This is a genomic window from Dokdonia sinensis (genome assembly GCF_003688895.1).
Lineage (GTDB): Bacteria > Bacteroidota > Bacteroidia > Flavobacteriales > Flavobacteriaceae > Dokdonia > Dokdonia sinensis.
This window is the reverse complement of the sequence record NZ_REFV01000014.1, coordinates 57,672-100,387: the sequence shown is the minus strand read 5'-3', so window position 1 is coordinate 100,387 and position 42,716 is coordinate 57,672. Positions and strand designations below refer to the sequence as shown.

Annotated in this window: 37 protein-coding genes (1 of these 37 only partly in view); 13 read left to right on the top strand and 24 right to left on the bottom strand. The window is 40.2% G+C overall.

Features of this window, described 5'->3' with window-relative positions:
- Nucleotides 1–221: 221 nt before the first annotated feature.
- On the top strand, nt 222–944 hold the full coding sequence (locus EAX61_RS13425; RefSeq protein WP_236642047.1) for a porin family protein: 723 nt from the start codon (nt 222–224) through the stop codon (nt 942–944).
- On the opposite strand, the gene EAX61_RS13420 is transcribed toward EAX61_RS13425, so the two are convergent.
- From EAX61_RS13420 to EAX61_RS13400, 5 genes are all read right to left on the bottom strand, one after another.
- Complete coding sequence (locus EAX61_RS13420; RefSeq protein WP_121918211.1) at nt 939–1,544, bottom strand: hypothetical protein; 606 nt, start codon at nt 1,542–1,544, stop codon at nt 939–941. The two genes, EAX61_RS13425 and EAX61_RS13420, sit on opposite strands and share 6 nt — an antisense overlap.
- Complete coding sequence (gene rpoN, locus EAX61_RS13415; RefSeq protein WP_121918223.1) at nt 1,544–2,998, bottom strand: RNA polymerase factor sigma-54; 1,455 nt, start codon at nt 2,996–2,998, stop codon at nt 1,544–1,546. The genes EAX61_RS13420 and rpoN overlap by 1 nt, the downstream gene beginning before the upstream one ends.
- 162 nt (nt 2,999–3,160) lie before the next feature.
- The gene (locus tag EAX61_RS13410) at nt 3,161–3,868 is read right to left on the bottom strand and encodes a T9SS type A sorting domain-containing protein (protein ID WP_121918210.1); all 708 of its coding nucleotides are present in this window, start codon (nt 3,866–3,868) and stop codon (nt 3,161–3,163) included.
- 4 nt (nt 3,869–3,872) lie between these two features.
- A complete protein-coding gene (locus EAX61_RS13405; RefSeq protein WP_121918209.1) occupies nt 3,873–4,433 on the bottom strand; it encodes a hypothetical protein in 561 nt (186 codons plus the stop codon).
- Nucleotides 4,423–6,303, bottom strand: a complete 1,881-nt coding sequence (locus tag EAX61_RS13400; RefSeq protein ID WP_121918208.1) for a hypothetical protein — start codon at nt 6,301–6,303, stop codon at nt 4,423–4,425. Before EAX61_RS13400 ends, EAX61_RS13405 begins: the two co-directional genes overlap by 11 nt.
- Before the next feature lie 301 nt (nt 6,304–6,604).
- On the opposite strand from EAX61_RS13400, the gene EAX61_RS13395 reads away from it, so the two are divergent.
- Nucleotides 6,605–7,579 carry a polyprenyl synthetase family protein gene (locus tag EAX61_RS13395; RefSeq protein ID WP_121918207.1) on the top strand — a complete coding sequence of 325 codons (975 nt, stop codon included), beginning with the start codon at nt 6,605–6,607 and terminating at the stop codon, nt 7,577–7,579.
- Here the strand turns inward: EAX61_RS13395 and EAX61_RS13390 are convergent, their stop codons facing one another.
- Together EAX61_RS13390 and EAX61_RS13385 are read right to left on the bottom strand one after the other, a co-directional pair.
- Entirely contained in the window at nt 7,580–8,281 is a 702-nt protein-coding gene (locus EAX61_RS13390; protein WP_121918206.1) for a hypothetical protein, read from the bottom strand. It abuts the gene before it with no gap.
- A 253-nt stretch (nt 8,282–8,534) separates the two neighbouring features.
- A complete protein-coding gene (locus EAX61_RS13385) occupies nt 8,535–9,065 on the bottom strand; it encodes a hypothetical protein (RefSeq protein WP_121918205.1) in 531 nt (176 codons plus the stop codon).
- 111 nt (nt 9,066–9,176) lie between these two features.
- Between EAX61_RS13385 and EAX61_RS13380 the strand changes: the two genes are divergently transcribed.
- The 3 genes from EAX61_RS13380 to EAX61_RS13370 all read left to right on the top strand — a co-directional run bounded on the left by EAX61_RS13380 (nt 9,177) and on the right by EAX61_RS13370 (nt 14,084).
- Nucleotides 9,177–11,924 carry a 2-oxoglutarate dehydrogenase E1 component gene (locus tag EAX61_RS13380; protein ID WP_121918204.1) on the top strand — a complete coding sequence of 916 codons (2,748 nt, stop codon included), beginning with the start codon at nt 9,177–9,179 and terminating at the stop codon, nt 11,922–11,924.
- 83 nt (nt 11,925–12,007) lie between these two features.
- Nucleotides 12,008–13,273, top strand: a complete 1,266-nt coding sequence (gene odhB / locus EAX61_RS13375) for a 2-oxoglutarate dehydrogenase complex dihydrolipoyllysine-residue succinyltransferase (protein WP_121918203.1) — start codon at nt 12,008–12,010, stop codon at nt 13,271–13,273.
- Between the two features lie 244 nt (nt 13,274–13,517).
- Nucleotides 13,518–14,084 (top strand): hypothetical protein, encoded by a 567-nt coding sequence (locus EAX61_RS13370; RefSeq protein WP_121918222.1) that lies wholly within the window; start codon nt 13,518–13,520, stop codon nt 14,082–14,084.
- Between the two features lie 3 nt (nt 14,085–14,087).
- On the opposite strand, the gene EAX61_RS13365 is transcribed toward EAX61_RS13370, so the two are convergent.
- The 8 genes from EAX61_RS13365 to EAX61_RS13330 all read right to left on the bottom strand — a co-directional run bounded on the left by EAX61_RS13365 (nt 14,088) and on the right by EAX61_RS13330 (nt 27,046).
- Nucleotides 14,088–15,608 (bottom strand): GH3 family acyl-acid amido synthetase, encoded by a 1,521-nt coding sequence (locus EAX61_RS13365; protein ID WP_121918202.1) that lies wholly within the window; start codon nt 15,606–15,608, stop codon nt 14,088–14,090.
- A gap of 165 nt (nt 15,609–15,773) precedes the next feature.
- A complete protein-coding gene (locus EAX61_RS13360) occupies nt 15,774–18,113 on the bottom strand; it encodes a T9SS type A sorting domain-containing protein (RefSeq protein WP_121918201.1) in 2,340 nt (779 codons plus the stop codon).
- A gap of 143 nt (nt 18,114–18,256) precedes the next feature.
- On the bottom strand, nt 18,257–18,694 hold the full coding sequence (locus EAX61_RS13355) for a retropepsin-like aspartic protease (RefSeq protein ID WP_121918221.1): 438 nt from the start codon (nt 18,692–18,694) through the stop codon (nt 18,257–18,259).
- Nucleotides 18,645–21,380, bottom strand: a complete 2,736-nt coding sequence (locus EAX61_RS13350; protein WP_121918200.1) for a CHAT domain-containing protein — start codon at nt 21,378–21,380, stop codon at nt 18,645–18,647. Before EAX61_RS13350 ends, EAX61_RS13355 begins: the two co-directional genes overlap by 50 nt.
- Before the next feature lie 3 nt (nt 21,381–21,383).
- Nucleotides 21,384–23,414, bottom strand: coding sequence for a DUF7849 domain-containing protein (locus EAX61_RS13345; RefSeq protein WP_201739461.1), 2,031 nt, complete (start codon nt 23,412–23,414; stop codon nt 21,384–21,386).
- A 7-nt stretch (nt 23,415–23,421) separates the two neighbouring features.
- Nucleotides 23,422–24,426, bottom strand: coding sequence for a hypothetical protein (locus EAX61_RS13340; protein ID WP_121918199.1), 1,005 nt, complete (start codon nt 24,424–24,426; stop codon nt 23,422–23,424).
- 204 nt (nt 24,427–24,630) lie between these two features.
- Nucleotides 24,631–25,689 (bottom strand): hypothetical protein, encoded by a 1,059-nt coding sequence (locus EAX61_RS13335; RefSeq protein ID WP_121918198.1) that lies wholly within the window; start codon nt 25,687–25,689, stop codon nt 24,631–24,633.
- 199 nt (nt 25,690–25,888) lie between these two features.
- Nucleotides 25,889–27,046: a M12 family metallopeptidase gene (locus EAX61_RS13330; protein ID WP_161555237.1), complete on the bottom strand. Its 1,158-nt coding sequence runs from the start codon at nt 27,044–27,046 to the stop codon at nt 25,889–25,891.
- Nucleotides 27,047–27,229: 183 nt separating this feature from the next.
- Between EAX61_RS13330 and EAX61_RS13325 the strand changes: the two genes are divergently transcribed.
- The 4 genes from EAX61_RS13325 to rpmA all read left to right on the top strand — a co-directional run bounded on the left by EAX61_RS13325 (nt 27,230) and on the right by rpmA (nt 29,743).
- On the top strand, nt 27,230–27,814 hold the full coding sequence (locus EAX61_RS13325) for an RNA polymerase sigma factor (protein ID WP_121918219.1): 585 nt from the start codon (nt 27,230–27,232) through the stop codon (nt 27,812–27,814).
- 2 nt (nt 27,815–27,816) lie between these two features.
- A complete protein-coding gene (locus tag EAX61_RS13320) occupies nt 27,817–28,569 on the top strand; it encodes a tetratricopeptide repeat protein (RefSeq protein WP_121918197.1) in 753 nt (250 codons plus the stop codon).
- Between the two features lie 171 nt (nt 28,570–28,740).
- Nucleotides 28,741–29,421 carry a 50S ribosomal protein L21 gene (gene rplU / locus EAX61_RS13315; RefSeq protein ID WP_121918196.1) on the top strand — a complete coding sequence of 227 codons (681 nt, stop codon included), beginning with the start codon at nt 28,741–28,743 and terminating at the stop codon, nt 29,419–29,421.
- A gap of 61 nt (nt 29,422–29,482) precedes the next feature.
- Complete coding sequence (gene rpmA, locus EAX61_RS13310; RefSeq protein WP_121918195.1) at nt 29,483–29,743, top strand: 50S ribosomal protein L27; 261 nt, start codon at nt 29,483–29,485, stop codon at nt 29,741–29,743.
- A gap of 67 nt (nt 29,744–29,810) precedes the next feature.
- Here the strand turns inward: rpmA and EAX61_RS13305 are convergent, their stop codons facing one another.
- Genes EAX61_RS13305 through EAX61_RS13290 form a run of 4 tightly spaced genes read right to left on the bottom strand, consistent with a single transcriptional unit; the run spans nt 29,811 to nt 32,633 of the window.
- Entirely contained in the window at nt 29,811–30,746 is a 936-nt protein-coding gene (locus tag EAX61_RS13305) for a GYDIA family GHMP kinase (protein WP_121918194.1), read from the bottom strand.
- Nucleotides 30,743–31,051 carry a type II toxin-antitoxin system RelE/ParE family toxin gene (locus EAX61_RS13300; protein ID WP_121918193.1) on the bottom strand — a complete coding sequence of 103 codons (309 nt, stop codon included), beginning with the start codon at nt 31,049–31,051 and terminating at the stop codon, nt 30,743–30,745. Before EAX61_RS13300 ends, EAX61_RS13305 begins: the two co-directional genes overlap by 4 nt.
- Nucleotides 31,051–31,296 carry a hypothetical protein gene (locus EAX61_RS13295; RefSeq protein ID WP_121918192.1) on the bottom strand — a complete coding sequence of 82 codons (246 nt, stop codon included), beginning with the start codon at nt 31,294–31,296 and terminating at the stop codon, nt 31,051–31,053. Before EAX61_RS13295 ends, EAX61_RS13300 begins: the two co-directional genes overlap by 1 nt.
- A gap of 23 nt (nt 31,297–31,319) precedes the next feature.
- The gene (locus tag EAX61_RS13290; protein WP_121918191.1) at nt 31,320–32,633 is read right to left on the bottom strand and encodes a hydroxymethylglutaryl-CoA reductase, degradative; all 1,314 of its coding nucleotides are present in this window, start codon (nt 32,631–32,633) and stop codon (nt 31,320–31,322) included.
- Nucleotides 32,634–32,791: 158 nt separating this feature from the next.
- Between EAX61_RS13290 and EAX61_RS13285 the strand changes: the two genes are divergently transcribed.
- The 3 genes from EAX61_RS13285 (at nt 32,792) to EAX61_RS13275 (ending at nt 37,265) form a co-directional block, all read left to right on the top strand.
- Nucleotides 32,792–34,981 carry a S9 family peptidase gene (locus EAX61_RS13285; protein ID WP_121918190.1) on the top strand — a complete coding sequence of 730 codons (2,190 nt, stop codon included), beginning with the start codon at nt 32,792–32,794 and terminating at the stop codon, nt 34,979–34,981.
- Between the two features lie 44 nt (nt 34,982–35,025).
- The gene (locus EAX61_RS13280) at nt 35,026–36,618 is read left to right on the top strand and encodes a peptide MFS transporter (RefSeq protein WP_121918189.1); all 1,593 of its coding nucleotides are present in this window, start codon (nt 35,026–35,028) and stop codon (nt 36,616–36,618) included.
- A 107-nt stretch (nt 36,619–36,725) separates the two neighbouring features.
- A complete protein-coding gene (locus tag EAX61_RS13275) occupies nt 36,726–37,265 on the top strand; it encodes a thioredoxin family protein (protein WP_121918188.1) in 540 nt (179 codons plus the stop codon).
- 3 nt (nt 37,266–37,268) lie between these two features.
- Here the strand turns inward: EAX61_RS13275 and EAX61_RS13270 are convergent, their stop codons facing one another.
- From EAX61_RS13270 to surE, 5 genes are all read right to left on the bottom strand, one after another.
- A complete protein-coding gene (locus tag EAX61_RS13270; RefSeq protein ID WP_121918187.1) occupies nt 37,269–39,299 on the bottom strand; it encodes a ComEC/Rec2 family competence protein in 2,031 nt (676 codons plus the stop codon).
- A 77-nt stretch (nt 39,300–39,376) separates the two neighbouring features.
- Nucleotides 39,377–39,847: a C40 family peptidase gene (locus EAX61_RS13265; RefSeq protein ID WP_121918186.1), complete on the bottom strand. Its 471-nt coding sequence runs from the start codon at nt 39,845–39,847 to the stop codon at nt 39,377–39,379.
- Nucleotides 39,848–39,998: 151 nt separating this feature from the next.
- Nucleotides 39,999–41,111: a lipid-A-disaccharide synthase gene (gene lpxB / locus EAX61_RS13260; protein WP_121918185.1), complete on the bottom strand. Its 1,113-nt coding sequence runs from the start codon at nt 41,109–41,111 to the stop codon at nt 39,999–40,001.
- Entirely contained in the window at nt 41,111–41,389 is a 279-nt protein-coding gene (locus EAX61_RS13255) for a hypothetical protein (protein WP_121918184.1), read from the bottom strand. Before EAX61_RS13255 ends, lpxB begins: the two co-directional genes overlap by 1 nt.
- Before the next feature lie 154 nt (nt 41,390–41,543).
- Entirely contained in the window at nt 41,544–42,320 is a 777-nt protein-coding gene (gene surE, locus EAX61_RS13250) for a 5'/3'-nucleotidase SurE (RefSeq protein WP_121918218.1), read from the bottom strand.
- A gap of 145 nt (nt 42,321–42,465) precedes the next feature.
- Between surE and EAX61_RS13245 the strand changes: the two genes are divergently transcribed.
- On the top strand, nt 42,466–42,716 hold the 5' portion of the coding sequence (locus EAX61_RS13245) for a carboxy terminal-processing peptidase (protein ID WP_121918217.1). The gene runs 1,918 nt beyond the window's last position; only the first 251 of its 2,169 coding nucleotides appear in the window; the start codon lies at nt 42,466–42,468; the stop codon falls past the right edge of the window.

The window sequence follows — 42,716 nt, the reverse complement described above, 5'->3', positions numbered from 1 at the left end:
ATGCAATCCAAATTTATAACAATCAGAGACCGCACTTATCCAATCACCTGCTAACACCACAGCAAATGCATCAACAAAACAAACTAAGTAGAAAACAGTACAAATCAAAAAAGCTTAACGATGCTAGCATCGTTAAGCTTTAAATATTAATTTTAATCCTTTAATAATCTGTATCGGTTATTTAGGACTAGACACTTATCCATCAATCATTATCTTTGACTATGATGAATTACGTTCGATTTTTAATCGGTTTATTGGTCTTTGTTCTGCAAGGGTGGACAGTACAAGCTCAAGGTGATATTTCAGAAGAGCAAATTCTTGTTGTAGATTCTCTGTATAGGGAAGATCAAGTGTATATAGGTTTAGGATTAGATCTGCTTACAAACAAGCCTGAAGGTATCTCTCAAAATGGATTTAGTGGTCACTTTAGCGTAGGATTTATCAGAGATATGCCTTTCAATAAAAGGCGCAATAAGAGCATTGGTGTTGGTTTGGGTTTGGGGGTAGATGTTTATAATCAGAACTTATTTATCGGAGAGGAATCAGATGATACTACCTCAATATATGCTATTGTTCCAGACAATATTGGACAGGTTAAGAATAGGTTCTCGTATTATTCAGTTCAAATGCCTATCCAGTATCGATGGCGTACGTCTAGCGCTACTGATTATACATTCTGGCGTATTTACACGGGCATACAGTTAGAGTATATATATCATTTTAAATCAACGTTTGAACAAAGCGGTAATACCGTAAATCAAACGAAAATTCCGGAACTCAATAAGATTCAATATGGTCTTACTTTTGCTTTTGGATATAGTGCATTCAATCTTAAGGTCTACTACGGACTCAATTCACTTTTTAATGAAGATGCAATCCTGACTAACGGAAATAAAGTCGATTTGCAAGTACTTAGATTAGGCCTACAGTTTTATTTTTTATAACCAATATGGGAAAGCTAAGAACTGTGGCACCGCTCCTACTATCGTTCCAACAACAAGTTCAACGGGAGTATGCGCTTTTGCTTCTAACCTAGAAGTAGCAGTAGCTCCACAAGCAAGAACAAGGAGGGAAATGAGCCATAGCATATTTGAATTAAAGTGAATGCTTAGTCCAAGTACAAAAAAAAGTACACCACAAATTCCTATCATATGAAGACTCGCCTTAAACTGAAAAAGCACTAAAACAAGTGCAGCGAGGGTTGATCCTAATACTCCTACAAAAAAGAAATGGAGCTCAGGTAGTTCATATCCCTTAAAAACAATATAGATGATAAGTAAAGTAAAAAGCCCTTGAAATAGTAGAGGGAATTTGCGTTCCTTCACATCTTTTAAATGAATCTCAGTTACCAAATTTAAATTTTTGAACATATAGAAGCTCAAAATCGGAATGATAACCGTCATAATGGTGGTCGCAAAAAATTTTGCATACCAGAATTCTGGATTCATAAATCTGGGCGTCGTAACGTAATATATGATCACCGCAATAAGCGGCATCCATAGCGGGTGGAAAATATATGAGAATGATTTGATAAGCCAGCGCATTAAATCTCTTTTCTGAGTCTCGCGACGGGAAGATCTAGTTGTTCTCTGTACTTTGCAACTGTTCTTCGAGCAATGGGATACCCTTTTTCTTTAAGAATACCAGCGAGCTTATCATCAGTAAGGGGCTTGCGTTTATTCTCTTCTTTAATAACAGTTTCTAGAATTTTTTTAATCTCACGAGTAGATACTTCTTCACCCTTGTCATTAGTCATACTCTCGCTAAAAAAGACTTTAATCAACTTTGTTCCGTAAGGCGTGTCTACATATTTACTGTTTGCTACACGGGATACTGTAGAGACATCCATATGAATTTCTTCTGCTATGTCTTTCAGTATCATAGGGCGTAAATTACGCTCATCACCCGTAAGGAAATATTCTTTTTGGTAGTGCATAATAGAGCTCATCGTAACAAATAGTGTCTGTTGTCGCTGGCGTATGGCATCTATAAACCATTTAGCAGCATCTAACTTTTGTTTGATAAACATCACAGCGTCTTTTTGCGCTTTAGTTTTCTCTTTGGAGGCTTTATAGCCCTTAAGCATATTATTGTATTCTCGAGAAACGTGCAGTTCTGGTGCGTTGCGGCCATTAAGCGTGAGCTCTAGCTCACCATCTACAATGCGAATGGTAAAATCTGGTACAACGTGTTCCACTATTTTTGTATTGCCAGCGTAGGAACCGCCTGGCTTTGGATTGAGATGTTCTATTTCTTCTATGGCGGCTTTGAGCTCCTCCTCAGAAACATCAAATTTGGACATCAGTTTTTTGTAGTGCTTTTTGCTAAACTGGTCAAATGCTTTTTCGAGAATATCCATTGCGAGCGAGACCTCCTTTGTTCCCGCCTTACGATCAAGTTGAAGAATGAGACATTCCTCCAGACTACGCGCAGCTACGCCAGCTGGATCTAAGTCCTGAACCTTGAAAAGTATTTTTTCTACCTCCTCTTCGGTGGTGTAAACATTTTGTGTAAAAGCAAGATCATCTACGAGATCTACTAGAGCGCGTCGTAGGTAGCCACTCTCATCCAGGCTTCCTATGATAAACTCTGCAATTTCCCGTTGCTCGTCAGAGAGCCTGACCGTATTGAGCTGTTCCTTAAGGTGGGTATTAAATGTTTTTCCAGAGGCATATGGGATCTGGCGCTCCTCATCATCTGCACTATAATTATTTGCACTTAGTCTGTAATCTGGCGTCTCGTCATCGCTTAGGTAGTCATCTACATTGATCTCGGCCTCTATGGTTTCTCCACCATCATCGTAGTCGTCGCTGTTGTCAAACTCGTCAAATTCATCATTAGCCTCGTCCTTGCCGCTATCTAGCGCAGGATTTTCCTCCATCTCCTGCTTTACCTTTTGTTCAAAGGCTTGCGTGGGCAACTGGATAAGCTTCATAAGCTGTATCTGCTGCGGAGAAAGCTTTTGCGAAAGCTTAAAATTAAGTTGTTGTTTTAACATAAACCAAAAATAAGAAAAAGCCCTACACAAATAGAACAAAGTTTTGTTAAGCGGAAAAGGGGAATGGTCTTTTCTACGCTTTCGCGAAAGCGTACACCTATAAAATCAAAAATCCCAACGCCTTGAAAACATCGGGATTAGTGCGAATCTATAAGCAATGAATTATTGTTTTATAAAGCGAATATTCTTGCCATTGTTTAATTTGAGAACATAAATACCCGCCGAAAGTCTCTCTACGTTAACCACATCTCTAGAGTAACTTAGATTTCCTTGTCCGACTTTCTGACCCAGTACCGAGAATATTTCATAAGTCGAAGCATCTAGCGTAGACTGGTCAATGGTTATAAAGTTTTCCGTGGGATTAGGATAAACGACTACGGCGTGTAGCGTTTCTTCTGAAATGCTCAGATTTTGGTCAGAGCTTCTTACGTACGATAAGCCGCCTCCGGAAGTTCCACCTTGTCCATTACCAGATGACCAGGAAGTAAATGTAATGTCTACATAGATATCGTCTGTGATAAGGTGAACGACCATTTCTTGTCCGACGGCCTGCGGTGGCATATCTACAGCGTCATCCCACGGTAAAAATGTGAGCGTTTCTATTTCAGAGGTGTTTCCAAACGCCCACTCTGTATCAATGGGACTTAAAAAGTCTGTAGTGTCATATTCCTCTTCTTGAGCGATATTAAAAATTCCAAAACGGTCTGCCCTAGTGATCCAGACATTATCTGTCATTCTATCTTGATTCTGGGCCAGTGTCCAGTCTGCGAAGTTTTCCTTTTCAAAAGTCACATCAGGTCCTGTCCAAATTATTTGGCCGTGAGAGGCTAATACGGATAGTCCAAAAATAATCAATAAGGTTTTTTTCATAATATTAGGGTGTTACTTCAAATGTAAAGTTCGTGATTTCTTCTGTTGAAAAACCATTAAGCGACGTTTCTACCTCAAAGTCACAAGCGTTATTAGTTGGGAATCTTAATCTATAACTAGGGCTTACAAGAATTTCATATGTTCCAGTTCGTTCTAATGTTACTCGATAAATTAGCTCATAATCATTATTGTCTTCATTGTAAATTACATAAGCCCGTCCATTGTTTTCAAGACGGCCACTTTCTAATGTAATGGTATTTTCAGCAGTCAATTCAGTATGATCAAATCCTTCAATCCAAGACTCTATTGTACCTGTTTCATCAAATAAATCTACAGGGGTCGAGAAAAAATTATTGGCACTTGGCAGGGTAAGGGTAACTTCAATTATATCTCCTTGATTATATTCAGTATTTAGAGGAGTAATTTCTAGTAAACCTTCTACAGTTATAGGTCTACTATCATTCTGGTCATCGCTACACCCGTCATCGTCACTAAAGAGACTGCAAGAAGTAGTAGTTATAAGTATTATAAAAAAGTATTTAAAAAAAATATTCTTAGTACCCATAGCTTTCGAATAATAAGTTGATACGATTAGTTGAGGTTGGGGGGTTATTATTTATAGCTTCTTGTCTGAGATCAGAGCCAGATCGAACGTCAGATTCTAAGAGTTCTATCATTGGAGATAAGTCATTGTCAGGCGCAGCCCACACTCTATCTCTTAAATTTCCTAAATTCGCCCCTGTTACACCATTCCTTAAAATTAATCCATCATTAATAAGTTCATTTGCAACGCTTTGATCCTGATAGTGCCATAATAATCCATTTAAAAAGAAAGTGTCATTATCGTCTCTTGCAAGCGACATAGGTCGCGTGTACATTCTGAAATCATTCATATAAGCTTGCGGATTGATGAAAGCATTACCGTTCCATCCTTCATTAAACGGATCCCTACTTTCCATTGCTTTCCATTCAATGTAGGTCGCCCAACCTTCAGCTAAGGCAATAAATTCTCCTGCACTATCTGTTGGTGTCGTGCCCTCATGATATGGGTCACCGTGTGCAATTTGATTATTGATCTCCGACGAGAAAATTTGTGCGTATGCAAATGAACCAATTTTTCTAGCGTGGGTGTAATGTGCCGATTCGTGAAAAATCAATTGTTCAATTCGCCCTGTATTAACCTGACCGTTTACTTCTTTTCCTTGAAGATTTCCAAGTATCTGGTCGGGACGGAACCACGGAGGTACCATTCCTATATAAGCACTGGTAATGGTTCCCCATACTGCAAACTGCGAGTAACCAGTAAGAACTGAGTAATACGGTAATTGTGGGTACCTGTGAAGCATAGGCGTGGAAGAAGCATCACCATTTTTCCAAGCCCAGACTACAGAGCTTTGGTGTGGAAAACCTATGTTTGTTTCGTTAACAAAATCATTATAGGTCATTATACCATTATGTACGGTTCCCTTGTACCATAAATGTTCGTGATGTGGTTCGATGAGCTTAGTGCGATTGTTACTGCTCCTGCGTAGTGTCATTAAGTGATCAGAGACTTGAATCCCTAACATCTCATTTAAGGTACGTCTTACCGAAACCTCAGTTCCTCTCCATTTTGCTCGTACACGTACTTTGCCGCGATACCTTTTTGTGGCTGTAAAATTACCATCTTCATCTGTGTACGTATAACGCCACCATACACCACGTCCAGTAGAAATTTTTGCTCTTCTTAATGCCTCTTCATTCCCTGTTCTTGTATTTCTTATTGTGACACGACCCCTTGGAGTGAACTTAGGGGCTCTCATTGTCTCCCTACTTGTATTGTTAAGAAAGTAAGGTAAATCTCTTTCTAGTATTTCTGAACCATAATCCTCAATTATATCTTCTTGCCATCCCGCTTGAACTAGGGCAATTGTTTCAATTTCAATCTCTTCTAATGGGGGTTGATATAAATACTCTAAAATTGTGTAGGGTAAATTATCTGGAAAATTGAAATCTTCTGGTACAGTAGTGTAGATATCGTGATAAAGATCCTGCTCATCTTGAGGTTCTACAAAATAGTCTCCTTCATTTATTATAAGATAGTCTAAGGGATAATCTTGTAGTACGACATCTTTATTGTTAAGATCATTGTCTAAACTGTCAAGTATGATTAAATGATCTTCGGTTGTTGGAGAAAATTTAATGTAGAGATGAGTTGCAGGAATAATTTTCTGTTGGAATCTTGAATTTGGCACAACATTATTATAAAAATTAACCGCTGCCTGCATTCTTGTTACTGAATAGGGATTCAACAGTTGCTTACCCAATTGTATTGGAGTTTGTTCCAAAAAGTTTTCATCTGCTATTCCTGCAATTGTGGACTTTCCAGTATTAGACTGTTTAATGATATTTTCTACCTCATCATCAGAACAGCTTTGGAAAAAGAAGAGACTCATTATAGATAGACTTACGCTAATTAAGCGAAAGAGCGTTAGCCTTTTTAAATTTTTTGTTTTTTGTTTTTTGTTTTTTGTTTTTTGTTGTCATAATTACAGATTAAAGATAAACAATTAGATTTGTCGGTGTTGTCAAATGTAACGTATTGTTCGATAGCTCAATGTTATTAAATAGCCATGTAAGTGTAAATAGAATGATTTTGTAGAAATATAAAATTTTGTTTATAGTCTTTCACTTTCGCGAAAGCGGAACCCCAAACATTAAAACCAGAAGCCCTATTTTTACATAAAAATTGCACGTATGCTTTCTGTACCAGAATATTCGGCTCGATTTATAGATTATCTTTCCCAGAGATCGTTAAACAATGAACCAAAAAATCTCTATGAACCCATTAATTATATTTTGGACCTTGGCGGAAAGCGCTTGCGTCCAGTATTGACATTACTGGCGGCAGAACTATTTGATACGCCGCTAGAAAAAGCTCTTGATGCCGCTCTGGCCATTGAGATTTTTCATAACTTCTCGCTGGTTCACGATGATATTATGGATGACGCACCGCTAAGACGCGGTGAAGAAACTGTGCACGAGAAGTGGGACATAAATACCGCCATACTTTCTGGAGATGCGATGCTCATACTTGCTTATCAGTTGTTTGAAAACTATGAAGGAGATACCTTTAGAGAGCTTGCTCAATTGTTTTCAAAAACTGCTATCGAGGTGTGTGAAGGACAACAATATGATGTAGATTTTGAGACACGTGATGACGTTACTATTGCCGAGTACCTCAAGATGATAGAATATAAGACGGCAGTGCTTGTAGGTGCCGCTCTTAAAATGGGAGGTATCGTGGCTAATGCTTCTAAGGAATGTCAGGCAGCGCTCTATGATTTCGGGCGGGATCTTGGATTAGCATTTCAGCTGCAGGATGACTATCTAGACGCTTTTGGTGACCCAGAGACTTTTGGAAAACAAGTGGGTGGGGACATTATAGAGAACAAAAAGACCTTTTTGTATCTCATTGCTTTACAAAATGCAAACGATGATGATGCACGTCAACTAGAGCATCTGTTTTCTATTTCTCCCACGCATACCGAGGATAAGATTGCAACAGTAAAGCAACAGTTTATTGAGAGTGGAGCAGCTGCTGCAACGCAAGAAAAAATTGCTTTTTACACAGAAAAAGCCTTTGTGGCACTAGATACCCTGAAGATTTCTGAAGACAAGAAAAAGCTTTTAAAGGACTTTGGTAAAAGTCTTATGGAGCGCACGGTATAATCACTTAACGTATACTTGTGCAATCATAGAAGCTTTTCCCCAATTGTAATTTGCACCGCCAGCACTATACATATTAAATATGTAATTAAATGTTTTGTTAGAGGGTGCAGATTGCTCAACGTAGCCATATAGTGAGTAGGTAATTGTCCGGTCGTAATTTCTAGGAGAAAACGTTTCTGTATAAGTGTTTGAGATAGTCGTCATCTTTGCAATAACATTGCTTGAGGGTAAATTAGGTAAAGTCACTTTTCTGGAACCTGATGGTCTTTCGTTTCCATTCTTTTTAAAAGTTACTCCTAAATAGGTGCTTGGAGGGTCGTTGTACAGATCTGCTCCAGCAGGAACTGAGTAATTTACAATGACTTTGGCTCTTTTATTTGCAGGTATAGTGACCGTCGTGCCTAGATTAAGGTTTGTGTGAAAATTTTGATATCCTCTAGCATTAACGCGCTTGGGTGAGGAAGCTGTTTTGTCTATAATATCTGATAGAAAAAATATATTTCCACGCTGTAAGTTACCTTGATTATCAGAGGCCAGAAGGCTTATATTTTTACTTGTGCTTACCGGAAGGTCGCGCACGCGCATTTCACCATTTACATCTAAATCTTTTGTAGGGTCTGTTGTATTAATGCCTATTTGTGCGTAACTAGGAATGGAGATACTAGTGAAAATAATGAGCGCTAGGGGGTATAACGATTTCATAATTAAGGGTATAATGATTTGGGAAGAGCAAGATATGTAAAAGAAGAATTATTTTTATCGATAAAATGTAAGAATAATCCGATAAAGTGTGTTAAAATTTTATTTATCACTTGAATTAAACGATCGGATATGATGTAAAAGCCTGTAAATACAGGTGTTGGATTGTCAAATACTAACAATTGTTAGTATTAACACTAGCAAACTAAGTACAACATGAGAAAATACGTGTAGAAGTGATATATGGATTACGAGTTTAAAAATAAACTCTAACAAATGGTTGCCAAGCATCAGCATAAATGCTCTGACCGTCTTTAAAAAGGACATTGTAGCGTGCTCCAATAGTAACATTTCCAGTACGGAAACCAGCACCTAGAAAAAGAGAAGTGTTCCAGAAATTATCGTCTACATCGCCTTGAGCGGTTTCGATGGTTTGATTTACGCGAAGTTGCTCAAGCTCTGAAGAAAGTTGAATAAATTGAATAGGATTTACTAATACTATTGCACTACCACCATATAGTGTAGATCTGAAATTTTGGCTTTTTTGATAGGTAAAGTTGAGCCCCGGCCCAAATGCTACGTACTGGTTGGGTTGGTAAAGTGCGCTTGGAGCGACGGTGATTAAGGTATTATTATTCCCAAAAGATAGTCCGAGACCTCCACCAAAACGGACACTGTCCCAAAACTTATCCTGCGGCTGTGGTGCTTCTACTTGCGCTTTAGCCGAAAGACAACTTAAAAACATAAATAATATTAAAATACCAATATTTACAAACCTCCTTCTCATAGCACTACAGTCTTAATTCTATGTTATAAATATAGGGATTATATGTCCTAAAATGTTAATTATTGTATTTTTGCTCATCTAATGTCCCGACGACGTAGACACAATTAAAAAATGGATAGATTTTCATTTCTGAATGCCGCACACACAGCATACTTTGCTGAGTTATACGACCAATACTTAATTAATCCCGATAGTGTAGAGCCTAGCTGGCGTGCCTTTTTTCAAGGTTTTGATTTTGGAATGGCAGAGAGCCACGAAGAGATTGAAGTTGCTGGAGCACCAGTAACTGTTACTGATGATATGCTTAAGGAGTTTAGCGTAGTCCGTCTTATAGACGGTTATCGCACTCGCGGTCACCTATTTACAAAGACAAATCCAGTACGAGAGCGACGCAAATACTCACCATCGCTACATTTTGAAAATTTTGGACTGGAGGAGGGAGACCTGGACCTTGAGTTTGAAGCCGGTGCCATAATTGGGCTAGGAAAATCTAGCTTACGCGAAATAATAAAACACCTCGAAGCCATCTATTGCGATGCCATAGGTATCGAGTATATGTACGTTCGTAATCCAGAGGAAATTAAATGGATTCAGAACTGGCTTAATGTAAATGACAATCATCCATCCTTTAACGCCGAAGAGAAAAAGCATATTCTTAAAAAGCTCAACGAGGCAATTTCATTTGAGAGTTTCCTGCACTCAAAATACGTAGGGCAAAAACGCTTCTCTGTCGAAGGAGTAGACTCAATCATCCCAGGTTTAGATCACCTAATTGAAAAAGCCGCCGAAAAAGGAGTAAAGCAATTTGTAATGGGAATGGCCCACCGTGGTCGTCTCAATGTGCTGGCAAATATATTTGGTAAATCACCAGAAAAGATTTTTTCTGAGTTTGACGGTAAGGAGTATGCAGAAAATGAACTTTTTGATGGAGATGTAAAATATCATATGGGATGGACCAGCGTGCGTAAGAGCGACGGTGGTAAGGACATCCGTATGGATCTAGCACCTAATCCATCTCACCTAGAAACAGTAAATGCTGTAGTAGAAGGTATCTCTCGAGCTAAGTTGGACAATCAACTAGACGGAGATGAGAAAGCGATTTTACCTATTCTAGTACACGGAGATGCCGCCATTGCAGGTCAGGGCGTAGTTTATGAAGTAATCCAGATGGCACAGCTTGAAGGATACAGAGTAGGGGGAACCATTCACGTGGTTGCAAATAATCAAGTAGGATTTACAACAAACTATCTGGACGCACGATCATCTACCTATTGTACAGATATAGCAAAGGTTACCTTATCACCAGTACTGCACGTAAACGCAGATGACGTAGAGGCTGTTTGCCACGCATTTACATTTGCATTAGAATTCAGAATGCAGTTCGGTAGAGATGTTTTTATTGATATTCTAGGATATAGAAAATATGGACATAATGAGGGTGATGAGCCCCGTTTCACACAGCCTAAATTATATAAGGCCATTGCAAAGCATGATAGTCCAAGAGACATTTACGGAACTAAGCTGTACAATGAAGGGGTGATTAAAGAAGGACATATCAAGCAACTAGAGCTCGACTACAAGAACGAACTTGAAGAAGATCTCGAAGAGTCCCGCAAAAAAGAAAAAACAATTGTCACAGAGATTCTGGCAGACGATTGGGAAGGATATAAAATAGGAACGCAGGAAGAAATCCTCACAAAGATGGATACGACCTATGACCTAAAAAAAATGGATAAACTGGCTGAGGGGATCACAAAACTTCCTGCAGATGAGAAATTCATTAGAAAAATACAGCGTATTGTAGACGACCGTAACAAACGCTATTTTGAGACTAATAACCTCGATTGGGCAATGGGCGAGTTACTCGCTTACGCGACCTTAATGGAGGAAGGTTTTAACGTGCGTATGACGGGACAAGATGTAGAACGAGGTACGTTCTCCCACCGTCACGCAACGATTAAAACAGAAAACGATGCAGAGGAAATTAACCTCCACAATCGTTTAGGCGTAGATGGAAAAATGTATATCTACAACTCATTACTTTCTGAGTATGGAGTAGTTGGGTTTGATTACGGGTATGCAATGGCAACGCCTAAGACGCTTACCATCTGGGAAGCTCAGTTTGGAGATTTTTCTAACGGAGCCCAGATAATGGTAGATCAATACATCTCTGCCGCAGAGTCTAAGTGGAAAACTCAAAACGGGCTGGTAATGTTATTGCCTCACGGTTACGAGGGACAAGGTTCTGAACACTCTAGCGCTCGTATGGAGCGCTATTTACAGATGTGTTCTAGAGAGAATATGATTATGGCAGATGTTACCACACCCGCAAACTTTTTTCACCTGCTACGTCGCCAGATGAAGTGGAATTTCAGAAAACCTCTCGTTGTTTTTACACCTAAGAGTTTACTCCGTCATCCTAAAGTAATTTCTACTAAAGAGGAACTTGCAAATGGAAGCTTCCAAGAAGTTATAGACGATCCAGCGGTAGATAAGAAAAAAGTGAAATCACTCGTATTCTGTACAGGTAAATTTTACTACGACCTTATTGAAACGAGGGAAGAAAAAGAAAGAGATGATATCGCATTTGTGCGTATCGAGCAGTTATTCCCATTACCGGTAGACCAATTAGAGCAAATTATTAAGACCTATCCTAACGCAACAGACCACGTTTGGGCACAAGAAGAACCTAAAAATATGGGAGCTTGGGCACATTTACTGTTACATTGGGACACCAGACCTTTACGTATGGCATCACGCCGTATGTACAGTTCGCCGGCGGCAGGAAGTAGTACACGTTCTAAAGCAAGGCATAAAAGAGTGATAGAAGAGGTGTTTAATACGCCAGATAAGAAATAGATTGAAATTGAGTTCGCTTTCGCGAAATTTATACTGAGCGGAGTCGAAGTATCGGAATAAAAACAAATCATAATAACAATAACATTATGTTAGAAATGAAAGTCCCTTCACCGGGAGAATCCATCACAGAAGTAGAAATCGCACAATGGCTCGTAGAGGACGGCGATTATGTAGAAAAGGATCAGGCCATTGCCGAAGTTGATAGTGATAAAGCAACCCTAGAGCTTCCAGCCGAAGCTTCGGGAATTATTACTCTAAAAGCCGAGGAAGGTGATGCTGTTGCCGTAGGAGCCGTAGTATGTCTTATCGATACCGATGCAGAAAAACCTGGAGGAGGAGACAAGTCTACAGAGACTTACGAGAACCCAGGCGATGAGAAGGGTGGCGGGAATGCTGGTCCAGAGCTAGACAAGCAACGTAACGAGATTCCAAATACAGAGAAGAAAGCAGAGCCATTGGAGAATAAAACCTATGCATCTGGCGCTACAAGCCCAGCCGCTAGGAAGGTCCTTGCTGAAAAGGATATCGATCCAAAAACGGTAAAAGGTACAGGTCGTGACGGTCGTATTACTAAGGATGATGCTGTAAATGCAAAACCGTCTATGGGAACTCCAGGAGGAGGAACTCGCGGCGAGTCGCGCACAAAGCTATCAATGTTGCGTCGTAAGGTAGCAGAGCGTCTTGTAGAGGCAAAGAATACTACAGCAATGCTTACCACATTTAATGAGGTAAATATGCAAGCTATATTTGACCTTCGTGCAGAGTATAAAGAAGACTTTAAAGCAAAGCACGGAGTAAGTCTTGGATTTATGTCATTCTTTACCCTAGCAGTAGTACGCGCCTTGGAAATGTACCCAGCTGTAAATAGTATGATAGATGGTAAGGAAATGCTAACTTTTGACTATAAAGATATTTCAATTGCTGTTTCTGGACCTAAAGGTTTAATGGTTCCAGTAATGCGCAATGCAGAAAACCTCTCTTTCCGAGGTGTGGAGAGTGAAGTAAAACGTCTTGCCATAAAAGCGCGCGACGGAAAAATCACGGTAGACGAGATGACTGGCGGAACATTTACAATCTCTAACGGAGGTGTGTTCGGATCTATGTTGTCTACCCCGATCATTAATCCGCCGCAATCAGGTATTCTTGGGATGCACAATATTGTAGAACGCGCTGTCGTAATAGACGGTGGTATTGTTGTCGCTCCTATTATGTATGTAGCATTGTCTTACGACCACCGAATTATCGATGGTAAAGAATCTGTAGGTTTCCTTGTAGCTGTAAAAGAAGCGCTAGAAGATCCTATTAACATTCTTATGGATGGTGATGCAAAGAAAGCGTTAGAAATGTAACTATTACGCTTTCGGGATTTATTCTAAGCTTGTCTCACGAAAAGCGTAAAAACAATTAAGCTCTCATCAATAACTGATGAGAGTTTTTTTATGCCAATTTTTAAAGCTGCATCTTTGAATGATGAGCAGGTATGTAAGATCGTATGTGGAATATAGAAATGTGTGGGGCATTTGTATTGCTTTCTCTTTAATCTTTATAACACCTTTAACAGCAATTGCGCAAGGGAAGATTTATATTTCACCTATGACAGCATACGGAGTACTAAATCTTGAAAACAAAACAATACCTAAAGAAATTGAAGCAGAGGCTATCAAAGCTCTAGAGTACTATCCTGAACTATGGGATACGGATATTACCTTTCAATTTAAGGATAATATTAAAAAATCTACAATGCAAGCGCAGCCGCGTTTTAATAGTATCTTCAGAGGAAAAGGGAAACGTTCTTACATCATTCTTATTAGCAGGAAAATACAAATAGATGAAGAAGAATTTACTATTAAAGATATTCCGAGTGATGTGATTATAGGATGGTTGGGGCACGAGTTAGGTCATGTAATGGACTATCGTAACCGTAGCAGTTTTGGGATGATTATATTCGGGCTCAAATATTTATACTCCACACCACATATTCAAGAAGTGGAGCGCACAGCAGACACGTATGCCGTACGTCACGGGATGGGAGAGTACATTCTTAAGACAAAGAATTTTATCTTAGAACACGCCAGTATTTCCGAAAAATATAAGCAACGTATGCGTAGTTTTTATATGTCTCCAGAAGAGGTGATGCACTTGATTAATGAGGATTCTTAGTGATTACCTCTCAGAAACAAATTTTTCCCATTCGACAAATTTTTCTTCGCCCATTACTTTTTCCATTTTTACCTGACCACCTTTTTTCTTATTGGCTCCGCTCCATTCAGCAAAGATAGACGGCTTAATAGTGGTAACTTTTACACCTTTGAGCGACTTTCCGCGGGCAACTTTATAATTTTTGTTTGCTTCTTTAAGGTTGTTGTCTAAAGCTTCGGCGAGTTTAGATTCGTCTACATCACTTTCGGTGCCTAAGTACCAGCAATGGTAAAATTCGCCGTCTATTTTTTTCGCGCTAAGCGTAAACTCAGGAATTTTTATGTTGAATTCTTCTTCAAGTTCCCTTAAGGCTGTTTCCATTTTGTTAACAGATAGCTGTGATCCCACAACATTGAGGAAGAACTTTGTGCGTCCCGTAATCTTGATTTCGGCGCGCTCCACGTCTGTAAAAGCAATTGTATCGCCTATGAGATATCTCCAAGCGCCAGAAACGGTGCTTATGATAAGTACATAATCTACACCTTTCTCTACTTGAGAGAGATTCAAGGCAGGTGCGTCTTGAGCTAGCGAACCATCATCTAGAATGTATTCTGGCTTGAAAGGAACAAACTCAAAGTAGATACCCGTGTTTGTAGAGAGTTTCATAGCCTCCGTGTCTGGACGTGTTTGGAAAGCTAGAAAACCTTCGGAAGCGAGATAGGTATCAATAACTGTAATAGGTTTTTCCATTAAGGCGTTAAAACTCTTTTCATAAGGTTGAAAGGCAACACCACCACTCGTAAAGACCTGAAGATTGGGCCAGACTTCGTGTATATTTTTTACTTTGTGATACTCAATGACTTCTTTAAGCATTAATTCCATCCACGAGGGAATTCCACTTAAGGCGCCTATGTCCCATTGCTTTGCATTTTTTGCGATTGTGGCGACGCGGGTATCCCAATCGTCAATTTTGGCAATGTCTTCTCCAGGCTTATAGTATCCTTTAAACCAGAAAGGAATATTACTCGCTGTAATACCACTTATTTCACCTTCTAAAAACTCGTCGCGTTCTTGTAAATCTGTCGAGCTTCCCAGCGCCATTACTTCCTTTTCAAAAAAATCTGTAGGAAGCTCAAAATTAGAAAGGGCCTGTACTTGCGCTACTCCTGCATCCTGAATTGCGGTAAGCATTGCTTCGGTTACGGGTATACGTTTGCTTTTTTTTCCAGTTGTCCCACTACTTAATGCAAAATAATTAGGTTTTCCCGGCCACGTGATATCTTCTAGTCCGTCATAAACCTGACTCCACCAGTCGGTTGCCATTTTATGATAGTCAAAATAGGGGACGGCTTTTGCAAAAGCACTTTGTATATCATCTGCCTCAAGAATTTTTGAGAACCCGTAAAATTTGCCAAAAGCGGTGTCTTTTGCTTTTGTAAGAAGTTCTTGGAGAACTTCTTTCTGTTCTTCCGCAGGGTGTGAATCAGAAGATAATGTGTCTTTTAAATGTATTGCACCTTTTATTATAGAACCTAGAATTGCCATAGTCGGATTGTTGAGGGTACAATTTCCGAGAATTCTGTGAGTATTGGCGTGTCTTTAGAACAAGTTTAACCTTGTTGGGGTGTTGGTAAGTACGCTTTCGCGAAAGCGTAAAAAAAACCGAGCTCCATTGAAGCCCGGTTTCTTAAAGTAGTATTTAAACTGTGATTACTGCTTCACAATACGTTTTACAGTAGAAGTGTTTCCTGCTATAATCTGCACGAAATAAACTCCAGTAGCATAACTGCTAAAATCGATTTGAGTTTCACGACTAACTTCTGTATTTGAAGAGCTCAATACGCGACCATTTACATCTACAACTTCGATTTTGTTTATGATTGCAGCACTTGAGTTTTCAAGAGTTACAACATTTGAAGTTGGGTTAGGGTACAGGCTTATGGCATTAGAAAAAACTTGATCAGAAACGCTCAATGTACTGTCTACAAGGATGTCAAAAGTACAGTTTGTAGTATTGCCAGCTTCGTCTGTAGCGGTAACAGTAACAGTCGTTGTAGAACCTTCGGTGACAACGGTTCCTGCTGCTGGTTCTTGCGTAGTGACGATGTTTCCTGCTGCTGTACAGTTATCTGTAGCCGCTGTATAATCTTCTATCTCATAGTTTCCATTATCATCTCCTGAGACGATAAGATCACCAGGGCAATCTAACTCAGGGAAAGCACTATCAATAACAGTAACTACAAATGAACATACTGCTGTAGATCCATTTACGTCTGCAGTAAACTCGACTAACGTTTCACCTACTGGAAAGGTAGATCCACTCGCTGGTCCTGCAGTTTGTGTTATTGTTGGAGTCCCACACACACTTGTTCCCGTAGGAGTTGTGTAATCTACAACGACACCACAATTTGTAGTATTTCCTGTCGCAACAAAAATATCTACAGGACACCCCGTGAAGTCTACATTAGGAATTACGTTAACTGTAGACACACAAGAGGCGCTCTGTCCGTCATCACCAGTAACGGTAACCGTTACCATCTGGTCACCCGTTGTTGAACAGTCAAAGGTATCTGGTGTTGCTGTGATAGTAAGCGGTGTAAAGCTTACAAAATCGTTAGTAAGGGAAAAATCAACAGCTACACGCCCTTCTACAGCAACGGCTTGTGTTCCGTCTGCGTTTTCAATTCCTTGAGTATGTAAACCACTACCGGTATTTAATGTTGTAGTATGTAACTCTATCTTATTTGAACCTTCATATAAAATAGCTTGCGCTGTAACAGGATTTGGTGTCCCAAAATGGTTTACCTCAAAGAACTCTACTACTAACATACGGTTAGGAGCTGTGCCTAATGTTTCATAACGTATAGTTCCTCCACTTGGAGGGTTTAAATCTTCCCAAGCAAGTGCAATAATATCGTCCCGTCCATCTGCAGAGGGGATTACGCGGCCAGAGCAGCATCCTTGACCAGTTGCAGGATCAAAAGTTATAAAGCCATTTGAAGAGATATAGAAATCGGTATAATCATTTCCAAAGAAGCTAAAGCTGAATCCTACAGGAAGTGCTCCAGAAAGTTGATCGTCTCCTAACGCAACATTGTTTCCAGTCCCAGAAATATCCATAGGAGCAAAAGTTCCATCTTGATCTAGTTCATAACCATTGATTAATGCAATAGGAGAAACGTCTTCTGGAGTGATAGTAGCCATCCCCATATCGTCTAGCTCTAAATCGATGTCCATACATTCTGCCGTAGGAGCTGTAGACTCATTTACCGTAACGCTAAAAGAACAAGTTACAACCGTACCGTCGTTTGCATCTGTAGCCTCAAAAGTATTTGTCGTTGTCCCTAGTGGGAAATTAGATCCAGAAGGAAGTCCTGCAGTCTGAGTAAATCCAGCCATTGTACAGTCTCCAGATAGTGTTGGGTCTGCGTATGTTACTATTGCCGTTGTAGCCATAGGATCTGCAGTTGCTGTGATATTTCCTGGACAAGTGATGTCGCAAGCAATGATAGGAGCGACAAAGGTCTGCCCTGCATTAATACTTCCAGGAGATTCGGCAGCTGGAGCATTCCAAGTAAAATCAGTATAAACTGAACCAGTTCCAGTAAGCTGTAAAGATTGTCCTATAGGCGTGTTGCTCGGTTCGGACACTCCTATATCTGTTGACATCATTCCCATAGCAGGACCATTTGTTGCCATAAAGTCACCTTCGTAACTTATAAATTGGACAACTGTAGCACCGTTAAGAAGGGCAATCCCGTCAGGTCCCCCATTCTGGATACCTGATATTGCAAAAGATTGAGCACCAAACCCAGCGCCCTCATCATCTAAGCTTCCAGAGAGATCAACAGTATTATATTCTGTTCCATTGCTTCCATTGTATAGTACAATATCATAAGTGGATAAATCTGTTCCAGCTGGACCCGCGATTTCAACAAACTCACCAGCGTCAACGCCCGCGTTGTCGTAATGTATTTCATTAATAAATACAGACTGGGCAGAGAGCACAGCAGTACATAATAAAGAAAGTAAAAGAGTAATTTTTTTCATACAATATGTTTTAATTAAAATGAATAGCAAAAATATAATACTTCTAGCTTTTCATTATTAGCAAAAGGTTAAGAAACCGAAGAAGTTATTAAGGAAAACCTCCTTTATTTTGATTACGTTATTTTTTTGAATTGTGTTAGAATTTACTTCAAGTAAAGACAATTATACTTGTAATCAATAATCCCACGACCACCATTCAGCACATCTGCACCTAGAATTCCGTGTACGGGTTGTGCATTGTGGTTTTCCAGAGCAGTATTTACATTACTCAGGTCAAAAAGCACAATATCCAATTCTTTCATCGTCCATTTTCCAATGGTAAGCGAATTGCCTTGAGATAATTCTGTACGCATATCTGTCGCTCCAGCGCCAGCGGCCAGCACTTCGCTGGCTTCACTTATAAGTTCAAAGTGTGTGCCGTGAGAGAAATCTATACACGAACTAGAGGCACCTGTGTCTAGGATAAAAGAACCTTCGATTCCGTTTATTTTGGCCTTCATTTCAAGATGATTTGTGACCGTAGGAAATAACCTAACTCTCGTGTACCCTTTTTCTATTAAAAACTCGCGAAGTGACGCCATTCTTGAAAATTATAAGGCTCAAAAATACTACAATTACAACACCTAGTGCCCATTTCCATAGCGTAGATTCCTGCACAATTTCCGTTGTGCCGTAGTACACAAATGGCGCCCAATAATAAGGAGATTTCTGAGCATTTGTGATTTCAGAATCATTTAGATATGATAGCTGTGCATTGTGCAGGCTCAAGTTTCGGCTGGTAATTTTTGAGAGGTTTTGGTAATAATCTCCCATGAGTCGCGCGGTCGATCTGTCATTTACTTGCCAAAGCGTAAACAACACATTTCTCGCTCCCGCAAACTGAAATCCTCTAGCCAGACTCTGCGCGCCTTCTCCAGCAATCAATTTTCCCACACCTGTCTCACAGGCACTTAATACAACTAGATCTGGAAGAAATGATTCTCCGTAAAATCGCGTCACAGGAACTTCGGCGTCATAAAATCGTATCATCGCGGGCTTAGAAAATGTCCCACCTGTTGCGTGGGTTGAGAAATGTAGAACGTTGTGGTTGTACGCTTTCGCGAAACTTGCCTTGGGCGCAGTCGAAAGGACGGACTCCGCAACAGCCTCCTCCCGCATCAAAAGTTCAGTCATAAAATAAGATTCGAGTACCTGTGCCTCTTCCATAGAATAGCTCAACTCCAAATCGGTTCCTTCAAAAACAGGAAATACACCCAGCGCCGAAGATGAATCGGACATTTTTTTATCCATTTCAAGATATAGTCTTGCCGAAAGTTCATAACTCAAAGTACATTCCTTTACGAGAAATGGCATCTTCTCATACGATATTGTCGCGGTTTCTTCCATTAATAAAGCGACAAAGGGCACAAAATTCAAAATCCCGTCTGGACAGATAATCAATTGCCCTTTTTTAGGAATCTGAAGCTGTTTGTATAGCTCAAAAGCTGTCTGGGCATACAGTTGTGGATTGCTATTTATCTGTCCCGCATCCGTAAAAAAGCGATTAAAATTTTGGGTAGTTGTGATGAGGTTTTCTTGCTCGGATGCTGATAAAGTAATGGGTTTAAAAATAACCTCGGAGCCATTAACGGCAAACTGATAACTATTCTCTTTACCGATAAAATAGTGTACAAATGTTTGATTTTTTTGAGCCGTTTTTTCTTTCAAGTCAGATAGGGAAATTCCCTTATCCTGCAGGAGTGGAAACTCAGAAGCAAGCTGTTTTTTTAAATGTTGAACTTGTCGGGAGGCATTGCCATACTCTCCTAATGTTTCTTGATAAACATTACTTTCAACAGCATCAACTTTGCGGAGTTTCTGAAGTTTTTCTTGGGCTTGAGCAACTTGCTGTTCCTGAAATGTAATTTTATCAACCAATGGATTTTCCGACAATTGGCTCAATTGTTTTTTTTCAAGATATGCCGAACTCACAAGAGTATTTTTGGATCGCTCGATCGCATTGAGCACGCTTTGCAAAAGACTATCACTTCGTTTTTGCTGGTATAGCATAAATGCATTCTCGAGATAGCGCTCCGTGCGACGCTTCATTGAGGATTGCATTACAAGCTGTGAACCTTGCATCATCATATCAAGTTGCATAATCCTCTGTACTTCAAAAGCAAGGTCTGAAATTTCAAGTGCCTTTAAATGGTCATTCTCAAGCGTAGCAATCTCTGAGTGCAGGTCGAGCGCATCCAGCAAGGTATTTTCTGAGTAAAGCTGATTGATAGTCGGTTGCTCTTGATTGCTCTCAAAATTTGGAATAAGAAGCTGGTAGGTTTTTATCACTTCTAGTTTTGCTTTCTGAAAATACCGCGGTTGTTCTAAAGCTATGGTTTGTGAGATGTAGGTTTGAGCGATGGCGAGATGCGTTTTGGCAAGATCGCGCGATATCGTGTTTTGATTTTTATTAAGCAGTTCGAGGGTTGCATAAAATGCTTCGAGCGCATTATCGTAAGCTCCTTGATTTGCATAAATCTGACCTAGCAATTTATAAGCATTAGGCTCAGAAGGTTTTAGGGCAATCGATTTTTTTACGGCAATGATGGCTTCATCATCCTGTTTGTTGCCAAATAAATTTGAAGCCAAATTCATCCATAAATCGGCATTTTTGGGTTGTATAAGCAAGCCCTCTTCTAATAATTGAATGGCCTGACGATGTTTTCCCTGACTATAAAAAACGACTGACAGATTTAAAATCCCGCCCGCAATGGCATCTTTATCCTTAGATTTTTGAGCGCGTAATAAGTATTGTTCTATGGTATTTTGTGCTTCCTCGAGGGCATTGGTTTGGGTATAGAGATTTCCGAGCGGTTTTAGACAGGAATCTAAAATGTCAAAATCCTGAAGATTATAGCGGTCACAAATTCCCCAAGCCTTTGTGTAATTTGTAATTGCATCTTGTAATTGACCATTCTTACGCTGAAAGTAGGCAAGATTTGAGTGTGCAATGACTTTGGCAAGGCGTGCCTCATTATGCTCTACTTCAATATTTGTTAGGTAATCTTCAAACGTAGAGATGTGCTCTGTATCCGGGTTTTCTAGAAAGGTGTCTAGTGTTTTATAAATTTCTTCGGCAGAAGTAGGTTTTTGCTGGGATTGTGTAAATAAGGTATATGGTTTAAATTCTAGTTCCGCTCCCGAAATCAATTCGGGACAAGCTTTCGCGAAAGCGGAAGAAACACCCACAACTCCACCTAAAATTAAAACAAATAACCATCGCCTCATCGCTTAAAATTTCCAAATACCATACAACTGAATTTGTGATGTAGGTTCATTAAAATTCCAGACGTAGCGCACGCCAGCACTAGGTCCAATACGAACGCCACCCACATTTGCTCCGATAAACAATCCACTCTGGAAATTTCCAAAACCTTTATCACATTCGGTCGTTTGGACGGTGTCTTGTGACGGGTCGGCAATTTCTCCCTCTCCTGGGATGATTTGGGAAAACGTTCCTGTAGTCGTGGTGTCACAAGAACTGCTCAAATCTACTTTGAGTTGAACACCAGCACCCACCGCGAGAATGTTGTTGAGGTTGTAGCGATAGGAGATAGGGACGAGGTAGGTAGATATAGCCTGTTCCTCTGCTTGTTCAGAGAAGCGGGTGAGACTTTCTATACCAATATCGTTTACGTCGCTGGTCTCAAAATTGCGTAGCGTTTCAAAGGACGAGGCGCTCAGAAATAATTCTGCCTGAAAATAGCCACGATAAGATTTGAAAGGGGAGAGCGTCACCCCCGCAAAATACTCTGATGCATTATCCCGACTCGGTGTAAAAATCGTTCCTGCCTTTACACCAATTGAAATACCCGGCAAAAACCGCGTCGTACTATAATTTGTATAGATGGGTGGATTCTTGTCAAAGTAAATTGCCGTGCGATTGCGAGTTTTTGTCTTGTGAAAATCCTTCCCAAACTTCATCGAATATTTTACAAAGCCCTTGGTCGAGTCTTTGTCCGTAACATTTTTCTGGGCTGTTCCAGGCAAATAAATCTTCTTAAAGGTAAAGATGATTTTATCTTTTTTCAGGATGGTATCTAAGCAGGAATAATCTACCTCGCGTTCTTTGGGACATATTGGGCATTTGGGATACATGTCTGTAACCTCGAGGGTTCTTCGGTCAAACATTTCTGGTGTATCGACTTCAAGTTTTATCGTATTTGCTGGGCCTTCGCCATCGTTCTGGAAGCGAACTTTAAATTTAAGTCGCTTAAACCTTACTAGACGATAGTTCATTATAGTGCCGTTAGACGACATTTTGTTGGGGTCGTGGGAGGTCACAATTTCGAGCTCGGTATCTTTTACACTATGATTCTCATAATTATCATCAGGAACAAAAATACTTCTTAAAGTCACGATAGCACTCGTGTCCTTGAGCATCTCCGGTGTAGTTTCTAACGTCCTGAAGATATTGCGTTCTTCCCCAGGTTTCAATTCGTCAAAGGTGATGACCTGACTATTGCGATACTCACCTCGAGATTGCTCTAACGTGAGCGGGAGGTCTGTCCGTTTTGTGCTGTCTTGCACAAATAAGGTGCGCTCTTTTAGATAACTTTCGTAAGTACTTGCGAGATACCCATCCGAATGATCTACATCCATCGTTGATGCGATAATCGTCTCATCCACAATTTTTTCATCGTGATGCAGTCGAGTATCGATTAGCTTAAAATTATCGTCTTTAAAGGCTCTGTCATTGTAAAAGAGATACAGTTTTCCGCTTGTGGTGTAGTCTTTGGTATTTCTGTAACTGGTGATGAGAACTATTTCTTGTTCTGGGATAGGTTCTCTGTTGTGTCGAACCATTAAATCTGTGTCGCGGGCTAATGAAGATTCCGCCCCTGAGATTTCGTTTAATTCCGCTTTCGCGAAAGCGCTCTCCGCATCAGTACTCGCTTCTTTATCTGTTACTTGAGCAATGGTTACCTTTTTAGGCCTGCTTGCGGGTGGTTTCCCATTATCGTAGTTATTTGTACTCCACAGTCGAACCTCATAATCGCCGGCTTTTTTGTAGCTGTGTTTTGGTTTTTCTTTAAAGCTGTAGTTGCCATCTCCAGTTTCCCAGTAATAAGAGTAATAAGCTTTAGGTGCTCCCGCTACCTGGTTGAGCGGTGGCATTTGTGCATTGTATTGCGCCCTATTTCCTTGGATATCAATACTTATAGGGGCACTACGCGTGATGGTGTCTAATACGACCGTCTGACTAAACGCCATTGTAGAAATCAATAAAGCAATAAAAAGTAGGTAGCTAGTTTTTTTCATAACGCGATTATTGAAGTGAGTTGATTTGCGTTATAAATTGCGCTTCTGGACTGTCTGTTGTTTGTGTTGTAAGACCTATCGTGCCGTCTTCCACTTGTCTCGCTTGAGTGGAAAAGCGATAATCTCCTTCCTGAACGGTGGTCAGAATAAATGTCCCGTCCGACCCCATTGGGATCTGACCGAATTGCTCCGAGAATACATCTAGCGCATCGTTGTATCGAGCAAACTTGCTCACGCCTACACTTTCATTTTTGTAAAGGAAAAAAGTGTCGCTGTTTGAACCGTCATATTGGGCTGTAGCTTTGTTGTATATAATGGTACGGTCACTTCCGTCTGGATTAAACCGCGCTTTACTTATCCATCCTAAAATGGTCACAAAGGTGCGATATCCAGTAACGGTTTCTCCTGCAGAACCTTCGATGGTATCTGGAAAGACTTCGGCGTTTGGGTTAAATTCCCAGAGCACCTCACAGTCCACTTCCTGACAGCTCAATGAGTTAAATTGGTTTAATATAAGCCCCTCATTGCTGGAAGGACTGAACACCGATATGGGACTAGCCAAAGTAATCGTAATATCTGGATCTGCCACGGTGAGGTTGAGGTAGTAAATTCCCTCACTTAGCAAGGGTTCTGGGATGTTTGTTGTGCTCAGACCATCGGTTGAAAGCTGGCAGGCTATGATCTCGCCAGGTTGGTACATCTCGATAAGTTCTAGGGTTACGTCTTGATCTATGGGGTTTCCGTTTTGGTCGAGAATACTTTGTACGGGAATTGTTATTTGAGTGCCTTGACTTCCATTGAAAACACCTCCTTCAAACCCAGGAAACGTAAAGGTCTGAATTCTCGAAAGTCGGCAATCCAAAAGATTTTCTTGGTATTCTATACCGCTCAGTAAGTTAACGCTATTGGGTAGGGTAATAACACCTTCCTCGCAGTCGTGGTCTTCGGAGCAGGAACATAGGATAAAGATGAATCCTAGTAAAGTGACGAATAGGCTTTGATGGGATTTCATAATGATGGGTTGTTTGTAGGTTTCACGATTGTAAAGAAATGGTGGGTTTCTTTTTTTTGCTTTCGCGAAAGCGTAATTAAATGTACTTAAAATTATACAGATGTATTATAGTGAGGGATTTGTAGCATTGTAAGTTAAATGGGGAGAACCCCGAAGCATCTAATGCCCCGGAGTTCCTACCCAACTAACCAAACAAATCAAATGTTAAGGCAAAGCATCTATGAGGGCTGTAAGTCCAGCCTCAGAGGTGGTTTGTGTGGTTCCTATAATTTCCGTGTGACCATCTACAATTGTCGCACCTTGAATAGCATATACGTAGTCGCCATCTTGTACTGATACAAATATGAAGTGTACTTGTTGCCCGATAGGCATCTGTCCGTAGTGCTCTGTAAATTGCTCAAGTGTTGTGTCGTACGTATCAAAAAGCGCTAGTGCATCTGGCTCTCCATCATAAGAAACATATACGGCACTATTTGTTTCATTAAATCCTTCAGGAACATCTACATATACCATTGTTTTAGGTCCAGCATAACTCCACCATCTGTCTAGGTTAGTCCATCCAAATCCTGTAAGTGGAGCGATATAAGCCGATGTCCAAGTCCCGTCTGCATTTTGAATTTCTCCACCGCGCACATCTGCTTCTTCATCTTCTTCCCAAACCACATCGCAATCCAGTTCATCACAGTCATTGTCTGGTCTAAAGACCGTCATTTCAGGGTTAAATCCAGCCGAGTTGCCTACCGGAGCCGTAAGGTCAAAAGCTTGCGCTGGGCGTAGTTGATTTCCGTTCTGAGTGGCATTAATAAAGAATTCTCCTCCAGATATAATAGTTACTACATCACCATTAGGTTGTTTTCCATTTGTAGGAAGTTTTTTCTTAAGCATATCTGCACGGCCGTATATTTCTATAAGTTCGATGTCTACATTCCCGGTTACAGCGGTGCCATCTAGGTTCTCAAAGGCGCTGGGCTGGAAAGAAAGTTGTGTTCCTTGTGCCCCGACTATAATTCCTCCTGTCGTTCCATCTACAGTAAATTGTTGTAGGTCATTTTCTCTGGAATCTATGATGCTGTTTTGTAGTTCTAATCCTCCGAAGACAATCTCACTATCATCTGGTGTGATGACTTCGATGTCCACATCATCATTAGTCTCACAACTCGTTAAGGATAGAAGCGCAAGTGCTCCAGTAATAAAAAGTTTTTTAATAATGTTTGCATTCGTACTGTTGTTCTGTAATGCAAATGTTGTCGTTGTTGTTTTCATAATAAAAGTGTTTAAATGATTTGTTTTTTGTTGTTACACCCTTATATCAACAGCTTTATTTTTTTGTTACCCTTTATTTTGAAAAAAAACTAATTTTCTTGTGAATGTAGGATTTACGGTACTTAACAAGCATAAAAAAACCACCCGCCGAGGGCGGATGGTTTAAGTTGGGATTTTATTTTGGATGATTCTCTATGTACTATCCGCATTGTCCTAGCTGTGCCCAGCCAGAGTTTGTGAGTTCAAAAAGATATCCTTGGTAAGTAACTTGGTCTCCTACTTGGTAACTGTTGGAACCGTTATAAGGAGCAACGCCGTCACATATATCCTCACTTTCATCTGGACAGTTTCCTAAGAAAATCCATCCGCCAGATACACGCTTGTAGAGACCGCCTTGATAAACCACCTGGTCTCCTATACTATATGAGGTAGTGCTGGACCATTCTGGAACTCCGGCACACGGATTATCTCCACCATCGCCACCGCCGTCTCCGGGGTACATCTGGTCAATTCCAGAAATGTCACCATCAGAAAGTGATGTTCTGTTTACGTTATAAGTACTTCCATTGGTTCTAGTTATAGTAGGTTGCCCGTTACTAGAGAAAGCATACGAACCGTAGAGCATTATAGAACCAAAATCTAGTTGTGCTGTATATTCATCTCCATCTTGTCCTTGCTGGACGTATGTCTGGAAGTTGTATTCTAATCCTTGTTGTATATTTTGGAAATTTATTGTGATGTATTGATCTCTGTCTACACGACTTTGCTCGTGCCATAAGCCTACAGCGTGACCTATTTCGTGTATCGTACTTCCCGTAGAGCATCCACTAGCAAGTGTAATATTTTGACGTCCACCTATACGTCCTACATAAGAGGAGCATCCAGAACCTGGAGTAAAATAGATATAATCAGATTGATTAGTGCGCTGTACGAACTGTATAGAAGTATTTGCTTCCCAGTTTGCAATTGCTTGCGTCACACGGGACTGATTAGGAAGATTGGGGTTGATGGCGTAATATACCGTATTATTAGGCCAGCGACCACCGGTACGACCTACACTACGTGTGAGCGTATTTGAGGGTTCTTGAACGAGTTGATTTGGGTTAAAAATGATATCTCCTTCAAAAACATATACCCCATCTACAGGAGCTACTTCGAGTTCACTTAAACCGTAAAAGAGAGTTTCTGAGTCGGCAGATTTTCCAGGGAAGGCTTCTTCGGCGCCTTCTTGTTGTTCTAATGATAGAACATCTGTATCTGTAGTCGTTTGCTCTAGTTCTTGAATTTCATCTTGTTGACAAGAAGCAAATATGACTAGGAATAAAAATAGGTTTGAAATTATTTTAATCGTTTTCATCTATTGAGTGTGTTAGGATTAGTTTTCAAAATCAGCGTGGCCGTAGCTGTTTTAAAAGGTGCGCTTGAGTAGCGCAGATTTCTTATGTGCTTCTGCAGAGGCACATTGTAATGTACGCCTAGAAAAGATTTTTGGATTACAAGAGTTTGTTTTTATTTATATTCGGTGTCTAATCAGTCTTTTATGAGCGAGAAAAATGAGCATAAAGATCAACGTTATATTGAGGCACTCCTCAATAATGATAACCTGCTCATCTCCGAAATATACAATCGGTTTGCGCCCAAGGTTGTTGGGTACATTAAAAAGAATAGCGGTGACGAAGCACAGGCGCGAGATATCATTCAAGCGGGGATGATGACCATTTATGATCAGGCCAAAACGAAGGGGCTCACGCTTACTTGTCCTTTTGACGCTTATTTTTTCCTTATCTGTAAGCGCAAGTGGCTCAATACGCTCAAAAAAAATAAACCAGAAGGGGTAACAATTAATGACGAAATCACATCTATAGATGCACAGCTGGCAGAGCAAGTGGAGGAGACAGAGCGTTACAACTCACGTACGCAACTTTTTAACACGATGCTTGCCAGTATGGGAGAGAAATGTCGCGAGCTTATTAAGCTTTCATTTACCATTAAATCAATGGAAGAAGTGGCTCAAAAACTAGGCGTCTCTTATGCTTATGCGCGGAAGAAAAAATCCCTCTGTGTGGGAAAATTAACCACAATGATACAGGCATCGCCACAGTATCAAGATCTAAAGAATGCATAGTGATGGACGAGAAGACGATACTATTATTTGACAATTATTTACAAGGTGTCTTGAGCCTTCAGGAGCAACGTGATCTGGAAGCGCGCATTGCAAAAGAGCCGGAGCTAGCAGATGCTTTTACCATTTTTAAAGAAGTAAACGGGCATTTAAGTCATACTTTCTCTCAGGAAAGGAGCGATTTTAAAAATACCATCGAGCGCTCGGCAAATGCTTATTTTGAAGATGCTAACTCACCTCGGGGGACTATATCTGGAAATAGCCCGTCTAAGGTCATTGCTTTAAAACCGTGGCGCTATCTCGTTGCGGCGAGTGTCGTCCTATTTTTTGGCGTGATGCTCTGGATGAATTTTCAGTCGGCTAGTTATGCGGATTATGCCTTTGACGGGACGATTAGTTTGACAGAACGTAGTGGTGGGGAGCTCGCTTTCGCGAAAGCGGAAAAAGCATTCAACTCACAATCCTACGAGGAGGCGATTTTGTTTTTTGACACTATACTATCAAATGATCCAGAAAATGCTGAGGTAGCCTATTATAAAGGAATAGCACTAGTAGAACTAGGAAAGCACGCGGAGGCTGAAAGTCTTTTTGAACAACTAGCACAAGGAGGTTCTGTCTATAAATACAAAGCATTGTGGTATAATGGCCTATCACATCTCAAAAGAAAGGATATAGAAGGGGCTAAGACGATACTCAATAAAATCCCGTCTGATGCCGAAGATTACGAAAAAGCTCAGGAATTGCTGGATAAATTATAGCGAATTATTTTACAGAGAGACTGTTTTTAAGTATCTGAATTTTTTTGCGAAAGCGTAAATAAAAAGAATTTGGAGGGTTTGTAAATTAATAGATTAGTAGTATATTTGCACCCGCTTAAACCGAAAGGTAAGCGCAATTATTAGTGTAAAAACAATATTTAATCACAAGCTATGTACGCAATTGTAGAGATAGCAGGGCAGCAATTTAAAGTTGCAAAAGACCAAAAAGTCTTTGTTAATCGCCTGTCTACTGAAGAAGGAAAGAAAGTTGATTTTGACAACGTTCTTCTTATCGGTGACGGAGATGACATCACTTTAGGCGCCCCGGCTATAGACGGAGCTCAAGTAGGAGCAAAAGTCTTAAGACACCTTAAAGGTGACAAAGTAATCGTTTTTAAGAAAAAGAGACGTAAGGGATACCGTGTTAAGAACGGACACCGTCAGTCACTTTCTGAAATCGTAATCGAAAGCATTACTTCTTCTGGAGCAAAGAAAGCTGCACCAAAGAAAGAAACTAAAAAAGCTGAACCAAAAGCTGCCGCTCCTAAGAAAGAGGCTGCACCAAAGGCAGAGGCTAAAAAGGCACCAGCCAAAAAAGCTACTTCAAAAGGCGATGACCTTAAGAAAGTAGAAGGTATCGGGCCTAAAATTGCAGAAACGCTTAACGCGGCTGGAATCACGACTTTTGCAGAGCTTGCAAAAACTGATGCAGCTAAGATTTCTGAAATCATCTCAGATGTACGTGGAAACCACGTTACAGACACTTGGCCAGCACAAGCACAAATGGCTGCAGATGGTAAGTGGGATGAGCTTAAGAAATGGCAGGATGAATTAGACGGAGGTAAAGCGTAAGTTTTATATTCCTAAGTATAATGTGATCCTGAAATAAATTCAGGATAAAAAAAAATACAAGATGGCTCATAAAAAAGGAGTTGGTAGTTCTAAAAACGGTCGCGAATCAGAATCGAAACGCTTAGGTGTTAAGATCTTCGGAGGTCAAGCTGCGATTGCAGGGAACATCATCGTACGTCAAAGAGGAAATACACATCACCCAGGTGAAAATGTGTATGGAGGTAAAGATCACACACTACACGCAGGAGTGGATGGTGTTGTGAAGTTTACTAAGAAGAAAAACAACAAATCTTACGTTTCTGTAGAGCCTTTTGAGGCTTAAGAACTAAGATAGTTTTCTATCCTTATTACAAAACCCTTTCCGATTATTTCGGGAAGGGTTTTTTGGGTTAGTGATGAGATGAAGGCTCGTGTAGTATCATTTCTTCGTAAGAAAGAATCGTGTGAAATCCTTTTTCCTCGAAATATCTCATATCCTTTTTTTGTCCCGTGACCATTATAAAGTCACCACCCCAGCCGCCTAGGCTTTTTATTGCTCCTTGATATTTAGAGAACAACTTTGATTTTACAGTTGGCGTTTTAATGATTCTAGACAGTCTTTCTTCGTGCTCGGTTATGAGAGCTTTAAAAATTGAGATGTTTTCACAATGAATAATCTTTTGTGTTAACTCAGAAAAATACGCAACCTCTTTCTTTAAATCTGCTTTTGGAGTAGTGCGGTAGTGGTTTATGCTTTCTCTGCTGTTTTGTTTTTGGTTAAGGTGAACGAAAAACAGTTCGTCTTTAAAGGGTGGATTAAAGGTTGATTCCTCGATGTGAACCTTTTCATTCTCCTTTTTGAAGATTATAGGTCTTTTTGCAGTTGCACAAGCAATATCATAACCGCTACCGCCAAAGGTGTCTTCTAGCAACCTGTATGCATCTACAGAAGCCCATTGGGCAATGTTTGCAATAAGTGTAGATGATGAACCTAGTCCCCAGTTTCTGGGGAATTCAAGAGTAGAGACAATGCTAGCTCCGTTTGCTTTACCAAAAAAAGAACCGTCCTGATTCTGAACGGCAATGAGAATATTGCCTAGTGTTTGAACAACAGGGTTTTCAGATTTAAAATTTTTTGAATTAAGTGTTTCTAGATCAAAATGATATTCAAACCACACGCTTCCATTAGAAGGAACGCTTTTCCATCGTATTCCTAATTTATCAGTATCTGCAACTGTCATTTTTTGCCCTAGTTTTGTGGGAATGGCAAGGGCATTTGCACCATCCAGAACTAGATATTCTGAGGTGAGTAGGAGCTTGCCGTGGCTGTAGTAAGTTTTGGTCAAAGTTTTAATTTTCTGAGAATCTTATTAAGTGTATTAGGGTCTTTTTGATTGTTCCAAATGAGAAGTAAAGTGATGTCGTTGGGATTATTTTTAAAAAATAGTGTTGTTTGCTTAGAGATTACAAACTTTGAAATGTCATTAGTATATGGAGCTCCTTCATTAGTTCCTGAACATAAATTCGCGACATTTTCCTGCACGAGCTTCGTAAACTTATCTACCTCGCCTATATTCCACTTGCGTAAAATATACAATTGCTCTTCTTGGTAACTATCTGCAGCTAAGGGAGTCCAAATGAGTCTTTTCATTATAGTTCAAAACGAAATCGCGGGTCAATACGTTTCATCGCTCCCTCGTGAGATAAAAGATTCCCATCCTCCGCCTGCTGTAAACTGATTTTAAGAAGTTCTTTTACGTGCTCTGGCAATTCTTCAAAAGTATCGGGCTGCTTTGATTTATAAATCTCTACCGCCTCGTTCACATAATTGAGAAATGCCGCATCGCCATTTTCGATTTCGTATTGGAGTCTATCTTTCAGTGCTTTCTTGTCCATCTTACTAAGGTACTAATTACTCGTTAATTTCTTAAGTCCTCCATAAATGCAATCACAGCACTATGCGTAACCGTTTCTGTTTTAAAATGAGTGATGGTTTTTTCTTTTTCGGTGGGCGTAGCGTTGAGTTGGTTAAGGATATTCATTAAGTGCATTTTCATATGACCTTGCTGGATTCCGGTGGTAGTGAGTGATTTTACGGCTGCAAAGTTTTGTGCCAGCCCAGCCACCGCAACAATTTCCATTAACCTGCTAGCCGAGGGATTGCCAAGTAATTCCAACGACCATCGTACCAGAGGATGCAATTTTGTAAGTCCGCCCACTGTACCCAAGGCTAAGGGGATTTCCATCCAAAATTTAAAAACTCCATTTTCAACCGACGCATTGGTTAGACTGCGATACTGTCCATCACGAGCCGCATAGGCGTGGACACCAGCTTCCACCGCTCTAAAGTCATTTCCCGTGGCGAGAATTACGGCATCTATACCGTTCATAATCCCTTTATTGTGTGTAACGGCGCGAGAAGGCGCTACGTGTGCTATTTTTATGGCTTGTATAAACTTTTCGGCAAATTGAGCTCCATCTATGTCTTTTTCGGTAAGTTGGTTCACGGGGCAACTTACCTCTGCACGTACGAGACAGTCTGGGACGTAGTTTGAAAGGATGGACATAATGATATTGAGATTGTTTCCGCTTTCGCGAAAGCGTACTTCTTCCCTAAAACCATTGCGTAAAGTAGTTGCAAACTGCTCTAAACAACTATTTATAAAATTTGCACCCATCGCATCCTTTGTTTCAAAAGTGCAGTGAAGTTGATAGTAGTGTTCTAGACTTTCCGTTTTGTTTACGAGAACAATATCTTTTATACCACCACCACGTTTTTCCATAGTAGCGGTAATAGAGGCAGTATCTTTTCTAAACTGTGGCTGGAGTTGCTTTATAAAATTAGTAAGTTCTTTAGGGTCTCCGTCAAAGGTAAAATGTACCTGCCCCACCTTAGTAGTGCCTAAAACTGTGGTCTTAAAACCGCCACGTTCTGACCAAAACTTTGCGGCCTTGCTTGCGGCGGCCACTACAGAACTCTCCTCAATGGCCATCGGGATGGCGTAGGTCTCCTTATTTATGGAAAAATTAGGAGCTATACCTAAAGGTAAATAGTAGTTTGAAATGGTGTTTTCTATAAATTCATCGTGCAGTTGTTGCAGCTTTAAATCATTGTTCCAGTACTGATGCAATGTTTTTGTGGCGGTAGTCTCGTCCTGAAAATACGTTTGTGCAATCCACTTTATTTTTTCGGACTTAGCGAGTTTTGAGAACCCTTTAATCGTTTTGGACATTCGGTGTTATTTTGTCAATACACAAAGATAGTAACAAGCAAAGGACTTTAGAAATAGCAATTGAGGTCTTCTGAATTACAGTATTAACAACTAAACACCCAATTTCTGCATTATTTTTAGTAAAATTGGAACACTTTAAAAAGGTCATTTTAACTTTTATGAAATTACAACACTTTGCGATTGCCTTCCTATTCCTGGCAACTTCTTCCCTTACAGCACAAAAGAAATCAATTACCCTTGAAGATATTTGGAAAGACGGCACCTTCCGTATGGAACGTCTGGATAGATTACACTCTATGCAAAACGGAAAAGAGTATGCTGTACAAAATTTTGACCGTGAGACTCGTGTGGGAACGGTTGATATTTATGACTATAAATCTGGGGATAAAGTGCGCACCGCTGTAAGTACTACAGATATTGACGGTCTGGATTATTTCATAAGTTATGAGTTTGGGCCAAAAGAGGAGCAAGTGCTCCTTAGTACAAAGTTGCAATCCATTTTTAGGAGGTCTACGTTGGGAGAATATTATGTTTATAATACGCTTTCGCGAAAGCTAACAAAAGTATCTGACGACCTAATTCAAGAACCTACCTTCTCACCCGACGGGACAAAGATCGCTTACGGAAAAGACAATGACCTCTACATCTTTGAAATAGCAACAGGCAACGTCGAAAGAGTAAGCTACGACGGAAAGAAAAATGAAATCATAAACGGAATTACAGACTGGGTATATGAGGAAGAATTTGCCTTTGTACGCGCTTTTGACTGGAGTGCAGATGGAAAGCATCTGGCGTATATTCGTTTTGACGAGAGAGATGTTCCTGAATTTTCAATGGATGTCTACGGAAAGGATTTATATCAAACACAAACCGTTTTTAAATACCCGAAGGCTGGTGAGGCAAATGCAAAGGTAACATTACACGTACATAAAGTAGGGCAGGAAGGTGTACGTCAGGCTAATAATGCCACAGTAGATCTAGGAACTGGCGAAGGGTATTACATTCCACGTATTGAATGGTCTAAAGATCCAAATATTCTAGCGGTACAAACTTTAAATAGACATCAGGACATCTTGCAGTTATCCTTTTACGATACAACTACTAATACCTCAAAGGTTGTGATGACAGATAAGGATGATGCCTATGTAGATGTGACAGATAATCTTACATTTTTAGAAGACAATAGTTTCATCTGGACAAGTGAGCAGGATGGTTTTAATCATATATATCACTACGATAAAACGGGAAAGCTCAAAAATCAGGTCACTTCCGGAAATTGGGAAGTAACAGATTATTATGGTTATGATGAAAAGACAAACCGTGTTTTTTACCAGAGTGTAGAAAACGGTTCCATAAATCGTGGTGTTTATGCGGTGAAGCTGGACGGAAAGAAAAAACAAGCATTAGCGACAGAAGCTGGTACAAACAGTGCAGACTTTAGTGCAGACTTTACGTATTTCATAAATTCTTATAGTAGTACGACAATACCGTGGCGTTTTACCTTGAATAGTGCAAAAGACGGGAAAGAAATCAAGACCATTAAAGACAACCAAGAGCTCAAAAAACAATACAATGAATACGAGGTTTCTCCAAGAGAGTTCTTTGAGATTGAAGTAAACAATGCTACGCTTAACGCATATATGATTAAGCCAGCAGACTTTGATGCTTCAAAAAAGTATCCCGTGTTTATGACGCAGTATTCTGGTCCAGGTTCTCAAAGTGTTGCAAATACTTGGGGTGGATCAAACGATTATTGGTTCCAGATGCTCGCACAAGAAGGATATATTATCGTTTGTGTTGATCCTCGTGGTACGGGGTTAAAAGGACGTGACTTTAAGAAAATGACTCAAAAAGAGTTAGGGAAATACGAAGTAGAAGATCAAATAAGCGCAGCCCAAGAATTAGGAAAACGAGATTATATAGATGCAGACCGTATCGGGATATGGGGATGGAGTTACGGAGGTTTTATGGCTTCAAACTGTCTTTTCCAAGGAGCAGATACGTTTAGCATGGCGATTGCTGTAGCTCCTGTTACGAGTTGGAGATTTTACGATACCATTTATACGGAGCGCTATATGCAAACCCCTCAAGAAAATCCGAGTGGATATGATGAGAATTCGCCCGTATCACACGTAGATAAGTTGAAGGGAGACTTCTTACTAGTACATGGAAGTTCTGATGATAACGTACACGTACAAAATACTATGGTCTTGATCGAAGCACTCGTTCAGGCTAATAAACAATTTGACTGGGCAATTTATCCAGACAAAAACCACGGTATTTACGGTGGAAATACGAGACTTCACTTGTACAATAAAATGACAGATTTTATTAAGGAGAAGTTGTAACCAAGATAATCTAACCTAATTATTACTTAACTAATATTTTGAATATGGAATTTAAATTTGGAGGTTCTGAAACCAATCAAAAGACTGTACTGGGACACCCTTCGGGATTGTTTGTTTTGTTTTTTACAGAGATGTGGGAGCGTTTTTCCTATTATGGAATGCGCGCATTATTAGTACTTTTCTTAGTTTCTGCCGTCTTGGACGAAGGAGGTTGGGGATGGGAAAGAGGAGAAGCACTCTTGCTCTATGGTTGGTATACAGGTTTGGTTTACATTACCCCAATTTTTGGAGGTCTACTAGCCGATAAGATTTTTGGTTACAGAAAGGCCGTAATTATAGGCGCATTTTTAATGACGTTAGGTCACGCATCAATGGCACTTGAAGTAAGTGCAGATTTCTTCTTCTACATAGGTTTGGGACTCTTAATCATAGGTAATGGACTTTTTAAGCCGAATATATCATCTATGGTCGGGCAACTTTATAAGACTCAAGGGAAAGAGAAGGATGCGGGATATACCATATTCTATATGGGAATAAATGCGGGAGCTTTCCTTGGAATTCTTTTATGTGGTTACATAGGAGAGAAAGTAGGATGGCATTACGGTTTTGGACTTGCTGGAATTTTTATGTTCTTCGGTATGTTGCAGTTTCACTTTGCTCAAAAGATTTTTGGAAGAATCGGACTGTCACCATCAGGGACAGAAGATTTTGATGACGCCATCGAAGATTCTTTAGAGGATACAAAAGAGGTAATAGAGGAGGTGTTTGATGATGCTAAGAAATCTAAAGTAACGAAGGATAGACTTATCGTTATCGGAGTACTCGCTTTTTTTACAATATTCTTCTGGTGGGCTTTCGAGCAAGCAGGTGGATCAATGACAGTCTTTGCTGCAGATTATACAGATAGAGTATTAACAGGAGACGGGGCGACTGTATTTAAAGTGTTTAATACGCTTCTTACCGTCGTACCACTTGTTATAATTACGTGGGTCCTCATAATGCTCTTTAAGCAAACTTTTGCAAAGTACGCGCTATCTAATTTATTGTTAGGAGCCAGTTTTGTAATTATTTGGGGAATTGTAATCTGGATGCTACAAAGAGAGTTCGTTGCAGAAAGTGCTGAGGTTCCAGCCTCTTGGTTCGGAATATTAAACTCATTTTTTATAATCGCATTTGCACCACTTTTCTCTAAAATATGGCAGAGTAAATTGAACCCTACAGGACCTGTAAAGTTTGCAATAGGTTTGATATTGCTTGGTGCTGGATTTGGAATTTTAGCTTTTGGATCTATGGGTATACCACTAGGTGCAAAAACAGCTTCTGTTAGTATGATATTCTTGATACTCGCTTATTTATTTCACACTCTTGGAGAGTTATGTGTGAGTCCTGTCGGTCTTTCATATGTGAGTAAGCTTGCTCCAGTAAAATTAGTAGGATTGATGTTCGGAGTATGGTTTGTTGCAAACTTTATCGCAAATACTTTGGCCGGTGTTACAGGTAGCTATATTGATCCAATAGTAGAGGAGTACGGGATGAGTATTTTCTTTATGATATTTACTGTTGTTCCTGTAGGTGCTGGAATATTAATGCTTATTCTAAATAGAACGCTACTAAGAATGATGCACGGAATACGTTAATTTTCTTGCTCAATATTCTCATATAAAAAACGTTCCATATCTTGTGGAACGTTTTTTGTTTGTAAGAAATGCATCAGTAACGGGACAGAAACCTTAAATTTATTAAGATGAAGAAATTGATATTTAGCCTTGTGTTGTTAATGGCGGTGGGCGCTACGGCTCAAGTGAAGTGGATGACGATGGATGGGGCACTTGCGGCTCAAGAAAAAGAACCTAGAAAAATAATTGTAGACGCCTACACTGATTGGTGTGGACCGTGCAAACTACTCGATAAAAATACCTTTCAGAATAAGAAAGTGGCAGCCTTCATTAATGAGAATTATTACGCTGTAAAGTTCAATGCAGAAGGAACTGAAGAAATAAATTACCTAGATAATATCTATACTAACCCGAGACACGACCCAAACAGAAGAGGACGTAATAGTCAGCACGAATTTGCGCAAGCGATGAAGCTTAGAGGTTATCCTAGTATTGTATTTTTTGATGAAAAAGGAAATTATATTCAGCCAGTAGTAGGATACAAAACACCGCGTCAACTCGAAATCTACTTAAAGATGATTGCAAATGACGATTATAAAGAGCTAACAACTCAAGAAAAATGGCAATCATATCAGGACGGATTTGAATACACATTTCCATCCAAATAATAGCTACTCATAAATTACAAAAGCTCCCTTTTCATACGTGCTATGAAAAGGGATTTTTCTTTTACGACAGGTGGCTTCCCATAGTTCAACATAAGAGCGATAGTTGCTACCGTCAGCTATAACTGTAGCATTTGGAAAATAGTTTAGTAATCGAGTTAGATTAATTTTAGGGGATTCCGTAAGTACGATGTAGTCTGGAACTAGGTTAGGGACACCGTAAATTCCTAAACTATCGATGCGCAATATTTTATTTCGCTTAAAGCGAAAAGCATTAAAAAGCGTATCCACTCTTGCCGAATGAAGAGTTAACGCTTGTCTGTAACTCTTTACTTTATAATCTTTTGAGGCGTCATACGTAGTGTCGTTGCTGTAAAGTGTCATTTCATTGTGCTGTAGCTTTCCGAAAAGACTCCCTCGCGATTGTTGAAAGATGACAAAATGGTCCTCAGGCATTAAGGAGCGCTCGTATAGTGTGGCGCTCACAAAAAGCACTATTGAAATACCGCATAACATAAGTTTACCGTAACTGTATTTTTTCAGTACAGTCACAACACAGACAATGAGTACGTAGGAACTAAGCAATACAAAAATACCTATCGTGATATCCTGAATGACAAAAGATTCCTGTCGCGCCACCCAGGCTATAAAATTGTTCAGAGCATCGATAGCGCTGCCAAAACCCTGCGCCCACGAATCAGGAAGCCAGCCTAAAATCGCCAAAACAATCACAACTATTCCAACACTCAGGAGATAAGTGAGCAATGGTAATATCGCAATGTTCGAAAGTAAAAATAGTCCCGGAAACTGATGAAAATAAAAAAGACTCACTGGGACGACACCCAGCTGTGCGGCAGTGGTAACGGTAACGGTACCCCACAATATACGAAGCACATAATTGCGGGGATTCCAAAACCCGAATAACCATGGTTGAACCCACAAGATAGCTGCCACGGCAAGATAGCTCAATTGAAACCCTACGTGGTAAATCAAATTGGGATCAATAAGTAAGAGCAATAATGCCGAATAAATAAGTGCGTTAGGGCTCGCTCTCTTTCCGCCCCAGATGGTTCCAATCTCGAGAAATGTAAACATTGTCGCCGCTCGCATTACAGATGGCGACAGTCCTGTGATTGTCGCAAATGCCCAGATGGCAGTGATAATCATCAGAGAGCGTAGCCACCTCCACTTCTTTCGGTCTAATGGTTTTGTGAGAACTTTCAAGAGCATAAATATAATCCCCACGTGCAGTCCAGAAACAGCAAGGATGTGCATCATTCCCGCCGCTGCATACTGACTGCTCATTTCCTTATCTATATCCTGGCGCTGCCCTAGAAATAGGGCATTTATAATGGCTAGTTGGCGGTCGGAAAATGGATAGGATTGAAGGGTTTGTTGTACGCTTTCGCGAAAGCGGGATGCCCACAATAGCAACATATTTCCAGAGGAAGCGCCCAGTTTATAAATATCATCGTTACTCACGCGCATCTGTCCATAAATATGGCGCGATTTTAAGTATTTTCCGTAGTCAAACTGATACGGACTACGAGGTTTAGGGACAGGCTCAATTGCACTGCTCAGGACAACATTATCGCCCACACGAAGAGACGGCGCGAGTGAATCCTTAGAAACATTTAAAAGAACTTTGCCCGTAACGGTTTTGCTATCCATAAGTAATACCCTGCCCACAAACTTATCCTGATAGGCAGAGGGTTTGAGTTTCTCGACAATATTTAAATGAACCGTATGGTCGAGGGAGTCTGCTTTATGAACATAATGGTGTTCCTGCAATAGCGGGTTGTGAATTGCGGTGGCAAACGTCCCGATAAAAAAGCTCAAGGCTATGGCCGAGAATAAAAATGGAATACTAGCGATATCACTGCGCTTATGCCATATGTGAATCACGACTAGAGCTAAAAGCGAAAGAATACAAAGGCCGCCAGCAACTAGGGAAGTCACTTGAAAGTAAGGACTACAAACAATCCCAGCAATTAAGCCAAGTAAAATCAATAAGACTGCAAAATTTAACCGATGCACTTGAAACGCTATTTTCGACTGGAGGGGGCAGTTTATTTATGGTAAGTTGAAGATAGTGAATTTTTACTAGTTTAATTCTAGATTACGCGTCGTGCCTGTACAAAGGCATTGCGCCAATAACGCTCATCCAGTGATGAGGTGAGAACACCCTTAGAAGTAGTGGCGTGTATAAAGTATATTTGACCATCGTTAACTGCTGTTACCAGCCCCACGTGGTTGATGCGTCTACTACTTTTATTTGTGCGGAAAAATACGAGATCTCCTTTTTCCACTTTACTTTGTTTTACGCGCTTTCCCTTAGTCGCCATATCCCTAGAAACGCGAGGCAATACGATCTGCTCCTTTTGAAATGCTACATAAATTAGTCCAGAACAATCCATCCCGCGACTTGTGGTTCCTCCAAATTTATACCGCGTTCCGGCAAATGCTTGTGCCTGTTGGATTATGCGATCTGTCTTGTTTGAAGCAGGTTTTTTATAGGCAGTTTTAGAGCTCCCACACGAGGTGAGAAGAAATATGGAAATAATGGCAAGGAATAGAGTTCTCATAAACGTAAGTAAAGGCGTGATGCAAATATGGCGCTTTAGGGATAACTATAAAAGATGTTTGATTATTTTGTTGGTACGATTAAAACGTAAGCAGTAGTTCAAGGTTTGTTCAATAAATTCTTAGAGAACATCCTGGTTTGAATGGCTAAAGCTACCTTCTTACCCGTTCCACGATTAGTTTGGCAGCTTTTTCACTAGCCCCTTTTCCTCCAAGCTTTTTTTCCAGTTCGTAGTAGTCCATAAAAAGTTGCGCTCGGTGGTTGTCGTCTAGAATTTTAGTAAGGGCGACTTCTAGTGACTCTTTGTTGAGATTGCCCTGTATGAGTTCAGTGACGACCTCTCGGTTCATTATAAGATTCACCAGCGAGATATAATCCAGTTTTATAATACGTTTTGCAATTTGATAAGAAATGGAACTGCCTTTATAACAAACTACTTGGGGCACTTTAAACAATGCGGTTTCAAGCGTTGCTGTTCCAGAAGTTACTAGCGCAGCATTTGCAAAGCTTAGTAAGTCATATGTTTTATTCATAATGAGTTTTACATCGTGCTCTTTTAGAAAGGGCATATAAAACTCCGGGTCCTGACTGGGAGCCCCGGCAATGACAAACTGGTAGTCTGGATGATCTGGAATAACGCTAAGCATTACCGTTAACATTGCTGTGATTTCCTGCTTCCTACTCCCAGGAAGGAGTACAATCATAGGACGATCATCCAGATCGTGTTCTCTGGCAAATGCGGTTGCACTAGCTTGTTTTCTCCCTGCGATCGCATCAAGTAGGGGATGACCCACAAAGTCCACCTTGTAATCGTAAGTATCATAAAAATCCTTAACAAAAGGTAAGATGACATACATGTAATCTATCGTAGCCTTAATCGTTTTTACGCGACCCGCTCGTGATGCCCAAACTTGCGGACTGATATAATAATGAGTATTTACACCCAGTGGCTTTGCCCACTTTGCGACCCTAAGGTTAAAACCAGAATTATCTATAAAAATTAGTGCGTCAGGTTCAAATCTTGCGATATCTCGCTTACAAGATTTGATGAGTTTTGTGATTTTCCGTAAGTTCATCACCACCTCTGCAAATCCCATAAATGCGCGCTCTTTATAATGGGTTACGAGCGTCCCGCCCACAGCTTGCATAAGATCGCCGCCCCAAAAACGTATGTCTGCCTCTGGGTCTTCCTTAAATAGCGCTTTCATCAGGTTGGACCCGTGCAGATCGCCACTCGCCTCTCCCGCAAGAATGTAGTATTTCATTAGATAAAGATAAGAATCATCGTGGCGATAGCGATGAGAACTGTAGCTAGAAGCACACCTCTAGCGCGATAATCTTCCTTCTTTTTGATGTAAATGAAGAAAGCAACAAGATTTAAAACGGCTCCTAACGTCACAATCTTCCCTAGGAAACCTTCGGCTATGGCTTGCTTTATCGTGGCGTCGATTCCTTTTTCTGAGAACATCAGTATGTAAATTAGGACCCCTAGTGCATTTGCACATAGTCCTGTAATAAATCCTATGGTAATTTCTTTTTTCATGAGTTATTAATGTGCCGCTTGCGCGAAAATGTTAGTTAGCATAGCATTAGGTGAAATGGATTTAAAATTTTCGCGAAAGCGTAAAAACTAAAACACCTAATGGGTCATTGCCAAATCAAATTTTATCTAATTAAACCTTCGGTTTTCATTTTTCTCAAAGCTCCCACTCATTCAAATCTTGAATAAAATGATGTGCCGTCAGGTCAAATTGAACAGGAACTATTGAAACATAACCTTCCTCTAGCGCCCACTCATCTGTATCTGTTCCCTTGTCCTGATTTACAAACTCGCCAGTGAGCCAGTAATAATCCCTTCCCTGCGGATTTGTGCGTTTGTCAAAATCTTCTACCCACATCGCCTTAGCCTGACGACAAACTTTTATCCCTTTAATTTTTGATGGTGCAAGTTTAGGGATGTTCACATTGAGTACAACACCCTTAGGCAAACCGTTTTTGAGAACATTTTCAGTCACGGCGCGCACATATTTTTTTGCAGGTTCAAAATCGGCATCGAGGCTGTAGTCCAGAAGGGAAAAACCTATAGCAGGAATTCCTTCTACACCGGCTTCGACAGCAGCGCTCATTGTGCCGCTATAAATCACATTTATAGAAGAGTTGCTGCCGTGATTAATCCCACTCACACAAATATCTGGTTTTCTATCTAAAATTTGCTGGGTGGCGAGCTTTACACAATCGGCTGGGGTGCCGGAACAGCTATATTCTTTATGAGAGGCTTTGCTGTCAATTTTTATAGGATCACAAAAAAGTGTGTCATTTATGGTAATTGCGTGACCCATACCACTTTGCGGGCTGTCTGGAGCGACAACAATCACTTCTCCTAGTTCTAACATCACCTCTATCAAGGCTCGTATTCCAGGGGCTGTGATTCCGTCATCATTTGTTATTAAAATAAGCGGCTTCTTTTTCATAATATCTGGCGTGTATCTATGCACGAAAATACGTAAATTGTCTGTCCTAAAATGGAAGCAGAGGTTTAACAAAACATTACGAATGCTCAGATTTTATTGGCACAATTTTTAATGTACATTGCTGTTAATGAAGCAAACACTAAGATTTATGAAAAGGAACTTAAAATTAATTGCCATTGCGCTCCTATTTTCGGCAGCGAGTTGCAGTTTTACAACAAAGAGTTTTGACGACCCAGATAAAGATAAATTACTTATAGACTTAATCACATATGTCCTTGATAGAGGGCATTATGATGCAAAGGATATGGATGATGCATTTTCGGAGGCTGTTTTTGATTCATACATGGATGCGTTAGATCCTTTTAAACGCGTACTATTACAGAAGGACATCGAAGATTT

Coding starts and splice junctions, on each gene's coding strand:
- EAX61_RS13400 (WP_121918208.1), bottom strand. CDS start 6,303: ATGAGTCTCTTCTTTTTCCAAAGCTGTTCTGATGATGAGGTAGAAAAT.
- EAX61_RS13405 (WP_121918209.1), bottom strand. CDS start 4,433: ATGGGTACTAAGAATATTTTTTTTAAATACTTTTTTATAATACTTATA.
- EAX61_RS13410 (WP_121918210.1), bottom strand. CDS start 3,868: ATGAAAAAAACCTTATTGATTATTTTTGGACTATCCGTATTAGCCTCT.
- EAX61_RS13295 (WP_121918192.1), bottom strand. CDS start 31,296: ATGGACAAGAAAGCACTGAAAGATAGACTCCAATACGAAATCGAAAAT.
- EAX61_RS13325 (WP_121918219.1), top strand. CDS start 27,230: ATGAGCGAGAAAAATGAGCATAAAGATCAACGTTATATTGAGGCACTC.
- rplU (WP_121918196.1), top strand. CDS start 28,741: ATGTACGCAATTGTAGAGATAGCAGGGCAGCAATTTAAAGTTGCAAAA.
- EAX61_RS13280 (WP_121918189.1), top strand. CDS start 35,026: ATGGAATTTAAATTTGGAGGTTCTGAAACCAATCAAAAGACTGTACTG.
- EAX61_RS13360 (WP_121918201.1), bottom strand. CDS start 18,113: ATGAAAAAAATTACTCTTTTACTTTCTTTATTATGTACTGCTGTGCTC.
- EAX61_RS13420 (WP_121918211.1), bottom strand. CDS start 1,544: ATGCGCTGGCTTATCAAATCATTCTCATATATTTTCCACCCGCTATGG.
- EAX61_RS13380 (WP_121918204.1), top strand. CDS start 9,177: ATGGATAGATTTTCATTTCTGAATGCCGCACACACAGCATACTTTGCT.
- EAX61_RS13365 (WP_121918202.1), bottom strand. CDS start 15,608: ATGGCAATTCTAGGTTCTATAATAAAAGGTGCAATACATTTAAAAGAC.
- EAX61_RS13385 (WP_121918205.1), bottom strand. CDS start 9,065: ATGAGAAGGAGGTTTGTAAATATTGGTATTTTAATATTATTTATGTTT.
- EAX61_RS13390 (WP_121918206.1), bottom strand. CDS start 8,281: ATGAAATCGTTATACCCCCTAGCGCTCATTATTTTCACTAGTATCTCC.
- EAX61_RS13290 (WP_121918191.1), bottom strand. CDS start 32,633: ATGTCCAAAACGATTAAAGGGTTCTCAAAACTCGCTAAGTCCGAAAAA.
- rpoN (WP_121918223.1), bottom strand. CDS start 2,998: ATGTTAAAACAACAACTTAATTTTAAGCTTTCGCAAAAGCTTTCTCCG.
- EAX61_RS13275 (WP_121918188.1), top strand. CDS start 36,726: ATGAAGAAATTGATATTTAGCCTTGTGTTGTTAATGGCGGTGGGCGCT.
- EAX61_RS13350 (WP_121918200.1), bottom strand. CDS start 21,380: ATGAGGCGATGGTTATTTGTTTTAATTTTAGGTGGAGTTGTGGGTGTT.
- EAX61_RS13395 (WP_121918207.1), top strand. CDS start 6,605: ATGCTTTCTGTACCAGAATATTCGGCTCGATTTATAGATTATCTTTCC.
- EAX61_RS13335 (WP_121918198.1), bottom strand. CDS start 25,689: ATGAAAACAACAACGACAACATTTGCATTACAGAACAACAGTACGAAT.
- EAX61_RS13340 (WP_121918199.1), bottom strand. CDS start 24,426: ATGAAATCCCATCAAAGCCTATTCGTCACTTTACTAGGATTCATCTTT.
- EAX61_RS13425 (WP_236642047.1), top strand. CDS start 222: ATGATGAATTACGTTCGATTTTTAATCGGTTTATTGGTCTTTGTTCTG.
- EAX61_RS13320 (WP_121918197.1), top strand. CDS start 27,817: ATGGACGAGAAGACGATACTATTATTTGACAATTATTTACAAGGTGTC.
- EAX61_RS13355 (WP_121918221.1), bottom strand. CDS start 18,694: ATGGCGTCACTTCGCGAGTTTTTAATAGAAAAAGGGTACACGAGAGTT.
- EAX61_RS13265 (WP_121918186.1), bottom strand. CDS start 39,847: ATGAGAACTCTATTCCTTGCCATTATTTCCATATTTCTTCTCACCTCG.
- EAX61_RS13285 (WP_121918190.1), top strand. CDS start 32,792: ATGAAATTACAACACTTTGCGATTGCCTTCCTATTCCTGGCAACTTCT.
- rpmA (WP_121918195.1), top strand. CDS start 29,483: ATGGCTCATAAAAAAGGAGTTGGTAGTTCTAAAAACGGTCGCGAATCA.
- EAX61_RS13255 (WP_121918184.1), bottom strand. CDS start 41,389: ATGAAAAAAGAAATTACCATAGGATTTATTACAGGACTATGTGCAAAT.
- EAX61_RS13330 (WP_161555237.1), bottom strand. CDS start 27,046: ATGAAAACGATTAAAATAATTTCAAACCTATTTTTATTCCTAGTCATA.
- EAX61_RS13345 (WP_201739461.1), bottom strand. CDS start 23,414: ATGAAAAAAACTAGCTACCTACTTTTTATTGCTTTATTGATTTCTACA.
- EAX61_RS13300 (WP_121918193.1), bottom strand. CDS start 31,051: ATGAAAAGACTCATTTGGACTCCCTTAGCTGCAGATAGTTACCAAGAA.
- lpxB (WP_121918185.1), bottom strand. CDS start 41,111: ATGAAATACTACATTCTTGCGGGAGAGGCGAGTGGCGATCTGCACGGG.
- EAX61_RS13370 (WP_121918222.1), top strand. CDS start 13,518: ATGACAGCATACGGAGTACTAAATCTTGAAAACAAAACAATACCTAAA.